Origin of the sequence: Pseudomonas sp. S07E 245 (genome assembly GCF_019599025.1) — a bacterium.
In the GTDB taxonomy this organism is placed as follows: Bacteria; Pseudomonadota; Gammaproteobacteria; order Pseudomonadales; family Pseudomonadaceae; genus Aquipseudomonas; species Aquipseudomonas shirazensis.
Window position 1 is genome coordinate 3725001 of sequence record NZ_CP080625.1, and the last position, 57210, is coordinate 3782210.

Consider the following 57210-nt stretch of genomic DNA (forward strand, 5'->3'; position numbering starts at 1 on the left):
TTTTGGATGCAGTTCCCAGGTTGAGCCCGGGGCTTTCACATCCAACTTAACAAACCACCTACGCGCGCTTTACGCCCAGTAATTCCGATTAACGCTTGCACCCTCTGTATTACCGCGGCTGCTGGCACAGAGTTAGCCGGTGCTTATTCTGTCGGTAACGTCAAAACAGCAAGGTATTCGCTTACTGCCCTTCCTCCCAACTTAAAGTGCTTTACAATCCGAAGACCTTCTTCACACACGCGGCATGGCTGGATCAGGCTTTCGCCCATTGTCCAATATTCCCCACTGCTGCCTCCCGTAGGAGTCTGGACCGTGTCTCAGTTCCAGTGTGACTGATCATCCTCTCAGACCAGTTACGGATCGTCGCCTTGGTGAGCCATTACCTCACCAACTAGCTAATCCGACCTAGGCTCATCTGATAGCGCAAGGCCCGAAGGTCCCCTGCTTTCTCCCGTAGGACGTATGCGGTATTAGCGTTCCTTTCGAAACGTTGTCCCCCACTACCAGGCAGATTCCTAGGCATTACTCACCCGTCCGCCGCTGAATCGAAGAGCAAGCTCTTCTCATCCGCTCGACTTGCATGTGTTAGGCCTGCCGCCAGCGTTCAATCTGAGCCATGATCAAACTCTTCAGTTCAATACTGCTTGGGTTTTTAAGAAACCCTAAACTTGGCTCAGCAATCTCAAATGACCACTATGATTTCTCATGTGGCCACTTGTGATGCTGATAATCTTGGCGACTATCAAACCGTACTCACAAGCACCCACACGAATTGCTTGATTCAATTTGTTAAAGAGCGGTTGGTTGAGCGTTTCGTCTCAACCGAGGCGCGCATTCTACGCTTTCCTCTGTGTCTGTCAAGCGTTTATTTCGAAGTATTTTGCGAGAAACTCGTTCAACTTCAAACACTTGACTCGCTTGCGATCTCTCGTAGCGGGAGGCGAATTCTACAGCGTTACAACCTGCTGTCAACTGCCTTTTTCACCGCTGGCGATCTTTCGATCGAAGCCCTTGCAGCACTTCTGAAACTTCTAACTCTTTGAAACTCAAGGAGTTTTCCGCTCCATCTACGCTGGAAGTGGGGCGCATTATAAGCGCTTACAGAAACCCGTCAACCTTTAAATTCAGCTCTTTGCATTTGGCCCTCACAAACAAAAGCGGGGAGGCCTTTCGGCCTCCCCGCTCTCTCTATACAGCCAAGCACTCTATATAGAAGCAGACATCACTCTGCTTTCAGCGAAACCCGCGCAAAGGCTTTCTTGCCTGCCTGACACACATGGGTCGCACCCAAGGCAAACACAAAGCTGCGATCAACCACTTCGCCATCAACCTTCACGCTACCCGCAGCCAGCAAGTCCCGCGCTGCAGCCGAGTTCTTCACTAGGCCAGCCTTGTTCAGGATTGCAGCAATCGGCATCGACTCGACAGCAGCGACCGTCACCTCAGGGATGTCCTCTGGCAGCTCACCATCCTTCATCCGATTACCAGCAGCGCGGTGCGCATTCGCCGCAGCCTCTTCGCCATGGAAGCGGGCGACGATCTCTTCCGCCAGCTTGATCTTGATGTCGCGCGGGTTGGCGCCCTGCTCGACATCGGCGCGGAACTGCTCGATCTCTTCCATGGAGCGGAAGCTCAGCAGCTCGAAGTAACGCCACATCAGCGAATCCGGGATCGACACCAGCTTGCTGTACATCACCCCCGGCGCTTCCTGGATACCGACATAGTTACCCAGCGACTTGGACATCTTCTTGACGCCGTCCAGGCCCTCGAGCAGCGGCATGGTCACGATGCTCTGTGCTTCCTGGCCGTAGGCACGCTGCAGCTCACGCCCCATCAGCAGGTTGAACTTCTGATCGGTACCGCCCAGCTCGACGTCGGACTTCAGCGCTACCGAGTCGTAGCCCTGCACCAGCGGGTAGAGGAATTCGTGGATCGCGATCGGCTGGTTGCTGGTGTAACGCTTGTCGAAGTCGTCACGCTCGAGCATCCGCGCCACGGTGTACTGCGACGACAGGCGAATGAAATCGGCGGGGCTCAGCTGGTCCATCCAGGTGGAGTTGAACGCGACTTCGGTCTTGGCCGGGTCGAGAATCTTGAACACCTGCTGTTTATAGGTCTCGGCATTGTCGAGGACCTGCTCGCGGGTCAGCGGCGGGCGGGTGGTGCTCTTGCCGCTTGGATCACCGATCATGCCGGTGAAATCGCCGATCAGGAAGATCACCTGATGCCCCAGCTCCTGGAACTGGCGCAGCTTGTTGATCAGGACCGTGTGCCCCAGGTGCAGATCCGGTGCGGTCGGGTCAAAGCCCGCCTTGATACGCAGCGGCTGACCGCGCTTGAGCTTTTCGACCAGCTCCGACTCGACCAATACCTCTTCCGCACCGCGCTTGATAAGCGCCAGCTGCTCTTCAACCGACTTCATAGAAAACCCGCAAGGCTCAGATTCAAAGGCAGCCAACCATACAAGATCGGCCATCAAATACAAGTTTGGCAACGAGATGTGACCCGAACGGGCGCTGTTGACGTCTATGCGCCCTTGCGCGAAACTGCTTTTGGTTATATTTTATACAGTTATTTCATCTTCATCATGTCATTCATCTTTCCTATTTCACTTTTTTCATTCACCTTTTCAAAGTCACCTTCCTATGCCTAAAGAAACGCCTAAAGCGCCGCCGCTTTATCCGAAAAGCCATCTGGTGGCCGCGAGCGGCATTGCCGCCCTCCTCAGCCTGGCCTTGCTGGTATTCCCTTCAAGCGAAGTCGAAGCCAAGAAAACCACCCTCAATCTCGAGCTGGAAACTCCCGCCGAGCAGCTCAAAGACGAAGCCAACGCAGCCCCCATGCTGCAGGCACCTGCCGAGCAAGCCTCGCCATTTGCCCAGATCGACAACGCCGCTACCCCGGCCGAGAACACCGCCAAGACCGAAGCACCGGTTGAAGCACCCAAGGCGCCAGGCCATCGTGAAGTGATCGTCGCCCGCGGCGACACCCTGTCGACCCTGTTCGCCAAGGTCGGCCTGCCGTCCAACGTGGTCCACGACGTGCTCGCCAGCGGCAAGCAAGCCAAGCAGTTCAGCCAGCTCAAGCATGGCCAGGTACTGCAGTTCGAGCTGGACAAAGACGGCCAGTTGACCACCCTGCACAGTAAGGTCAGCAACCTCGAAACCATTCGCCTGAGCAAGACCGACAAGGGTTACAGCTTCGAGCGCGAAGTCAGCAAACCGGTGGTGCGCACTGCCTATGCCCACGGCGTGATCAAGAGCTCGCTGTCGGCCTCGGCCCAGCGTGCCGGGCTGTCGCACAGCATGACCATGGACATGGCCCGTGTACTGGGCTACGACATCGACTTCGCACAGGACATCCGCCCTGGTGACGAATTCGACGTGGTCTACGAGCAGAAGGTCATGGACGGCAAGGTGGTCGGCACCGGCAATATCCTCTCGGCCCGCTTCACCAACCGCGGCAAGACCTACACCGCAGTGCGCTACACCAACAAACAAGGCAACACCAACTACTACACCGCTGACGGCAACAGCCTGCGCAAGGCGTTCATCCGTACTCCGGTGGATTTCGCCCGCATCAGCTCGCGCTTCTCCAATGGCCGCAAGCATCCAATCCTGAACAAGATTCGCGCACACAAGGGTGTCGACTACGCGGCCCCTCGCGGTACGCCGATCAAGGCTGCAGGCGATGGTCGTGTCGAACTGGCAGGCCGTCGTGGTGGTTACGGCAACACTGTGATCATTGCCCACGGCAACCGTTACAAGACCCTCTACGGCCACATGCAAGGCTTCGCCAAAGGCGTCAAGACCGGCAGCACGGTCAAGCAAGGGCAGATCATCGGCTATATCGGTACTACCGGCCTGTCGACCGGCCCACACTTGCACTACGAGTTCCAGGTAGGTGGTGTCCACGTCGATCCGCTGAGCCAGAAGGTGCCGATGGCTGATCCGATCGCCAAGTCCGAGCGCCAGCGCTTCCTCCAGCAAAGTCAGCCATTGGTTGCCCGCATGGACCAGGAAAAGGCCACCCTGCTCGCCGCGAACAAGCGCTGAGTCATGGCGCTCTATCTGGGAGTGATGTCCGGGACCAGCCTCGACGGCCTGGACATCGCCTTGATCGAACAGGGTGAGCAGCTGCGGCTGCTTGCCACCCACTACACCCCGATGCCCACCGATCTGCGCCAGCAGTTGCTGAGCCTGTGCGCCAGCGGCCCTGATGAAATAGCCCGCGCCTGCCTGGCCGAGAACAGCTGGGCCACCCTCGCCGCCGAGGGCATCGCGCAACTGCTGGACACACAAGGCCTGCAAGCTGATGACATTTGCGCTATCGGCAGCCACGGCCAGACCATCCGTCACGAGCCTGCACGCGGCTTCACCGTGCAGATTGGCAACCCGGCGTTACTGGCCGAGCTGACCGAGATTTGCGTAGTAGCAGACTTTCGTCGGCGCGATGTTGCCGCCGGCGGTCAGGGCGCGCCACTGGTGCCGGCCTTCCATGAATCGCTGTTCGGCCACCTTGGTCAGCGCCTGGCAGTACTCAATGTCGGCGGCTTCAGCAACCTCAGCCTGATCGGGCAGAACACGCCAGTGCACGGCTTCGACTGCGGCCCCGGCAACGTGCTGATGGATGCCTGGATCGAGCGCAAGCGCGGCCAGGCATATGACGCTGATGGCAATTGGGCGGCAAGCGGCGTGATCATTGAGCCACTGCTGAAACGCCTGTTGAGTGACCCGTTCTTCGCCGGCAGCGGCCCGAAAAGCACCGGTCGCGAGGTATTCAACCTGCCCTGGCTGCAAGCCCATCTGGCAGCATTGCCCGCCTGCCGCGACGAAGACGTGCAGGCCACGCTGCTCGAGCTGACTGCCCGCAGCATCATCGACTCGCTGAGCAATGCCCAGACCGCCACCGAGGCCCTGCTGGTGTGTGGCGGCGGTGCGCGCAATGGCGCCTTGATGCAGCGCCTGGCGCAGCTGTTGCCAGACGCTGAGGTCGCGAGTACCGCAGCCTATGGCGTCGATCCGGACTGGGTCGAGGCAATGGCCTTCGCCTGGCTGGCGCATTGCTGCCTGCAGGGCATCCCCGCCAATCGCCCCAGCGTTACCGCCGCCAAGGGCTTGCGCGTGCTCGGCGCTGTCTACCCCGCTTAACGCCCCCGCAGAATGCAAAACGCCGCGCAATTGCGCGGCGTTTTGCCAATCAGCCCTGCTTCAGATCGAGAACGAAGAACCGCAGCCACAAGTGGTGGTGGCGTTAGGGTTCTTAATCACGAAACGCGAGCCTTCCAGACCTTCCTGGTAATCGACTTCGGCGCCAGCCAGGTATTGGTAGCTCATTGGATCGACCACCAGCGCAACGCCTTCGCGCTCGACGATGGTGTCGTCGTCAGCCACTTCTTCATCGAAGGTGAAGCCGTACTGGAAGCCCGAACAGCCGCCGCCCGTCACGAACACGCGCAACTTCAGGCGAGCATTGCCCTCTTCGCTGACCAGGTTCTTCACCTTGCTTGCAGCACCTTGGGTGAACTGCAAAGCCGTGGGGGTGAAGGATTCGACGCTCATGTTGACTCTCCCGGCGCAGTGCCGCCATAAAACTCGATGGCGGCTATTATCCGCTTCTCCGAGAAAAATGGTCAACAATACGTAAGCAGCAGGCGACCCGCCTTACGCCGCAGCACAAGGCGGGTCACCGCGATCAAGGTAGCAAGCCGGCGTGGGACAAGCCCATGCGCTCGTCCAGGCCGAACAGGATGTTGAGGTTCTGGACCGCCTGCCCTGATGCGCCCTTGACCAGGTTGTCGATTACCGACAGCACCACCACCAAGTCACCACCCTGCGGCCGGTGTACGGCGATACGGCAGACGTTGGCGCCGCGCACACTGCGAGTTTCCGGGTGGCTGCCAGCCGGCATTACATCGACGAACGGTTCATCGGCGTAGCGTTTTTCGAACAAGGCCTGCAGGTCGACCGACTTGTCGACGACATTTGCGTACAGCGTGGCGTGAATACCGCGGATCATCGGTGTCAGGTGCGGGACGAAGGTCAGGCCGATGTCCTGGCCAGCAGCCAGACGCAGGCCCTGGCTGATTTCCGGCAGGTGACGATGCCCTTTGACCGCATAGGCCTTCATGCTTTCGCCCGATTCGCAGAACAGCGAACCGACCGCAGCGCCACGCCCCGCACCACTGACCCCGGACTTGCAGTCGGCGATCAAGCGCGATGGATCGGCCAGGCCAGCTTCGAGCAACGGCAACAGACCAAGCTGGGTAGCGGTTGGATAGCAGCCCGGCACAGCGATCAGACGTGCCTGACGGATCTTCTCGCGGTTCACCTCAGGCAAACCATAGACCGCATCCTTGAGCAGCTCCGGCGCACCGTGCGGCTGGCCGTACCACTTGCCCCACTCGACCGCGTCCTGCAGGCGGAAGTCAGCCGACAGGTCGATAACTCGGGTACCGGCCGCCAGCAACTCGCCAGCCAGGGCGTGGGCAACGCCGTGCGGGGTGGCAAAGAACACCACGTCACAGGCCGCCAGGGCCTTGCTGTCGGGTACGCTGAAGGCCAGGCCGTCGTAATGACCACGCAGGTTCGGGTACATATCGGCCACTGCCACACCGGCTTCCGAGCGCGAGGTGATGACCGCGACTTCGGCCTGAGGATGCTGCGCCAGCAGACGCAACAGTTCGACCCCGGTGTAACCCGTGCCGCCGACGATACCGACCTTGATCATAACGCTTGCCCCTTATCAACGATGCGACTGGAAAGCGCACGATGATAGGGCTGCCAGCCGTCTGTAACAACTCTTGGGATGCGCCGGCAGGTGCTTCACCACTACTATCCGACCACCGTGAAAACCTGAAGGAACACCCTCCATGCTTTACCTATGGATCAAAGCGCTGCACATCGTCAGCGTGGTCTGCTGGTTCGCCGGCCTGTTTTACCTGCCACGGCTGTTCGTCTATCACGCGCAAAGCGAGGACAGCACCAGCCAGGAGCGCTTCACCGTGATGGAGCGCAAGCTGTATCGCGGCATCATGAACCCGGCGATGATCGCCACCTTCGTGTTCGGCATCTGGATGCTCTACCTGACCCCAGGCTGGCTCAGCCAGGGCTGGATGCATGCCAAGCTGACGCTGGTAATCCTGCTGACCGGCTACCATCACATGTGCGGCGCTCAGCGCAAACGCTTCGCGGCCGGCACCAACAAGCGCAGCCATGTGTTCTACCGCTGGTTCAACGAGGTACCGGTACTGCTGCTGTTGGCGATTGTCATTCTGGTGGTGGTCAAACCGTTCTGACCCGCTGGGGCGCTGTAGCAAAAGGCAACACCTCTGTTGGCCACGCTGTACACTAGCGCCCCTTTCCGTCGCCCCAGGAGCCGCGCATGACCCGTTACGCCATGATCACCGGTGCTTCCAGCGGCCTGGGCCTGGCCCTGGCGGAAGCCCTGGCGCGGCGTGGCCGTAGCCTGATCCTGGTGGCGCGCCATCGCGAAACCCTCGAACCGCTGGCAATCGAGCTGGCTCAGCGCTTTGGCGTCGAGGTGCTGCTGCGTGCCTGCGACCTCAGCCAGCCGCTGCGCCTGTCGGGCTTTGTGCTTGAGCTGGAAGAAGGCGAGCGGCGCATTGACCTGCTGGTCAACTGCGCCGGACAACGCACCTATGGCCCGTTTCTGGCCCACGAGTGGGCTGACGAACAAGACCTGCTCGAGGTCAACATCCTCGCCCTGACCCGCCTGTGCCACGCCATTGGCAACCTGATGGCGATCCAGGGCGGCGGGCAGATTCTCAACGTTGCTTCGCTGGCAGCTGTGGCCCCCGGCCCGTGGATGGCCTGCTATGCCGCGAGCAAGGCGTATGTGCTGAGCTTTTCCGAAGCCCTGCGCGAAGAGCTTGGCCGTACCGGCATCAAGGTCTCGGTGCTGTGTCCAGGCCCAGTACGCTCGGCACTGCGCAAGATCCCCAGGCTGGACAACAGCCAGCGCTGCCTGAGCGCCGAAGAAGTGGCGTTGTATACCGTCCGCGCACTGGACAAGAACCGCCTGCTGATCATGCCCGGTCGGCGCAATCGCTGGCTGGCGAGGCTGCCACGCCTCCTGCCGCGTTGGTTGACGCGCAAGCTGGCCGGCTTGATCAATCGCCGTTACTGCCCGCTCGAAGCGCAATAGCACTGTGCGCGCAGCGCCGTGCTGGGTACACTCAGCTCGGACCCTGACCATGGAGCAAGTGCTGTGGAGACTCTCTTCACCAAGATCATCAACCGGGAAATCCCGGCCAAGATCATCTACGAGGATGACCAGGTTCTGGCCTTCCACGATATCGCCCCGCAGGCGCCGGTACATTTTCTGGTTATCCCGAAAAAGCCGATCCGCACCCTCAACGACCTGACCGAAGAGGACAAGGCCGTCGCCGGCCATATCCTCTTCACCGCGCAGCGTCTGGCCAAGGAGCTGGGTTGCGAGGACGGTTTCCGCGTAGTCATGAACTGCAACGAACTGGGCGGCCAAACGGTCTACCATATTCACATGCACGTGCTCGGCCAGCGCCAGATGCACTGGCCACCGGGCTGATCCAAGGCAAGCCCCGGCCAGGGGTTTGCGGTAAACTGTCGGGCATCACTCTTGCGGAGGTGCCCGATGGCTACCGAACGTCACTATTCGCCGCTCGACCGCTTGTTGCTGCAGGCCGATACCGCCATGCGCACCTTGCTCCCTTTCAGCGGCCAACCTGCCCGCCCTTCTCCTGCAATCATCCAGCCCGACGCTGACCTGGACGACGCGCAAACGCGCCATGTCGCCGGTTTGATGCGCATCAATCACACGGGTGAAGTCTGCGCCCAGGCGTTGTACCAGGGGCAATCGCTGACCGCCCGCCTGCCTCAGGTGCGCAAAGCGATGGAACATGCAGCCGAAGAAGAGATCGACCACCTGGCCTGGTGCGAGCAGCGTATTCGCCAACTCGGCAGCCATCCCAGTGTGCTCAACCCATTGTTCTACGGCATGTCGTTCGGCATCGGCGCAATCGCCGGGCTGGTCAGCGACAAGGTCAGCCTTGGCTTCGTTGCGGCAACCGAGCATCAGGTCTGCAAGCATCTGGATGAACACCTCGAGCAGTTGCCCAGCGAAGATGAAAAATCCCGAGCCATTCTCGAGCAGATGCGGGTCGATGAAGAGCACCATGCCGACGCGGCACTGGAAGCCGGCGGCTATCGCTTCCCGGCGCCCGTGCGCTTTGGCATGAGCCTGATGGCCAAGGTCATGACCAAAAGCACCTACCGTATCTAGGAATACACAGATGACCGAACGTTTCGATGCCAAGGATCTGGCGCGTGCGGTCGACGCCGGTATTCTGCAACCCGGCCAGGATCAGGCGCTGCTGAGTTTTCTGCGGCGCCAGCCAGTTGTCCAGGCAAGCTTCCAACTGGCGCATGTAGCGTTCTACCTCGGCGGCCTGCTGATCATGGCCGCCATGGGCTGGCTGCTGACCGAGGCCTGGATGAGCATCGGTGATTCTGCGCTGCTGGCTATCGCCCTGCTGTATATCGCCGTATTGACCATATCAGCCCTGGCCCTGCAACGGCGCCAGCAGCTTGTGCCTGCCGGCGTGCTCGGCGCAGTGGCGGTGAGCATTGTGCCGCTGAGTGTGTTTGCTCTCCAGCGCTTGCTGGGCTGGTGGCCGCTGGACGACACTCAGGTCGACTTCCATCAGTACTACACCAACGTGCAAGCCGGCTGGCTGCTGATGGAGGCCGCGACGGTGCTCGCCGGCGTGCTGATGCTGCGCCTGATTGCCTTCCCGTTCATCGTCATGCCGATCGCCGTGGCGCTGTGGTTCATGTCGATGGACCTGACCGAGTGGATATACGGCGCGCCGTTCAGCTGGGAGCAGCGGCGCCTGGTCTCGGTCTGGTTCGGCCTGGGCGTGCTGCTGCTGAGCATCGTGGTCGATGGACGCACGCGCAAGGACTACGCCTTCTGGGGTTACCTGGCTGGCCTGGCAGCGTTCTGGGGTGGATTGACCCTGCTCGACAGCGGCAGCGAATGGGGCAAAGCCATGTATGGCTTGATCAACCTGGGCCTGATGGGCCTGGCGGTGCTGCTGCGACGGCCGATCTTCATGGTGTTCGGCGCCATGGGCGTGGCGGCCTACCTGGGCTACCTGTCCTATCAGGTGTTTGCCGACTCGCTGTTGTTCCCGCTGCTGCTGACCTTGATCGGCCTCGGCGTGATCGGTCTGGGCCTTGTCTACCAAAAGCATCGTGAAAAGCTCAGTGCCAGCTTGCGCGGCAACTTGCCCGAACGCCTGCTCACGCTGTTACCCGGGCTGCGCCGATAATGTCGAGAGTTGCCCGGCGCCTGCTGCAAAGTCTGGGCTTGCCGTTGATGGCCTACCTGTTCATATGCCTGATGACCGCGCAAATCCGGCAAGCGAGCTTCAGTCTCACGCTACCCAGCCTGGGCGAACCCGACAGCAACAGTGCACTTGAACTGCTGCTGTTGAGCCTGCCGGGACAGTTACTGTTTGTGCTGGCGGGCTGCTTTACTCACAGACGCCGACTGCTGATTGGCGTCTTCTTGCTGGCGGCCAGCATCACGGCACTGTTGCAGTGCCTGGTGTTTGCCCAATGCTTCGGCACCACGTGGAGCACCGCCGAGACTTTCATCCTGCTGGCCAGCAATGCACCAGCACTGCTGCTGGCGCTGGTGCCCGGGCTGGCCTTGGTCTACAACACGGAACAACTCAGCCGAGTTCGACGATCTCATAGCTGTGGGTGATTTCCACACCTGCGCGGCCGAGCATGATCGACGCCGAGCAGTACTTCTCTGCTGACAGCTCGACAGCGCGCTTGACCTGCGCTTCCTTGAGGCCGCGACCCTTGACCACGAAGTTGAGGTGGATCTTGGTGAACACCTTCGGATCTTCGTCAGCGCGCTCGGCGTCGAGGAATGCTTCGCAGCTCTCCACTGCCTGGCGCGATTTCTTCAGAATGCTGACCACGTCGAAGTTGCTGCAGCCACCGAGGCCGAGCAGGAGCATCTCCATCGGCCGCACGCCAAGGTTGCGCCCACCGGCTTCGGGCGGACCGTCCATGACCACGACATGGCCGCTACCCGATTCACCGAGGAACATGGCTTCACCGGCCCATTGGATGCGTGCCTTCATGCTTGTCGACTCCAGATACGTAGAAAGGGTGCCAGCTTAAGCCTTGTGAGCCCGTCGGAAAAGCTCAACTCAACACGCATCGCTGCCGATACACTGGGCAGCGCCTGATAAGCTGGCGCCAAATGACTGGCGCGGCCTGCCAGCCGATCCGAAAAGCCTCTGTATCGCATCGAACAGGATGTCCTGATGGTTGTGTCCGCCCTCTCCGCCAAGATCAAGAACATCGACAAGTTGCTGGTGCACTGCCAGCGCCGCCGGTTTGCCGCCAAGAGCGATATCCTTTGTGCCGGCGACCGGGCTGAGACCTTGTCGTTCATCATCAAAGGTTCGGTCACCGTGATCATCGAAGATGACGAGGACCGCGAGATGATCATCGCCTACCTCAACGATGGCGACTTCTTTGGTGAGCTGGGCTTGTTCGAGCCAGTCGGCAAGGAGCAGTATCGCAGCGCCTGGGTGCGGGCCAAGACCGAATGCGAAGTGGCCGAGATCAGCTACGAGAAATTCCGCGAGGTCGCCCGCCTCGACCCGGACATTCTCTACGCCTTGGGCAGCCAGATGGCCCAGCGCCTGCGCAACACCACGCGCAAGGTCGGCGACCTGGCGTTCTTCGATGTCACCGGGCGCGTCGCCCGCTGCCTGCTCGACTTGTGCAAGCAGCCCGATGCCATGACTCATCCAGACGGCATGCAGATCAAGATCACCCGCCAGGAGATCGGGCGGATTGTGGGTTGTTCACGGGAGATGGTCGGCCGCGTCCTCAAGGATCTGGAGGAGCGCAGCCTGGTTCAGGTCAAGGGCAAAACCATGGTGGTCTACGGTACCCGTTAATCCTTGGGCAAACCGGCGATCACCTCAGCATAGGCGGCGGACAGGCGCTCGAACCAGGGCACTGCCGGCGCCACTTCATGCAGGGCGATATGACTGTCGGCGCGGCAGTGCTGATCAATGCCGCAGCACTGGTTGAAGCGGTTGACCGCCGCCACCATCGACTCGCGCTGGTCATCCAGCAGCAGGGCGCCATGCACCAGCACTACCGGGCGCTTGCCGCCCAGGCCCTGGCGCCAGCGCTGAGCAGTGCCGACCAGCTTGCGCCCGTTGAGGTTGACGTTGTAACGGCCATCGCAAAACGCGCCATCGATCTCGCCCAGCGAAGCCACCCCGCCCCATTCCCGCAGAACCTCACACAGCGGCCGACACAAGCGCTCGTAGGCGTTCTCGATACGGCCATGGTCGCCTTCGCTACGCGGGGCAACATACACCAGCGCGACGTTGACCGTTGCATGCGATTGCGGCACCGGTTCGCCGCCAGTCTCGCGTAGCAGCACCGGCCACCCGCCGATGGCCAGTTCGGCGCAGGCAACTTCAAAGTTCTCTTGTCGGCTCAGCCGCCGCGGCATCACCAGCGCCTGATCGGTCGGGCGCCAGAACAGCACGCCGGCCTCGGCATCGCCGCGGCACACGGCGGCGAGCAGGTCCTGCTCTGCTTGCAGGCCCTGCGCGACGGTCAGGGCCAGAGGTTGTTCGCTCATCAGGATGCCACCTTTTAGCCACCACGTAGAAACAACGAAGCCGGCAATGGCCGGCTTCAAGGTCAATCAGTCCAGTTCCTGAACCACGTTCTGTACCGGCCGCTGCGGGAAAAACAGCCGCTGCAATTCCTGCCCCGGTTGCTCTGCGCGCATGAACGCTTCGCCAACCAGGAACGAGTACACCCCGTTGATTTCCATCAGCTCGACATCGGCCCGGTTGAAGATTCCGCTCTCGGTGATCGCCAGGCGCTCGCGAGGAATCCGCGGCAGCAGGTCGAGGGTGGTTTCCAGGCTGACGTCAAAGGTGTGCAGGTTACGGTTGTTGACCCCGACCAGTGGTGTGTCGAGGGTGTTCAAGGCCCGCTCCAGCTCGTCGCCGTCATGCACTTCGACTAGCACATCCAGGCCGACCGACTTGGCCACAGCGGCCAGTTCGGCCATGCGCACATCATCCAGCGCTGAGACGATCAGCAGCACGCAATCGGCACCCAACGCACGGGCTTCGACGATCTGGTACGGATCGATCATGAAGTCCTTGCGGATCACCGGCAGCGTGCAGGCCGCGCGGGCCTGCTGCAGGTAGGCATCGGCGCCCTGGAAATAGTCGATATCGGTCAGCACCGACAGGCAGGTCGCGCCGCCCTTCTCGTAACTGACGGCGATGTCGGCCGGGGCGAAGTTTTCGCGGATCACGCCCTTGCTCGGTGAGGCCTTCTTGATTTCGGCAATAACCGCAGGCTGCTTGCGTCTGGCCTGCTCGATCAACGCATTGGCAAAACCACGCGGCGCATCAGCAGCCTTGGCCAGTTGCTCGAGCTCGGCCAGGCTGACCCGGGCACGGCGCTCGGCGACTTCCTCGACCTTGCGGGCGAGGATATTTTCCAGCACGGTCGGCACGCTCATGCTTCGTTCTCCTGCTTGAATACGGCGGTAAAGGCGCCCAGTTCCTGGAGTTTTTCCCAGGCCAGGCCGGTGTGCAATACATCGCTGGCAAGCTCTACGCCCTGCGCCAGGGTCATTGCATGGTCTGCTGCGTACAGTGCGGCGCCCGCATTGAGCACGATCATCTCGGCAGCCTTCTGGCCGTTTTCGGTCTTGCGCCGGCCCAAGGCATCGCGGATCAGTTCATACGAGGCCTGCGGGTTTTCCACCGCCAGGCCATGCAGGCTCTGGCTCTTCATGCCGAGGTCTTCGGGCTCGACCCAATACTCGCTGATCTCACCTTTTTTCAGCTCGGCAACAAAGGTCGGCGCTGCCAGGCTGAACTCATCCAGGCCATCCTTGGAGTGCACCACCAGCACGTGCTTGCTGCCCAGACGCTGCAGCACCTCGGCCAGCGGCCGGCACAACGCCTGAGAAAACACGCCGACCACCTGGTGTTTCACCCCGGCCGGATTCGTAAGCGGGCCGAGCATGTTGAACAGGGTACGCAGGCCCAGCTCGCGACGCGGGCCAGCGGTGTACTTCATGGCTTTGTGATGACTCTGCGCGAACATGAAGCCGATGCCCAGGCTGTCGATGCAGCGGGCAACCTGCACTGGCGTCAGGTTCAGGTAGATCCCGGCTGCCTCGAGCAGGTCGGCACTGCCACTTTTGCCCGAGACTGCGCGGTTGCCATGTTTGGCCACCTTGCAGCCAGCCGCGGCGAGCACAAACGACGCTGCCGTGGACACGTTGAAGATATTCGCACCATCACCGCCAGTACCGACCACGTCGACCACGCCGTCGAGGCTTTCCAGCTCGACCTTGTCTGCCAGCTCACGCATGACCGACACCGCGCCGACGATTTCGTCGATGCTCTCGCTCTTCATGCGCATGCCCATCAGGAATGCACCGATCTGCGCCTCGCTGCACTGACCGGTCATGATCTGGCGCATGACGTCGCTCATTTCTGCAGTCGACAGGTCCAGGTGGCCAACGATACGGCTCAATGCGCTTTTGATATCCATGCTCGAATCCTTAACGGCGGCCGCCGGTCTGCTTGAGGAAGTTGGCGAACAGCTCGTGGCCCTGCTCGGTAAGAATCGACTCGGGGTGGAACTGCACCCCTTCGATGTTCAAGGTCTTGTGACGCAGGCCCATGATTTCATCCACAGAGCCATCGTCGTGGGCAGTCCAGGCGGTCACCTCGAGGCACTCGGGCAGGGTCTCGCGCTTGACCACCAAAGAATGGTAGCGGGTCACCGTGAGTGGATTGTTCAGTTCGGCAAACACGCCCAGGTCGCGATGATGGACCGGGCTGGTCTTGCCGTGCATCACCTGGCGAGCGCGGACTACGTCGCCGCCAAAGGCCTGGCCGATCGACTGGTGGCCAAGGCAAACGCCAAGAATCGGCAGCTTGCCGGCAAAATGCAGAACGGCCTCGATCGACACGCCGGCTTCGCTCGGGGTGCACGGGCCAGGTGAAACCACGATGCGCTCGGGGTTGAGTGCTTCGATCTGGGCGATGGTCATCTCGTCATTGCGGATGACCTTGACCTCAGCCCCCAACTCGCCAAAGTACTGGACGACGTTGTAGGTGAAGGAGTCATAGTTGTCGATCATCAGTAACATGTGCGGCAAACCTCTAGAAGACTGACTTCTGATTCGAACCTTGCGCTTGCGCTTCCAGGCGCGGGTCATCCCGCACGGGGCGCTGGGTCAAGCACAAGGCAGGCAGATGGAGCGAGGCCGCGTGGCGGCCAGCCAACTCAACACATCAACGCGACGGGGTCTGTTCCGCCAGGGCTACGGCGCGGAACATCGCGCGGCGCTTGTTGATGGTTTCTTCCCACTCCAGTGCAGGCACCGAATCAGCAACGATACCGCCACCGGCCTGAACATGCAGTTCGCCATCCTTGATCACCGCTGTACGAATGGCGATCGCGGTGTCCATGTTGCCGTTCCAGGCAAAGTAACCGACTGCGCCGCCATACACGCCACGCTTGACCGGCTCGAGCTCGTCGATGATTTCCATGGCACGGATCTTCGGCGCGCCGGACAAGGTCCCGGCCGGCAGGATCGCCCGCAGTGCATCCATTGCAGTCAAGCCCTCGGCCAATTGGCCGGTGACGTTGGAGACGATGTGCATGACGTTGGAATAGCGCTCGATCACCATCTTCTCGGTCAGGCGCACGCTGCCGGTTGCCGAAACACGGCCGACATCGTTGCGGCCCAGGTCGATCAGCATCAGGTGCTCGGCAATTTCCTTGGCGTCGGACAGCAGGTCGTCTTCCAGCGCGCGGTCGGCTTCTTCGTTGGCACCGCGTGGGCGGGTGCCGGCGATTGGGCGCACGGTGACCAGGTTGTCTTCGACCCGCACCAGCACTTCCGGCGAACTGCCGACGACATGGAAGTCACCGAAGTTGAAGAAGTACATATAAGGCGTCGGGTTGAAGCAGCGCAGCGCGCGATAAAGGTCGATGGGCGCGGCCTTGAAGTCGATCGACATGCGCTGCGACGGCACCACCTGCATGCAGTCGCCGGCGAGGATGTACTCCTTGACCGTATCGACCGCACGCTCGTAATCGTCCTGGGTGAAGCTTGAACGGAATGCCGGTTCGGCAGCCATCGGCCCGCTCAGGTCAAGGCCGCGACGTGGCGTGATCGGCTCGCGCAGCTTGGCCAGCAGCGCCTGCAGGCGCGCCTGGCCCTGTTCGAGGGCGTCTTCGGCAGACGGGTCGACAAGCACGATCGCGTGCATCTTGCCGGCCAGGTTGTCGAACACCACTACTGCGTCCGAGACCATCAGCAGAATGTCCGGCACACCCAGTGGGTCCGGGTTCGGGCAGGCGCCCAGGCGTTTTTCCACATAACGCACGCAGTCGTAACCGAAGTAGCCGACCAGGCCGCCATTGAAGCGCGGCAGGCCGGCGATATCGGCAACCTGGTAACGCTCTTTGAACGCTTCGACGAAAGCCAGCGGGTCTTCCACCTCGTGGCTTTCTACCTCGACACCGTCTTCAAGGATGCTCACCTGATAGCCGTGTACGCGCAGCACCGTGCGCGATGGCAGGCCGATCATCGAGTAACGGCCCCACTTCTCGCCGCCCTGAACGGATTCGAGCAGATACGAGTTGGCCTGATCAGCCAGCTTCAGGTAGATCGACAGCGGCGTGTCGAAGTCGGCCAGGGTTTCGCAGGCCAAAGGAATGCGGTTGTAGCCAGCAGCGGCCAGACGCAGGAATTCTTCGCGGGTCATGAGTAGCCTCGGAGCAAGAGCAATGGGGTCAGGCAAACGGACGGGCCGGCAGCTGCCGGCGAGCAGAAGTCAGGCGCGCCAACGCCAACGGGCCAGGGCCTTGATGACTTTCATCCAGTATTTGCCGATAACCGCCACGATGGACTCTCTGTCTTTGGAGGCTGGAAGGTCGGCCAACGTTATCCCAGTGTCGGTGACTACGCAACCAGGCAACAGGATGCGTAGATCACTGATGACCAGGCTGGGCGATTCTTCCTCGATTGGCCGGCCGTGGTTATAGCCATAGCTGAGGCCTACCGACTGCACCCCGGCGGCTTTGGCAGCGAGCACATCGCTGCGCGAATCGCCGACGAACACCGCCTGCGCCGGGCTGACCCCGGCCATTTTCATCACGAACAGCAGCGCCGCCGGGTCAGGTTTTTTCTGTGGCAGGGTGTCGCCGCCAATGATCCAGCGGAAATAGCGACCGATCTTCATCTGATCCAGCAGCGGCGCGACAAAGCGCTCCGGCTTGTTGGTGATCAGCGCCATCTCCACGCCTTGCTTGTGCAGCCAGCGCAAGGTGTCGCGCACGCCAGGGTAGACCACGGTGAGCTCATGGCTCTCGGCATAGGCCTCCATGAACAGGGACAGGCCCTGCTCGGCCAGCGCGTCGTCGACCATGCCGTGGTCAAGGCCTCCCGCCAGTGCCCGGCGCACCAGTACCGGTGCGCCATTGCCGACCCAGTGGCGAACCGCCTCAAGGCCGGCCGGCGGGCGACCGAGTTCGAGCAGCATGCGGTCTACCGCTGCAGCCAGGTCGGGGACAGAATCGATCAGCGTGCCATCCAGATCGAACATCACCAACTTGGGCAGCGTCCCCGGGAACAGCTGCTCGAAGCCGCTCATGGGCGGGCCAGGGCCATTTCGGCGCGCATCTTGGCGATCACTTCCTGGTAATCCGGCGCATTGAAGATTGCCGAGCCGGCGACAAAGGTGTCGGCGCCAGCAGCGGCGATCTCGCGGATATTGTTGACGTTGACGCCGCCGTCGATCTCCAGGCGAATGTCACGCCCGCTGGCATCGATCAGCGCGCGTGCTTCACGCAGCTTGTCGAGGGTGCCGGGGATGAACTTCTGTCCGCCGAAGCCTGGGTTGACGCTCATCAGCAAGATCATATCGACCTTGTCCATCACGTACTTCAGGGTCTCCAGACCGGCAGCCGGGTTGAACACCAGGCCCGCCTTGCAGCCGCCGTCACGGATCAACTGCAGCGAGCGGTCGACGTGCGTGGTCGCGTCCGGGTGGAAGGTGATGTAGGTAGCGCCGGCTTCGATGAAGTCGCCGATGATGCGGTCGACCGGGCTGACCATCAGGTGCACATCGATCGGCGCGGTGACGCCGTATTTGCGCAGTGCGCTGCACACCATCGGGCCGATGGTCAGGTTGGGGACATAGTGGTTGTCCATGACATCGAAGTGGACGATGTCGGCGCCGGCGGCCAGTACTTTGTCGACGTCTTCACCCAAGCGGGCGAAATCGGCAGAGAGAATGGACGGGGCAATAGCGTAGGGCTGCATGGCGCACCTGTAGGCAGAAATCACGGTGGCGCGCATTGTACCTCAGCCCTGCCGGATGGGGGCTGATTGGTGTCAATCCTGCTGCAGCGCGCCAGCCCGAGGGTGGGGGCTGGCGCCAGCAGGCTACTCTGGCTGTTGCGTACGCAGTTTTTCGCTGCGCCCACGTAGCCATTCCAGGGTCAACAACAGCACCACCGAGAAAGCGATGAGCAAGGTCGCTGCCGCAGCGATGGTCGGGCTCAGGTTCTCGCGAATACCGCTGAACATCTGCCGCGGCAGGGTTGCCTGTTCAGGCCCGGCGAGAAATAGCGTGACTACCACTTCATCGAACGAGGTAGCGAAGGCAAACAATGCCCCCGAGATCACCCCAGGGGCAATCAGCGGCAAGGTCACCAGACGGAACGCGGTCAGCGGCGAGGCACCGAGGCTGGCCGCGGCCCGCACCAGGTTGTAGTTGAAGCCCTGCAGGGTGGCCGACACGGTGATGATCACAAACGGTACGCCCAGCACCGCGTGCACCAGGATCAACGAGATGAAGCTGTTGCCCAAGCCCAGCGGGGCAAAGAACAAATAGCTCGCGACACCGATGATGACCACTGGCACCACCATCGGCGAGATCACCAGGGCCATTACCAACGACTTGCCGGGGAAGTCGCCGCGAGTCAGGCCAATCGCGGCCAGGGTGCCGAACACCATTGCCAGCACAGTCGCCGCAGGGGCGACGATGATGCTGTTGCGCAGGGCGCGCATCCACTCCGCCGAAGCGAAGAAGTCCTGATACCAGTGCAGCGAAAAGCCCTGCAGCGGGTACACCAGAAAGCTGCCGCTGTTGAACGACAGCGGGATGATCACCAGGATCGGCAGCACCAGGAACAACAGGATCAGGCCGCAGAGGATCCGCAGGCCGTAGTACCACACCCGCTCGATGGGTGACATGTAGGGGCTCAGCATGACAAGGCTCCTCAGCTCAGACGCAGGCGGCTGGCGCCGACCAGCCAGCTATAGATCAGGTACAGCAGCACGGTTGCCAGCAGCAACAGCCCGCCCAGTGCGGTGGCCATGCCCCAGTTGATGCTGGTGTTGGTGTAGAAGGCCACGAAGTAGCTGACCATTTGATCGTTCGGGCTGCCGAGCAGCGCCGGGGTGATGTAGTAGCCGATCGCCAGAATGAACACCAGCAGGCAACCTGCGCCAATCCCTGCGTAGGTCTGCGGGAAGTACACCCGCCAGAAACTGGCGAACGGATGGCAGCCCAGCGAAATCGCTGCGCGCATATAGCTCGGCGAGATGCCCTTCATGACGCTGTACAACGGCAGGATCATGAATGGCAGGAGGATATGCACCATCGAGATGTACACCCCGGTGCGGTTGAACACCAATTCCAACGGCTCGTCGATGATACCCATCGCCATCAGCGCACTGTTGATCAACCCGCCCGACTGCAACAGCACGATCCAGGCAGCCACCCGCACCAGAATCGAGGTCCAGAACGGCAACAGCACGAGAATCATCAACAGGTTGCTCTGCCGGGTTGGCAGGTTGGCCAGCAGATAGGCCAACGGGTAAGCCAGCAGCAGGCAGATCACGGTGATGACCACACCCATCCACAGGGTGCGGGTGAAGATATCCAGGTAGATCGCCTGGTCCGGCGTGGCCTTGGCTATCTCACCGAGGTCATCGATGCGGTGATCGACCGAGGCCAGCAGGTAATACGGGGTGACGGTACTGGTATTGCGGCGGATCGCCTGCCAGTAGGCAGGATCGCCCCAACGCTCATCCAGGTTTTGCAGTGCTTCTTTATAGGAAGCCGGTTCGCTCGCGAACGGCAGCGCCCGGGCAGTCTTCGACAACAGGCTGCGGTAACCGGCCAGCTCCATGTTCAAGCGTTTGGACAGGTCACCAAGAGTCTGGTTCTTGCGCGCCTCGGCCAGGTCCTGGCTCAGCGCCTGATATACCGGTTCGCCTGGCAGGCTCTTGCCATCCCACTGCTGTACCGCCTCGACGGTGCGCGGCAGGCCGGCGACCACCTCGGGGTTGGCCACGCTCTTGAACAACAGCGCCGCAATCGGCACCAGGAACACCAGCAGAAGAAACAGCGCCAGCGGCGCGATCAACGCCTGGGCCTTCCAGCGGTTGACCCGCTCGGCATGCTTGAGGCGCTGTTTGAGGCTTTTACCTGCGCCTTCGTTCAGGGGCACTGCAATGGCCATGGCGAACTCCGAAAATCTGGAAAACGGGGAGCGCCGGAGATAACCCGGCGCTCCGAGGGCGCAGTTACTTCTTCGCCGCCCAGGCGTTGAAGCGTTGCTCCAGCTGCTCGCTGTTGTCAGCCCAGAAGGCCACGTCGATCTGTACCTGGTTGGCGATGTTTTCAGGCGTGGTCGGCATGTCTTTCTTAACGTCATCCGCCAGCAGCGCGACCGCCTTGGAATTGGCCGGACCGTAGGCGATGTTTTGCGAGTAGGTCTTCTGCTGCTCGGGCGCAACGCTGAAGGCGATGAAGTCCTTCGCTTCTTTGCTGTTCTTCGCGCCTTTAGGAATGGCCCAAGCGTCAAAGTCGTAGATGCCGCCGTTCCATACCACCTTGAGGTTGCTTTCTTTCTGCACGGCAGCGATGCGACCGTTGTAGGCCGAGCTCATCACTACGTCGCCAGAGGCAAGGTACTGCGGCGGCTGGGCGCCGGCTTCCCACCACTGAATGCTCGGTTTGAGCTGATCGAGCTTTTTGAAGGCGCGATCCTGACCGGCTTTGGTCGCCAGTTCCTTGTAGACGTCCTTGGGCGCAACACCGTCGGCCATCAACGCGAACTCGAGGGTGTACTTGGCACCTTTGCGCAGGCCGCGCTTGCCTGGGAACTGCTTGGTGTCCCAGAAATCAGCCCAGCTGGTTGGTGCGGTCTTGAGCTTGTCGGCGTTGTAGGCCAGCACCGTGGACCAGACGAAGAAGCCGACACCGCACGGCTGAATAGCGCCCTTGACGTAGTCCGCCTCGTCACCGAACTGAGCGGGATCGATTTCCTCGAACAGGCCCTCGTCGCAACCACGGGCTAGCTCCGGCGATTCGACTTCGACCAGGTTCCACGACACGCTCTTGGTGTCGACCATGGCTTTGACCTTGGCCATTTCACCGTTGTACTCACCGGCGACGATCTTGCCCTTGCCGGCCTTTTCCCACGGCTCGTAGAAGGCTTTGACCTGGGCGGCCTTGTTGGCTCCACCGAATGACACCACGGTCAGGTCTGCGGCGGCCATGGCCTGGCTGGCGGCGAACAGGCCGAGGGCCACGGCGGTCAGTTTCAACTGCTTGCGCATTATTATTCTCTCCACAGTACAGGGTTGGTTAAGCGAACCTTCAATGGGCTTCGGCAATCGGATCGAGCGCGCGGGCGTGTTCGACTTCCCAGCCCAGCGGTACCACATCGCCCACGGCCAGGGCCGGGTCGAGTTCGGCAATCGGCTGCTTCACGAAGAAGTCGCCCTTGCCGCAGACTTCCAGACGCACCCGTACGTGGTCGCCCAGATAGATGAACTCGGCCACGCGGCCGGAGAATCGGTTGGCGCAGTGCTCGCTGTGGCCATTGAGGCGGACCCGCTCGGGGCGGATCGACAAGGTCACCGGATCGCCCGCCTGGCCGACATTCACCGCCAATGCCTCGACCTTCTCGCCCCGCGCCAGCTGCACCTGGCAGCGCTCGCCATTGCGCGCCAGCAAGGTGCCGCTGAGGCGGTTGTTTTCACCGATGAAGTTGGCGACGAAGGTATTGCGCGGCTCTTCATAGAGGGTGCGCGGGTCGGCGATCTGCTGAATTTCGCCCTGATGGAACACTGCCACCCGATCAGACATGGTCAGTGCTTCGCTCTGGTCGTGGGTGACGTAGACCACGGTCACGCCCAGGCGCTGGTGAATGTGCTTTATCTCCATCTGCATGTGCTCACGCAGTTGTTTGTCCAGCGCCCCGAGCGGTTCGTCCATCAACACCAGCTGCGGCTCGAAAACCAGAGCACGAGCCAATGCCACCCGCTGCTGCTGGCCGCCGGAGAGCTGACCGGGGTAGCGCTGGGCGAAGGCGTCCAGCTGGACCATGCCGAGCACGCGCTTGACCCGCTCGCTGATGTCGGTCTTGCTCAGGTTGCGCACGCTCAGGGGGAAGGCAAGGTTCTCGGCGACGGTCATGTGCGGGAACAATGCGTAGTTCTGGAACACCATGCCGATATCGCGCTTATGCGGTGGCACGTTGTTGATCGAGCGCCCACCGAGGAGAATTTCGCCGGCGGTGGGGGTTTCAAAACCGGCCAGCATCATCAGGCTGGTGGTCTTGCCCGAGCCGGACGGGCCGAGCAAGGTCAGGAACTCGCCCTTGCGGATGTCCAGATTGAGGTCTTTGACGATCAACGACTCGCCGTCGTAGCTCTTCTGCACACCACGGAAACTGACCAGCGTGTCGCCGCTGGCAGTGTTCGAATTCGCCTCGCTCATGCCTGCACCTTTTTGTTGGATGACTGCGTGAGAGAAGCTTAGACAAGGCGCAAGTGCCGGCAAATCGGGGTCGCTGAGAGAATGCCATCATCCCCTTGGAAGATTGCCTGTAGGGATCGCCCTACACGGATGGCGTTATCAGACAGGCGCTTCACCGACTGAGCTGTGCCCTCGATGGCGTAGGTGGCGGGCAAGCCGCGTGCTTGAGCAGGGTACGTACTGCAATCGCTGCGCACCGCGGCAACTGCGCGGATGACCGCCGACGTCGTCGGCAGAACAGTCACACCAGCTTGTGCTCCATGGCGTACTTGACCAGCTCGGCCAGGGAGTTGACCTTGAGCTTCTGCATCAGCCGCGCTTTATGGGTGCTGATGGTCTTGCTCGACAAGGCCAACTGCAGCGCGATGTCATTGACGTTGGCGCCCTGGGCCAGGCGCTCGAACACCGAAAACTCGCGCTCAGACAGCAGTGTATGCAGCGGCCGGGTGTCGGTCAGGCCGACCTCGAACACCATCCGGTCAGCCAGCGCCGGGTCGATGTAGCGCCCTCCTCCCGCCACTCGGCGGATGGCCGTCAACAATAGCGCCGGGTCGCTGTCCTTGGTCGCGTAGCCGGCGGCGCCGGCCTTCAACGCCCGCGCAGCCATTTGCGCCTCGTCATGCATCGACAGCATGAGAATTGCCGGCGGGTTGTTCAGTGCGCGGATGCGCGGGATCGCCTCTAGGCCACTGACCCCCGGCATGGAGATATCCAGCAAAACCACTTCGCACGGGGTGTGGCGCAACGCATCCAGCAACTGCTCGCCATTGCCCGCCTCGGCCACCACCTGCATGTCCTTGGCCAGGCCGATCAGTTGCTTGATGCCCTCGCGGACAATGGTGTGGTCTTCTGCCACCAGCACTCGAATCATGCTTGTCTCCTAATCCAGAGGGATACTGACGCTCAGGCTGCTGCCCTCGCCGGGTTCACTGTCCAGGGTCATGCTGCCGCCCAGCATCAATACCCGCTCACGCATACCGACCAGGCCAAACGAAGTCGGCCTAGGTTGATCGGGGCAAAAACCGACACCGTCATCGATCACGCTCAGGCGCAGGGTACCGCCGGTGCGCAGCAGCTCGATCTGCACGGTGTGCGCCTGGGCATGGCGCATCACGTTGGTCAGCGCCTCCTGCAGAATCCGAAACAGCCCGGTGGCCTTGGCATCACTCAATGCTGGCAGATTATCCGGCACCTGCACCAGACACGGTATCTGCGTGCGCGCTTCGAAGCGGCGCGCCTGCCATTCAATCGCCGAGGCGATGCCGGCATCAAGGATCGGCGGGCGCAGGGCGGTGGCGACATCACGCACCAACTGGAACAACTGCGCGATCAAGCGCTTCATGCTCGCCAGGCGCTCGTGCAGGCCGGGGTCGAGCTCGGCATAGGCCAGCTCGCACATCGACACTTCGAGCTTGAGCACGGTCAGCATCTGCCCGAGTTCATCATGCACTTCGCGGGCGATGCGGGCCTTTTCTTCTTCGCGCACGCTCTCAAGGTGGGCAGACAACTCGCGCAACTGCCCCTCGGAACGGGCCAGGGCCAGCTCGGCGCGTTTGCTCTGGCTGATGTCCCAGACCACGCCATCCCAGACCACGCGCCCGTCGGCCAGGCGCCGGGTACTGGCCTTGATATCAGCCCAGCGCTGCTCGCCCTGGCGGGTGACGATGCGCCCCTGCCACGACCAGTCCTGATTGTTGGCCAGGGCCAGGTCCTGGACCCGGTGATAATCACTGCGATCATCCGGATGCACCAGGTTGCGCAAGCCCATCTGCGGATGCTGGATGGCTGCCGGAGTGTAGCCAACCAGGGCTTCGCTACCCTCGCTGATATAGGGGAATTCAAGCTCGCCGGCAGCAGGGTTGCGTTCGAGCCGAAACACCAGCCCCGGTACGTTGCCGGCAATACCCTTGAGCTGCGCTTCGCTTTCGCGCAGGGCCGCCACGGTGCGCCGGCGCTCGGTGACATCGGTGAGGAACATCACCAGGTATTCGGCATCGCGAAAGCGCAGAAAACTCAGCGACAGATCGACCGGCAACACGCTGCCATCGGCACACCGGCACTGACTCTCGAATTGCTCGGCGCCACCGTTGCCAGCCCGCACCCGGCGCCACAGCTCCAGCCAACGGTCCATGTCCAGGTTGGGCTCGAAGTCACGCAGCGGCCGGTCCAGCAGTTGCCCTTCGGCGTAGCCAAGCATGCCCTCGGCCGCGTGGTTGGCGTAGCGCACATGGCTGTCCCAGTTGATCCAGAGGATACCGACGGTGCTGTGGTCGATGGAAAACTGGCTCAGGCGCAGTGCCTGTTCGCGGCCGTGGCGCTCGGCCAACGCTTCGCGCGCCTGCAACAAGCTGCGTTCCAGCTGGCGCTGCTCACGGCGCTGCCACAGCAAGGTGGCGATGGCACACAGCAACAGCAGCCCGAACAACAGCGCGAGGTTCTGCCAGAAACCCGCGCTCTCGCTCAGGCGCGGGTACTTGGGCTGCAGCCAGCGCTGGTGCAATTGCTCCAGCTGCTTGGCCGGCATCGCCTGCAGCCCGCGCTCGAGCACATCGGCCAACAGCGGCCAGTCACGCCGCGAACCGATCCGCAGCAGTTGCGGCAAGCCGATGTCACCGACCACGACGAGATCGCTGAACTCGCCTTCGCGCGACAGGCGGCTGAGCTGCGCTTCGTCGACCACCGCAAAGCTCGCCTGCGCACCGAGCAGGGCTTGCAGCGCCTGCCGCTCGTTGGGCACGCCTTGCAGGTTGAGGTGGGTGTAGTTGCTGCGCAGGTAATCGGCCAGCGGGCTGGGCATGCGCACCACTACCCGTTCACTCGACTCAAGCTTCTCCAGTTCGACCGCCACCGCGCCGCTGCGCGGCCCGACCACCAACTGCGGCACGCGCATGTACGGGTCGCTGAACAGCCACAGGCGCAGGCTGGCCGGGGTCTGGGTCAGGCCTGGGGCGAAGTCGATCTCACCAGCCTTGAGGGCGTGCTCAAGCGCTGCCTGGTCAGCGAAATTGCGCCAGGTCAGGTCCAGTCCGAGCACCTGCGCCAGCCAGCTGACCAGTTCGACGTTGGCCCCATACAGCTGCTGCAGGCGCCGGTCGAACTGCGCATAAGGCGCCTGCAGCACCAGGCCCACGCGCAGGCTGCGGTGCTCCTCCAGCCATTGCTGCTGAACCGGCTCCAGCGCCACCGACGGCACCGCAGCGGGCCGTGCCACGGCGATCAAGGGCAGGCACAGGCAGCCGATAACCAACAGGCGACGCATTCGCTTCATCTATACGCTCGACTTGGCAAGCGCGACCACCAGCCGTGGCCGTCGCGGACAAATACTATTAGGCTGCCGGTATCATTCTGGCTTTGGGTTGATTCATGTTGACACTTTATCGCACGCAGCTGGCAATGATCTGCCTCAGCTCACTCCTGCCGCTGGCAGCCCAGGCGGCCGCTGCCGAACCTGCCGCTCCGGCCGATACAGCCGCCGCCGCGCCGATTGTGCGCCCGGGGTTGCTCGAACGCAGCCAGGAAGACGCGCAAGCACTCGAACGGCGCGTGCCCAAGGCCGAGCAGCAGATGCTGCAGGCCGGCAGCGACAGCTTTCTGGCCCTGTGGAAGCCGGCCAACGACAGTAACCCGCAAGGCGCGCTGATCATCCTCCCCGGCGCCGGCGAGAATGCCGACTGGCCCAATACGGTCGGCCCGCTACGCAGCAAATTCCCCGATGCCGGCTGGCACAGCCTTAGCATCAGCCTGCCTGACCTGCTTGCCGACAGCCCGCAGGCGCGGGTCGAGGCAACACCAGCGGCGCCCGCCGAGAAAAGCAGCGGCGAGGTTGCCGCCGTGCAGGACACCCCGGTCGATGCCAACGCCAATGTCGCCCAGGCCACCGCAGCCGACCCCGATACCGCGCAGAGTACCGATGCGGTCGACGCCAGCGAACAGAACGATCAGGCCGACGCCGAGCGTATCTTCGCCCGCCTGGACGCTGCCGTGGCCTACGCCCAAAGCCAGAAAGCGCGCAGCATCGTCCTGCTCGGCAACGGCAGTGGCGCCTACTGGGCAGCGCGTTACCTCAGCGAAAAGCAGCCGCCGCAGGTGCAGAAACTGGTGATGGTGGCGGCGCAGACGCCGGCGCGGGTCGAGCATGATCTGCTCAGCCTGACGCCCACGCTGAAGGTGCCGGTTGCCGACCTGTATTTCGCCACCCGCAGCGCAGACCAGCGCGCCGCGCAGTTGCGCCTGCAGGCCAGCAAGCGTCAGCCAGGCAGCCAGTATCGGCAGCTATCGCTGATCGCCATGCCCGGCAACAAGGCAGCAGAGCAGGAGCAACTGTTCCGCCGCGTGCGCGGCTGGCTCAGCCCGCAGGAATAAACCCTGGCCGTGGCTACAAACCGCGGCGCTTGCGGACCAGTGCGTAGGCCTGGTGCAGCTCGCGGGTGGTCTCGGTTGCCTGGCGCACCTGCGCCTCGCTGGCGCCGTTGCCAACCAGTTTGTCCGGGTGATGGCGGCTGAGCAGGCGCCGGTAGGCCTGCTTGACCTGATCGGCCTCGGTATCGGCGGCTACGCCGAGCAAACGCAGCGCGCCTGCGTAGGTCAGGGTGCTGCCCTCGACCCCGGTTTTACGCGGCTCGTACTCAAGCGAAAGCGCCTGCGCCTCGCGCCGGCTCAGGCCCAGCTGTTGCCCCCAGGCCAGCACCAGATCACGCTCATTGGCGCCGGCCCGGCCATCGGCCCAGACCATCCGCCAACACGCGCGCAAGGTGCCTTCGGCAGCGTGCGGCTGTTGCTTGATGCGTTGCAGGTGATGGCTGAAGCGGTCCTTGCCAGCCTTGCCGCGATTGAACGCGGCAATCGCCCGCAACCGCGCCGGCTCAGCCAGCGCCAAGCGGGCCATCTCCTGACGCGCCTGCTGAATATGCCCAGGCGCCACCCGCCCGTCGCTTTTGGCCAAACGCCCAAGCAACACAAACAACAGCTCATCATCACGCAACGGCGGGCGCCCGCTCAGGCGCTCGCGACAGTCCGCCCAACCCTGCAGACGCAAACGCCGGTCCATGGCCTGACCCAGCAAGGCTCCCAGCAGTGCACCAGGAATACTGGCCACTGCAAAGCCTGCCCCGGCACCAATCACTGTGCTCGGCCACCACATGTCAGGCGCGCTCGCCGATCAGGCGCTCGACTTCGGCGAGCCGCTCGAGCGTACCGACATCGACCCAATGGCCCTGATGGTGCTCGCCGCTGACCTGGCCCTGCGCCATCGCCGCACGCAGCAGCGGCGCAAGCTTGAACGCGCCCGCCTGGCAACCGGTGAACAACGCTGGGTCCAGTACCGACACCCCACTGAAAGTCAGCGTGCCTGGAGTGTCGTCGCCATCGATCACCCGCTCACCTCGCAGGCGGAAATCGCCACGGCCGTGGTGCCCGGGGTTATCCACCAGTACCAGGTGCGCCAACGCCTTGCTCGGCGCGCGCAAACGGCTGAAGTCGAAATCGGTCCAGACATCGCCGTTGACCAGAATGAACGGCGCATCACCGAGCAGCGGCAGCGCCTTGAAGATACCGCCGCCGGTTTCCAATGGCTCGCCCTCGGCCGAGTAGCGAATGCTCAGGCCGAACTGGCTGCCATCGCCGAGGTGGTCTTCGATCTGCTGGCCGAGCCAGGCATGATTGATCACCACCTCGGTCACACCGGCAGCCGCCAGCGCGCGCAGGTGATACTCGATCAACGGCTGGCCGGCGACCGGCACTAGCGGTTTCGGGGTGTGCAGGGTCAGGGGGCGCATGCGCTCGCCCTTGCCTGCGGCCAGAATCATCGCCTTCATCGGCCCGCCTGCAGTTGTGCGATCAAGCTGCCCAGTTCTGCCAGCTCCGGTCGGCGCACGATCACTTCGTCTATATAAGCAAAGAAGCGTGGTACGTCGCTGAGGTAGCGCGGCTTGCCGTCGCGGTGGCAGATGCGCGCGAAAATACCGATGACCTTGAGGTGGCGCTGCACGCCCATCAGGTCACTGGCGCGGTGGAACGCCTCGAACTCAGCCTGCACCGGGATGCCGGCAACCCGCGCCTTCTCCCAGTAATCACCCAACCAGCCTTCAACCCGCGCTTGCGGCCAACTGAGGAAGGCGTCCTTGAACAGGCAGGTGATGTCATAGGTAACCGGGCCATAGACCGCATCCTGAAAATCCAGCACGCCAGGGTTGGGCGCACTGTGCATCAGGTTGCGCGGCATGTAGTCGCGGTGCACCAGCACTTTTGGCTGGGCCAGCGCGCTGTCGATCAACAGCTGGCTGACACGCTGCCAGCTGGCCTGCTGCTCGGCACTCAGGCTGACGCCCAGCTCGCGGCCCACATACCACTCAGGGAACAGCTCAAGCTCGCGGCGCAGCAAGGCGTCGTCGTAGCTCGGCAGCGCTGCGTCCAACGGCAGCCGCTGCAAGGCCAGCAGGGCGTCGATGGCGTCGGCGAACAGGCCGTCGGCGTTTTCCGGGTTAATGATGTCGAGGTATGTCTGGTGGCCCAGATCGCCCAGCAGCAGGAAGCCCCGCGCCAGGTCTTGCGCATGAATGGTCGGCACGTGCACGCCGGCACTGGCCAACAAATGATCGATGGCAACGAACGGCGCGCAATTTTCCTGCGGCGGCGGCGCATCCATGACCACGAAACTGCGCTCGCCGGCCTGCCAGCGGAAGTAGCGGCGGAAGCTCGCGTCACTGCTGGCGGCGGTCAGCGTGCCTGCTGGCAGGTCGCCCCAGGCGTTGCGTTGAAACAGGTTGAGCAGTTGTTCCTGGAGCCAGGCCTGGAGCAGTTCTAGACGAAGATCGTGTTCGGGCATTACAAGGGTCTCCGACGGCCCTAGCCGTCAAGCGGGTCATGCTTTATTATCCAGCATCTTTTTCAGACCATCGAGAGGCGTGCGGCCCCACACGCGGGCAGATGGCACGCAGGAAGCCCGGACTAATAAGATGGCATTGAAATCCCCCACGTTTCGTAGAAAGTTTCCGTTGCTGGTAACAGGCAGTTTGCTGGTACTGCAACCACTGGCCACCTCGTACGTGGTGGCAGCCGAGCAGTTTGACTGCCAAGTGTCCGCCTCCGGTGGTTGGGACTGCAAGCCCAAGACGCCAGCCAACAGCCTGCCACCACGCCCTGTGCATGATGGCGCGGCGCTCAGTTCGACCGCCGAAGGTAAGGCTGAACAAGCCACCGTCGACGGCGAACCCGCGCCAATGCTGGTTACCGAGAGCAAGGGCCGCGGCCTGAAAACGCGCAGCGAAGACTACAGTCACCTCGACTGGGTCCCGCGCGACAAGCTCACGGCTGCCCAACTGGCCGAGACCGGTCCGTACTGCGCCGGTGCCTACATCGAGCCGACCCGCCCTGGCATGGATGACACCACGCCCAAGGACGAGTCGCCGACCTACATCAACGCCAAGGTCTCCAAGTACCAGCAGGAGCAGCAGATCGCTACCCTCGCCGGTGACGTGGTCATGCGCCAGGGCAGCATGCAGGTCGAGGCTGATGAAGCCAACCTTTACCAGGCCGAAAACCGTGGCGAGCTCAAGGGCAACGTCAAGATCCGTGACAACGGGGCGCTGGTAGTCGGTGATGCCGGGCAGATCCAGCTCGACACCGGTGAAGCCCAGGTCGACAACGCCGAATACGTGATGCACAAATCGCGCATTCGCGGTAACGCCCTGTACGCCAAACGCGCCGAAAACGCCATCATTCGCCTCAAGGACGGTACCTATACCACCTGTGAGCCGAACAGCAACGCCTGGCAGCTGAAGGGCAACAACATTACCTTGAACCCGGCCACGGGCTTCGGTACTGCGACCAACGTCACCCTGCGGGTCAAGGATTTCCCGGTGTTCTACACACCGTACATCTATTTCCCGATCGATGACCGTCGCCAGTCCGGCTTCCTGCCGCCGTCGTTCAGCTCCAGCAGCGACACCGGCTTCATGCTGGTCACGCCGTACTACTTCAACCTGGCGCCGAACTACGACGCCACGTTGTACCCGCGCTACATGGCAAAACGCGGCATGATGGTCGAAGGCGAATTCCGCTACCTGACCAAGTCCAGCGAAGGTCAGTTCGGCGGCGCCTACCTGAACGACGAAAGCAACGATCGCGAGAAGCAGACCGACTACCAGAAAGATCGCTACATGATCAACTGGCAGCACCGCGGTGGCCTCGATGATCGCCTGATGGCGGAAGTCGACTACACCAAGATCAGCGATCCGTTCTACTACCAAGACTTGGAGTCGGAGCAGATCGGCGTCGAGACCTCGGAAGTGGTCAACCAGCAAGGCGCACTGACCTACCGTGGAGACAGCTACGTTGCGCGCCTGAACGCGCAGGCGTATGAGATGGCGACAATTTCGCGCATCACTCCGTACGACAAGCTGCCGCAGCTGACCCTTAACGGCATGCTGCCTTACCACCCGGGCGGTCTCGACTTCACCTATCAGAGCGAAGCTGTACGCTTCGATCGTGATTTGAAGAACGACACTGTGCGCGACAAGGACGGTAATCTTGACACTTCAGCCGGTGGCACCCCGGGTCGACGCCTTGATGAAAACGTCTTCGGTCTGGCCCGCGCCAACGGTACCCGCCTCAACTTCGCGCCGGCGATCAGCCTGCCGTTGGAGGCCAGCTATGGCTACGTGAAGCCGAAGCTCAAATACGTCTACACCCGTTATGACCTGGACTTGGATGGCAAGGGCAAGACTGACCTGGCTAACGCCTCTGATGCAACGCGCAACCTGCGTGGCGAGTTCTCCAGCAGCCAGGACCGCAACGTGCCGGTCTTCAGTGTCGACAGCGGCCTGTACTTCGACCGCAACACCCAGTGGTTCGGCAAAGACTATCGCCAGACCCTCGAGCCGCGTCTGTTCTATCTCTACGTTCCGTATGAAGATCAGAAAGACATCCCGATCTTCGACACCGGTGAGAGCTACTTCAACTATTCCTCGCTGTTCCGCGACAACCGCTTCGGCGGCTCGGATCGGATTGGCGACGAGAACAAGCTGTCGCTCGGTTTGACCAACCGCTGGATCGAAGAAAACGGCTTCGAGCGTCAACGCGTCAGCGTTGGCCAGGCCCTGTACTTCGCCGATCGCAAGGTGCAGATGCCAGGCATCGACTGGCGCACCCGTCAGGACTCGCAGTCGAACGTCTCGCCGTACGCATTCGAATACATGTTCGCCTTCAACCGCGACTGGCGCCTGAATGCCGACTACAACTGGGATCCGGACACCCGCAGCCCACGTTCGGGTAGCGCGATGTTCCACTACCAGCCGGAAGATAATCCGAACAAGATCATCAACGCTGGCTACCGCTACCGCAACGACCTGGTCCGCTACGACTCGCTGACCGGCTTGTGGCAAGTGGGCGGCGGCGACTACGGCACCCCAGGCCAGCCGAACTACGTCAAGGACTACTACAAGATCAAGCAGCACGACTTCTCGGTGATCTGGCCGATCGTGCCGCAATGGAACGCCATTGCGCGCTGGCAGCATGACTACAACCAGAACCGCACCCTGGAAGCCATGGGCGGGTTCGAGTACGACAACTGCTGCTGGAAGCTGCGTCTGATCAACCGTTACTGGATCGACTACGACGACTTCAGCCAGGCAATTCCGCAGAACGAAAAAGGCGACCACGGCATCTTCCTGCAAATCGTCCTGAAAGGGCTCGGTGGCGTCGTGGGCAACAAGGTCGAATCTTTCCTCGACCAAGGCATTCAAGGTTATCGTACTCGTGAAGACCAAGCTTATTGATCGTCTGCGCCCGCTGATGCTGGGCGCCGCACTGCTGACCGGCGTGGCGCATGCTGCGCCACAACCGCTGGACAGCGTGGTGGCCATCGTCGACAACGACGTGGTCATGAAGAGCCAACTGGACCAACGTGTACGCGAGGTCGAGCAGACCATCGCCAAGCGTGGCGGCGGCATGCCGCCAAAAGGCGCGCTGGACCAGCAGGTACTGGAGCGCCTGATCGTCGAAAACCTGCAATTGCAGATTGGCGAACGCTCTGGCATTCGCATCACCGACGAAGAGCTGAACCAGGCCATCGGCACCATTGCCCAGCGCAATGGCATGTCGCTGGAGCAGTTCCAGGCAGCGCTGCGTCGTGACGGCCTGTCGTTCGACGATGCTCGCGAGCAGGTCAAGCGCGAGATGATCATCAGCCGCGTGCGCCAGCGCCGGGTTGCCGAGCGGATTCAGGTGTCCGAGCAGGAAGTGAAAAACTTCCTCGCCTCCGATCAGGGCAAGATGCAGCTGTCGGAAGAGTTCCACCTCTCCAACATCCTCATCCCGACCCCGGAAGGCGCCAACTCGGCAGCGATCCAGGCGGCCGCTCAGCAAGCCGGCCAGGTCTACCAGCAGCTCAAGCAAGGCGCAGATTTCGCGCAGATGGCCATCGCCCGTTCGGCCAGCGAAAACGCCCTCGAAGGCGGCGACATGGGCTGGCGTAAAGCCGGTCAACTGCCACCTGAGTTCGCCAAGATGCTCAGCGGCCTCAGCAACGGCGAGATCGCTCAGCCGATTCGCATCCCCAACGGCTTCCTCATCCTGAAAATGGAAGAGAAGCGCGGTGGCAGCGAAAACGTCCTGCGCGATGAAGTGCACGTGCGCCATATCCTGATCAAGCCAAGCGAGATCCGCAGCGACGCGGCCACCGAGCAACTGGCCGAGAAGCTCTACGAGCGGATCAAGAACGGTGAAGACTTCGCCACCCTGGCCAAGAGCTTCTCGGAAGACCCGGGCTCGGCGCTCAACGGCGGCGACCTCAATTGGGTCGACCCGAACAGCCTGGTGCCTGAGTTCCGCGAAGAAATGGCCCGCGCCCAACAGGGTGAAGTGACCCGTCCGTTCCGTACCCAGTACGGCTGGCATGTGCTTGAAGTCATGGGCCGCCGCGCCACTGACAGCACCGACCAGGCCCGTGAACAGCAAGCCCTGAGCGTGCTGCGCAACCGTAAATACGACGAAGAGCTGCAAACCTGGCTGCGCCAGATCCGCGACGAAGCCTACGTTGAGATCAAGCTGCCTGGCGCCGACCAGGCCGCCCAGTGAAGCCCCTGCGCTTCGCCGTTACTCCCGGCGAGCCGGCCGGCATAGGTCCCGACCTGTGCCTGCTGCTCGCCAGCGAAGCCCAGCCCCACCCCCTGATTGCCATCACCAGCCGTGACCTGCTCGCCGAGCGGGCCACCCAGCTGGGGTTGGCTGTCGACCTGCTGGCAGTCGCGCCGGGCAACTGGCCCGAGCAACCAGCACCGGCCGGCAGCCTGTATGTCTGGGATACACCGCTGGCGACAGCGGCTGTGGCCGGCCAGCTCGATCAGGCCAACGCCGCATTCGTTCTGCAGACCCTGACCCGCGCGGGCAACGGCTGCCTCGATGGCAGCTTCGCCGGGATGATCACCGCGCCGGTGCACAAGGGCGTGATCAACGAGAGCGGTATCCCATTTTCCGGACATACCGAGTTTCTCGCCGAACTGACTCACACCGCACAAGTGGTGATGATGCTCGCCACCGGCGACCTGCGCGTTGCCCTGGTAACCACCCATCTGCCGCTGCGCGAGATTGCCGACGCAATCACCGCTGAACGCCTCGAGCGGGTCACGCGCATCCTGCATGCCGACCTGCGCGACAAGTTTGGCATCGCCAACCCGCGCATCCTGGTCTGCGGGCTCAACCCGCATGCCGGCGAAGGCGGCCACCTGGGCCGCGAAGAAATCGACATCATCGAGCCTGCACTGCAGCGCCTGCGCAACGAAGGCATGGACCTGCGCGGCCCGCTGCCGGCCGATACCCTGTTTACCCCAAAATATCTGCAGCACTGCGACGCGGTGCTGGCGATGTACCACGACCAAGGCCTGCCTGTACTCAAGTACAAGGGCTTTGGCGCAGCGGTCAACGTCACCCTGGGCTTGCCGATCATCCGCACCTCGGTCGATCACGGCACCGCCCTGGACCTCGCCGGCAGTGGCCAGGTCGACACCGGCAGCCTGCGCGTCGCGCTACACACCGCCTATCAGATGGCCGAGAACCGCACATGAACGAGCAATACCAACACCGCGCGCGCAAGCGCTTCGGCCAGAACTTCCTGCATGACGCCGGTGTTATCCACCGCATCCTGCGTGCCATCCATGCCAAGCCCGGCGAGCACCTACTGGAAATCGGCCCAGGCCAGGGCGCCCTCACCGAAGGCCTGCTGAGCAGCGGCGCGCAACTGGACGTTGTCGAGCTGGACAAGGACCTGGTGCCGATCCTGCAACACAAGTTCGCCGGCAACGACAATTTCCGCCTGCATCAAGGCGATGCGCTGAAGTTCGACTTCAACCAGCTAGGTGTTCCTGCCGGCAGCCTGAAAGTAGTCGGCAACCTGCCGTACAACATCTCTACGCCGCTGATCTTCCACCTGCTCAGCCACGCCGGGCTGATCCGCGACATGCACTTCATGCTGCAAAAGGAAGTGGTCGAGCGCATGGCCGCAGGGCCTGGCGGCGGCGATTGGGGCCGGCTGTCGATCATGGTGCAGTACCACTGCCGGGTCGAACACCTGTTCAACGTCGGCCCTGGCGCGTTCAACCCGCCGCCGAAGGTCGACTCGGCGATCGTGCGCCTGGTCCCGCATGAAGTCCTGCCGCACCCGGCCAAGGATCACCTGCTGCTCGAGCGCGTCGTGCGCGAAGCCTTCAACCAGCGCCGCAAGACCCTGCGCAACACGCTCAAGGCCTTGCTCAGCAATGAACAGATCGAAGCCGCCGGCGTCGATGGCAGCCTGCGCCCCGAGCAGCTCGACCTGGCTGCGTTCGTGCGTCTGGCTGACAAGCTGGCCGAACAGAGCGCCGCGTAACAACGATACCGGCCTGGGTGCAGCCATTTGCGCCCAGGCCGCTACCCCCCCATAAAGCACCTCCGCTGCGACACGACTGGCCTCCCGCCCCGCCGATAGCCTAGACTGCATGCACTGCCGTAATCGCGTGTTTGCTCAAGGCCATTGCATGTCCGACCCTCGATACCTGATCGACGTTAGCGTCGTCACCCGCTACCTCAAAGAACAGTCCGACCCCGACAACGAGCGCTTTGCGTTCGCCTACACCATTACCGTGCAGAACAGTGGCACGGTCGCAGCCAAGCTGATGTCACGCCACTGGCTGATCACCAATGGCAATGGCGAAGTCGAAGAAGTGCGTGGGGCCGGTGTGGTGGGCCAGCAACCGCTGATCGCGCCTGGGCAGAGCCACACCTACAGCAGCGGCGCGGTGATCAGCACCCACGTCGGTGCCATGCAGGGCAGCTATCAGATGTTCGCCGAAGACGGTAAGCGCTTCGATGCCACCATTGCCCCCTTCCGCCTGGCTGTACCTGGGTCGCTGCACTGATGGCTGTGTACGCCGTCGGTGATCTGCAAGGCTGCCTGCAGCCGCTCAAGTGCCTGCTCGAGCGCGTGCGCTTCAATCCAGCTGTCGACCGCTTGTGGCTGGTCGGTGACCTGGTCAACCGCGGCCCCGAATCGCTGGAAACACTGCGTTACCTGTACGCCATGCGCGATTCGCTGGTGTGCGTGCTGGGCAACCACGACCTGCACCTGCTGGCGGCCTGGCACAATGTCGAGCGCCTGAAAAAAAGCGACACCCTGCGCGAGATTCTCGAGGCGCCAGATGCCGATCAATTGCTCGACTGGCTACGCCGGCAAAAACTGCTGCATTACGACGAGCAGCGCGGCGTTGCCCTGGTGCATGCCGGTATCCCACCTCAATGGACCCTAGGCAAAGCCCTTGAACTGGCTGCCGAGGTAGAGCAGGTACTGCGCGACGACACCCGACTCAAACTCTATCTGGACGGCATGTACGGCAACGAGCCGAACAAGTGGAGCAAGGACCTCAGCGGGGTCGATCGCCTGCGTGTGATCACCAACTACTTCACCCGCATGCGCTTCTGCACCGCCGCAGGCAAACTAGACCTGAAAAGCAAAGAAGGCCTGGACACTGCACCCAAGGGCTACAAGCCCTGGTTCGCGCACAAAGACCGCCGCTCCCGGCATGTGCAGATCATCTTCGGCCACTGGGCCGCCCTCGAAGGGCAGGCCGACGCCCCTGGCGTAGTGGCGCTGGACACTGGCTGCGTGTGGGGCGGCGCGATGACCCTGTACAACGTCGACAGTGGCGAAATGCACCGCTGCGACTGCGCCGACGACGGGACCCCGCGCCCGGTCAGTCAGCTAAACTCAACGATCAGCCCAGAAGGAACCTCGCCATGAGCGAATTCAAGCGCATCCCTCCCGAGCAGGCCCAGGCCCTGCGCGAGCAAGGTGCAGTCGTGGTCGACATCCGTGATCCGCATGCCTACGCCGCTGGCCACATCGATGGCGCTCAGCACCTGGATAACCACTCGATCAGCGACTTCATCCGCGCCGCCGATCTGGACAAACCCACCGTCGTTGTCTGCTACCACGGCAACTCCAGCCAGAGCGCTGCCGCGTACCTGATTGGCCAGGGTTTCTCCGACGTCTACAGCCTCGATGGCGGCTTTGAACTGTGGCGCAATACCTACCCCGCCGAGACCGCTACCAGCTCCGCCGAATAAATTTTCACTTAGCCTGCAGCCCGCGCCCCGTGCGGGCTGCGCCAGACCTGACGAACGGTCGCGGCAAACTTCTCGGCCTAGCGCCCTTGCCCTTGCGCAGAACCAACTACTCTTAAGCTCAGGCCATCCAAAAAGGGGAGAGCCGGTACACCGGCGTGCGGGTCATCGGTAGCGCTTCAAGGGTGTTCTGGGGGGTACACAGCGGCCGGCGAAATCCGGCAGCTGCCAGCATCAACTGATTGATCCGGCGTCGGCTCCACGTATCGAGCGAGGTGACGTCATGAGTATTTTTAGCCACTTCCAACAACGTTTCGAGTCAACCCGTCAGGAAGAATTGACGCTGCAGGAATACCTGGAGCTGTGCAAGCAGGACCGCAGCGCGTACGCCTCGGCGGCCGAACGGCTGTTGCTGGCCATCGGTGAACCGGAGGTGATTGATACCTCCACCAACTCACGGCTGTCGCGCATCTTCTCCAACAAGGTGATCCGGCGCTATCCGGCCTTTGCCGACTTCCATGGCATGGAAGAGTGCATCGATCAGATAGTCTCCTACTTCCGCCATGCTGCGCAGGGTCTGGAAGAGAAGAAACAGATCCTTTATTTGCTCGGTCCGGTAGGTGGCGGTAAGTCGTCGCTGGCCGAGAAGCTCAAGCAACTGATCGAAAAAGTACCGTTCTATGCGATCAAGGGCTCGCCGGTCTTCGAGTCGCCGCTGGGTCTGTTCAATGCGACAGAAGACGGCGCCATTCTCGAAGAAGACTTCGGCATCCCACGGCGTTATCTGAACACCATCATGTCGCCCTGGGCGACCAAGCGGCTGGCTGAGTTCGGGGGCGACATCAGCCAGTTCAAGGTGGTCAAGCTGTACCCGTCGATCCTCAATCAGATCGCCGTGGCCAAGACCGAACCCGGTGACGAAAACAACCAGGACATCTCGGCACTGGTCGGCAAGGTGGATATCCGCAAGCTCGAAGAATTCCCGCAGAACGACGCCGACGCCTACAGCTACTCGGGCGCATTGTGCCGGGCCAACCAGGGCCTGATGGAATTCGTCGAGATGTTCAAGGCGCCGATCAAGGTCCTGCACCCACTGCTGACAGCTACTCAGGAAGGTAACTACAACAGTACCGAAGGCCTGGGGGCGATCCCCTACTCCGGGATTCTGCTGGCTCACTCCAACGAATCGGAGTGGCACACCTTCCGTAACAACAAGAACAACGAAGCGTTCATCGACCGGATCTACATCGTCAAGGTGCCGTACTGCCTGCGCGTCAGTGACGAGATCAAAATTTACGACAAGCTGCTGTTCAACAGCTCGCTGGCCAAGGCGCATTGCGCGCCCGATACCTTGAAGATGCTGGCCCAGTTCACTGTGCTGTCGCGCCTCAAGGAGCCGGAAAACTCCAACATCTACTCGAAGATGCGCGTCTACGACGGCGAGAACCTAAAGGACACCGATCCAAAAGCCAAGTCGATCCAGGAGTACCGCGATTCGGCCGGTGTCGACGAGGGCATGAACGGTCTGTCGACCCGCTTCGCGTTCAAGATCCTGTCCAAGGTGTTCAACTTCGACGCCCACGAGGTAGCGGCCAACCCGGTGCACCTGCTGTATGTACTGGAGCAGCAGATCGAGCAGGAGCAATTCCCGGCCGAGGTGCGTGAACGCTATCTGCGCTTCCTCAAAGAGTACCTGGCACCGCGCTACATCGAGTTCATCGGCAAGGAAATCCAGACCGCCTACCTCGAGTCCTACAGCGAGTACGGCCAGAACATCTTCGACCGTTATGTGCTGTACGCAGACTTCTGGATTCAGGACCAGGAGTACCGCGACCCGGAAACCGGCGAAATCCTCAACCGGATTGCCCTCAACGAGGAGCTGGAGAAGATCGAGAAACCGGCCGGCATCAGCAATCCGAAGGACTTCCGCAACGAGATCGTCAACTTCGTGTTGCGTGCCCGCGCCAACAACAACGGCAAAAACCCGACCTGGCTCAGCTACGAAAAACTGCGGGTGGTGATCGAGAAGAAAATGTTCTCCAACACCGAAGACCTGCTGCCGGTCATCAGCTTCAACGCCAAGGCCAGCAAAGAGGACCAGCAGAAGCACAACGACTTCGTCACCCGGATGGTGGAGCGTGGCTACACCGACAAGCAGGTGCGCCTGCTTTCGGAATGGTACCTGCGGGTCAGGAAATCGCAGTAAGCGGCTAGCTAGACGGCCCAGATCGCACGCTGTGCAGCGCACCGTTTCGACGTTGCGCCACAGCCTGCGGTACTGGTGGTGGCTGTTTCGTGCAGCGTCAAGCCTGCAGCTGTTGTCAGCGGAGAGACCATGAGCTACGTAATCGACCGACGCCTGAACGGCAAGAACAAGAGCACGGTCAACCGCCAGCGTTTTCTGCGCCGGTACCGTGACCACATCAAGAAGGCCGTCGAAGAGGCGGTGAGTCGTCGTTCCATCATGGACATGGAGCACGGCGAGCAGATCAGCATCCCCGGGCGTGATATCGACGAACCGGTGCTTCATCATGGCCGCGGCGGCAAGCAGACCGTGGTCCATCCAGGCAACAAGGAATTCACCGCCGGTGAACACATCGCGCGGCCGCAAGGCGGCGCCGGAGGTGGCGGCGGACGTGGCAAAGCGGGTAATTCCGGCGACGGCATGGACGACTTCGTATTCCAGATCACTCAGGAAGAGTTTCTCGAGTTCATGTTCGAGGACCTCGAGCTACCCAACCTGGTCAAACGCCAGCTGACCGGCACCGAGACTTACAAGACCGTCCGCGCCGGGATCAGCAACGAAGGCAACCCGGCACGCATCAACATCATCCGCACCCTGCGCTCGGCCCATGCCCGGCGCATCGCCCTGACCGGCAGCAGCCGCGCTCTGTTGCGTGAGGCCAAGGCGGAGCTGGCACGACTGAAAGTCGAAGAACCAGACAATTTCACCGATATCCAGGCAGTCGAAGCCGAAATCCAGCGGTTGAGCGCCCGGATCAACCGCCTGCCCTTCCTCGACACCTTCGACCTCAAGTACAACCTGCTGGTGAAGCAACCCAGTCCCAGCTCCAAGGCGGTGATGTTCTGCTTGATGGACGTGTCCGGCTCGATGACCCAGGCCACCAAGGACATCGCTAAGCGCTTCTTCATCCTGTTGTATCTGTTTCTCAAGCGTAACTACGACCGCATCGACGTAGTGTTCATACGTCACCACACCAGTGCCCGCGAAGTCGACGAAGAAGAGTTCTTCTATTCGCGCGAAACCGGCGGCACCATCGTCTCCAGTGCGCTCAAACTGATGCAGGAGATCATGGCCGAACGTTATCCGACCAACGACTGGAACATCTACGCCGCGCAAGCTTCGGACGGGGACAACTGGAACGACGATTCGCCGATCTGCCGCGAGATCCTCTCCAAGCAGATCATGCCGCATGTGCAGTACTACACTTACGTTGAAATTACCCCACGTGAGCACCAGGCGCTGTGGTACGAGTACGAGCGCATCGGCGATTCGTTCCCGGATACCTTTGCCCAGCAGCAGTTGGTCTCGGCCGGTGATATCTATCCGGTCTTCCGTGAACTCTTCCAGCGCAGGTTAGCCACATGACCGCCAGAGCACAGAGACGCCAACCGATTTCCACCGGGTCCGAGTGGACGTTCGACCTGATCCAGACTTACGACCGCGAAATCGGTCGGCTGGCCGAGCGTTACGCGCTGGACACTTACCCCAACCAGATCGAGGTCATCACTGCCGAGCAGATGATGGATGCCTATGCCTCGATCGGCATGCCGCTCGGTTACCACCACTGGTCCTACGGCAAGCAGTTCCTCAGCACCGAGAAGTCCTACAGCCGGGGGCAGATGGGCCTCGCTTACGAGATCGTGATCAACTCCGACCCGTGCATCGCCTACCTGATGGAAGAAAACACCATGTGCATGCAGGCACTGGTGATTGCTCACGCCTGCTACGGCCACAACAGCTTCTTCAAGGGTAACTACCTGTTCCGCACCTGGACCGATGCCAGCTCGATCATCGATTACCTGGTGTTCGCCAAGCAGTACATCGCCCAGTGTGAAGAGCGCCATGGCATCGACGCAGTGGAGGACCTGATCGACTCCTGCCACGCCTTGATGAATTACGGCGTGGACCGCTACAAACGCCCCTACCCGATTTCCGCCGAGGAAGAGCGCCGCCGGCAAAAGGACCGTGAAGAACACCTGCAACGCCAGATCAACGACTTGTGGCGGACCATCCCCAAAGGCGCCGACAAGGGCAACGACCGCGACGACGCGCGCTTCCCGGCCGAACCGCAGGAGAACATCCTCTATTTCATCGAGAAGCACGCCCCATTGCTTGAGCCTTGGCAGCGTGAAGTGGTGCGCATCGTGCGCAAGATTGCCCAGTACTTCTATCCACAGCGCCAGACCCAGGTGATGAACGAAGGCTGGGCAACCTTCTGGCATTACACCTTGATGAATGACCTCTACGACGAAGGCCTGGTTACTGAAGGCTTCATGATGGAGTTTTTGCAGTCGCACACCAGCGTGGTATTCCAGCCCGGCTTCGACAGCCCTTACTACAGTGGCATCAACCCCTACGCCCTGGGCTTTGCCATGTACGTCGATATTCGGCGTATGTGTGAACACCCAACTGATGAAGATCGCCGCTGGTTCCCTGAAATTGCCGGCAGCGATTGGTTGTCTACCATCAAGTTCGCCATGAGCAGTTTCAAGGATGAGAGCTTCATTCTGCAGTACCTGTCACCCAAGGTAATCCGCGACCTGAAGCTGTTCAGCATCCTTGACGACGACCAGCGTGATGACCTGCTGGTGCCTGCAATCCACGACGAAGACGGCTACCGCACCATCCGCGAACAACTGGCATCGCAGTACAACCTTGGCAACCGCGAACCGAACGTGCAGATCTGGAGCATCGACCGCCGCGGCGACCGCTCGCTGACCCTGCGCCACCAGCAGCACAACCGCAAACCACTGGGCGACTCCACCGAAGAAGTCCTCAAGCACCTGCACCGTTTGTGGGGCTTCGATATCCATCTGGAAACCGTGCAAGGTGACCAAATCATGAAGACCCATCACATGCCGCCACGGGGCGAACACGGCGACCCCGGGGACTACGGCCGGATGGACCTGGCGGTGATCCACCACCTCTAGCCCAGCCACCTCCATTGCTGTCGACAGGGTATCCTGTCGCCAGCAATGGAGGTTCTACATGCAGATTTACAAAGTCGGCGGCGCCGTGCGCGACCGCCTGCTCGGCTTGCCGGTAAGCGATGTCGACTGGCTGGTGGTGGGTGCAACGGTCGAGCAGATGCAAGCGCTGGGATATCGCCCGGTCGGTGCTGATTTCCCGGTCTTTATCCACCCGAAAACCGGCGAGGAGTACGCACTTGCGCGCACCGAACGCAAGAGCGGACGCGGCTATGGCGGCTTTACCTTTCACGCCAGCCCCGAAGTTACGCTCGAAGAAGACCTGATCCGCCGCGATCTGACCATCAATGCCATGGCCGAAGACCTGCAGGGCAACCTATACGATCCCTACAACGGCCAGAGTGACCTCGAACAGCGCATCCTGCGCCATGTATCTCCGGCGTTCGCCGAAGATCCCCTGCGCGTGCTGCGGGTTGCGCGGTTCGCTGCGCGCTATGCCGCTTTGGGCTTCACGGTGGCCGCCCAGACGCTTGAGCTGATGCGCCAGATCACCGAGTCCGGTGAACTGCAGGCGCTGACTGCCGAACGCAGCTGGAAGGAGATCGAACGGGCCCTGATGGAAGATCAGCCACAGGTATTCATTGAAGTGCTGCGGGCCTGCGGCGCGCTCAAAGAGCTGCTACCCGAGCTGGATTCGCTGTTTGCCACGCCAGGTGAACGCGGCCAGGCCACCTTGGCCGTGTTGGCCCACGCCGCAGCCCATGAACAGCCACTGCACGTACGCTGGGCCTGCCTGACCCATGATCTGGGTGCAGCCATCAAAGCCGTCGGCCAGCGTTTCAAGGCACCTCGTGAATGCCAGGAACTCGCCTGCCTGGTAGGCGAATGGCAGCATCACTACCAGCAGGCAGCAGCGCTGGATGCCAGCACGTTGCTGAATATTTTGCAGAAGTTCGACGTCTATCGCCGTCCGCAGCGCCTGGAAGACTTCATCGCAGTCTGCGAGATGATTGCCCATGGACACTCGCTGCATGACTGCTCGCAGAGTGCCTACCTGCGCGGAGCAGCTGCAGCCGCGAAAGCCGTAGAAGTGAAAGATCTGGTCCAGCAAGGCCTGACCGGGCAAGCGCTGGGCGAGGCGGTCAAAGCCCAGCGATTGTCGGCACTGGAAGCCTATACCCAGCGCTGAATGCCGCTGTGACTGCGGCTTAGGTCCGGGTCAACTGCAAGCCGCGCCATTCAAACGGCACGGGTGCCAATATCTGATCGATGTTGGCATCCTGCCACAGCTGGGCCATGCGCTTGCCCTCACCGGGATGGACCAGCTGCGGCGCGATCTGCGACAACGGCAGCAGCACAAAGGCGTTCTTCAGAATCTCCGCCCGCGGCAATTCCAGGCCATCGAAGCTACCGTGCAGATCGTCATACATCAGCACATCGATATCCAGCGGCAAGCCCTTGCGCTCAGGCGCGTAGCGGCCGTTCTCCGCCTCGATCAACTTCAGCCGACGGTCCAGCTCGAGCAGCGGCAGGTCGGTTTGCCCGGTCACCACCAGGTTGTAGAACGGACCACTCTTGATCCCCACCGCCTGGCTTTCGAATACTGCCGAGCAACGCATGTCGCCGAGAAAGCTGGCCAGCGCGTCGAGCCCCGCACACAAGTGCCGCTCGCGCTCAACATTGCTGCCCAGCCCCAGATATACCGTGCTCAGAGACATCCGCGCTCGATCTCCACGCCAACACCACCACGGGCCGCCGGCACCGCGCCCGGCTTGGTCAGTTTCAGGCGTATCCAAGGGATATTGAATTCGGCCATCAACAGCGCGACCAGGCGCTCGGCGAAGGTTTCTACCAGTTCGAACCGCGCCTGTTCGGCAAAGGCCTGAATGCGCGCCGTGATGGTGGCGTAGCACAGGGCCAGGTTGAGGTCGTCAGTGGCGGCCGCAGGGCGGTTGTCCCACGCCAGACTCAGGTCCAGGCGCAGGCACTGGCGAATCTCCCGCTCCCAGTCGTAGGCGCCGATTACCGTATCGACTTCCAGGCCTTCGATGAACACTCTGTCCAAGCACTTCTCTCCACAGCACGACAAGGGCGACTGGCGCCGTTAGAATCAAGGCGTCCTCGCCCGGAATAGTTAGCATGTTTTGGTTATTGGCGATGCTCGCCTACCTGCTTGGCTCGCTGTCCTTTGCCATTGTTCTGAGCCGCCTCAGCGGTAACCCCGACCCTCGCTCAAGCGGTTCGGGCAATGCCGGGGCGACCAACATGCTGCGCCTGGCTGGGCGCAAGATGGCGATCCTGACCCTGCTGGGCGACCTGTGCAAGGGCATCGTGCCCGTGCTGCTGGCCGAGCAAGCCGGGCTGGGCCTGCAACAGCAAGCCTGGATCGGCCTGTGCGCGGTCATCGGCCACCTGTTCCCGGTGTACTTTCGCTTCCGTGGCGGCAAGGGCGTAGCCACTGCCGCCGGCGTGCTCCTGGCCCTGTACATTCCAGCTGCCTTGCTGGCTATCACGGCCTGGCTGATGACCTTCTACCTGACCCGCACCAGCTCGCTCGCCGCATTGATCGCCACTCCGCTGACCCTGCCATTGCTGGCCTGGCGCGAGCCGGCGGCGCTGCTGCCGATGAGTGTGCTGACGCTACTCATCGTCTGGCGCCATCGGCGCAACCTGCGCGACCTGTTCGCTGGCCGCGAACGGCATTTCTGACGCCGCCCCAACCCTTAAAAAAACCGATCAGATCGGCGGCAACTGCTCCATCGGCCAGCGCGCCTGCACGCTGATCGCCAGATCCTGCTGCTGCCCGGCCAGCAAACGCTGACAACCGGCATAGGCGATCATCGCGCCGTTGTCAGTGCAAAAGCGCGGACGCGCGTAGTAAACATTGCCCTTGATCGTTGCCAGCATGCCTTCCAGCGATGCGCGCAACGCGGTATTGGCACTGACCCCGCCGGCAATCACCAGGCGCTTGAGGCCGGTCTGCTGCAGGGCGCGCTTGCACTTGATGGTCAGAGTGTCGACTACCGCCTGCTGGAACGCCAGCGACACGTCGCAACGGGTTTGCTCGGTGTCGTCACCGGCATCACGGCACTTGTTCCAGGTGTTCAGCGCTGAGGTCTTGAGGCCACTGAAGCTGAATTCCAGCCCAGGGCGGTCGGTCATCGGCCGCGGGAACGTGAAGCGCCCCGGCACACCCTGCTCGGCCAGGCGGGCAATTTCCGGGCCGCCGGGGTAATTCAGGCCGATCAGCTTGGCAGTCTTGTCGAAGGCCTCGCCGGCGGCATCGTCCAGGCTCTCGCCGAGCAACTGGTACTGGCCGATGCCATCGACCCGAACCAGCTGCGTATGGCCGCCGGACACCAACAAAGCGACGAACGGGAATTGCGGCGGCTGCTCTTCGAGCATCGGCGCGAGCAGGTGACCCTCCATGTGATGCACGCCGATTGCCGGGATATCCCAGGCAAATGCCATCGACTGCGCGCAGGAGGCGCCCACCAGCAGCGCGCCGACCAGGCCCGGGCCTGCGGTGTAGGCGATTGCGTCGATATCGCTGGCCACTGCGCCGGCATCCGCCAGCACTTCGCGGATCAACGGCAGCATGCGCTTGACGTGATCGCGCGAGGCGAGCTCGGGCACAACGCCGCCGTAGGCGCGGTGCAGGTCGATTTGACTGAACAGTGCATCAGCGAGCAAACCGCGTTCACTGTCGTATAATGCGACGCCGGTCTCATCGCAGGATGTTTCCAATCCCAGTACTAGCATGGGTCTGTGCCTTGTTTAGGCTGAATTCGAAGGCGCGCATGATAGTCCCCGTGCCCAGTGCCGACCAGCGGTTTTCGATCAGAGGCTTTGCATTCCGGTCAGCTTAGCGTTAACATCCGCAACCCTTGAAAACCGACGTTCTCCAGCGCATCTTTATTTTTGTCAGGAGCACGTCTACCCCGGTAACGAACGAAGGTAGCCCTGGATGCCAGCCGTCAAAGTAAAAGAGAACGAACCCTTCGACGTAGCTCTGCGTCGTTTTAAGCGCTCCTGCGAAAAAGCCGGTGTACTGGCTGAAGTGCGTAGCCGCGAGTTTTACGAAAAGCCAACTTCCGAGCGTAAGCGCAAGGCTGCTGCTGCAGTCAAGCGTCACGCGAAGAAAGTGCAGCGCGAACAGCGCCGCGCCGTTCGCCTGTACTAATACAGACGTTCGTCGCAAAGCTTCTGCCCTGCCCGGCTAACCCCGGGCAGTTGGCAGCAGCAGCTTCAAACCTCAGGCGCGAGCCCGAGGCGCCAGCTACCTAGAGCAGCCGGCAACCGTAACACACGTCAGAACTGGTCCTCGCGACCAGGCGTGCCGTCCCTGTCTGACGAGCCCTTGTGGCTGGCGACGCGCACACTCCCCTCGCTTGACCCTCACTGCATCGCACCGCACCCATCATTCCCGCACCCTTGCGTTAGCGATTAGACTTGCCGACTGCACGATGACGAGACTGCCATGGCCGGGCTGATTCCCCAGAGCTTCATTGACGACCTGCTTAACCGCACCGACATAGTCGACGTGGTGAGTTCGCGCGTCCAGCTGAAAAAAACCGGCAAGAACTACTCCGCCTGCTGCCCGTTCCACAAAGAAAAATCGCCGTCGTTCACGGTCAGCCCCGACAAGCAGTTCTATTACTGCTTCGGTTGCGGCGCCGGCGGTAACGCGCTCGGCTTCGTCATGGACCACGACAACCTGGACTTCCCCCAGGCCGTCGAAGACCTCGCCCGCAGTGCCGGCATGGAAGTCCCGCGCGAAGAAGGCCGGCGTGGCAACAAGCCACGTCAACCGACCGACTCGCCGCTGTACCCTTTGCTGGAAGCTGCCGCCGAATACTACCGCCAGGCGCTGCGCAGCCATCAGACGCGCAAGGCGGCCGTTGATTACCTAAAGGGTCGTGGCCTGTCCGGCGAAATCGCCCGTGATTTCAGCTTGGGCTTCGCCCCGCCCGGCTGGGACAACCTGATGAAGCACCTGGGTGCCGACAGCCTGCAGCAAAAGGTCATGATCGATGCCGGCCTGCTGATCGAGAATGCCGAGAGTGGCAAGCGCTACGACCGCTTCCGCGACCGGGTGATGTTCCCGATCCGCGACAGCCGTGGCCGGATCATCGCCTTTGGCGGCCGCGTGCTGGGTGACGACAAGCCCAAGTACCTGAACTCGCCGGAGACCCCGGTATTTCACAAAGGCCAGGAGCTGTACGGCCTGTATGAAGCGCGCAAGCACAACCGCAGCCTCGACGAAATCATCGTCGTCGAAGGCTACATGGATGTCATCGCCTTGGCTCAGCAAGGCCTGCGCAATGCCGTAGCGACCCTCGGCACTGCCACCAGCGAAGAGCACCTCAAGCGCCTGTTCCGGGTAGTGCCCAGCGTGCTGTTCTGCTTTGACGGCGATCAGGCCGGTCGCAAGGCAGCCTGGCGTGCACTGGAGTCGACGCTGTCGAGCCTGCAGGACGGTCGCCGCGCACGCTTTCTGTTCCTGCCCGAAGGCGAAGACCCGGACAGCCTGGTCCGTGCCGAGGGCACCGACGCGTTCCGCGCGCGCATCATTCAGCACGCACAACCGCTGGCGGATTACTTTTTCGAGCAATTGAGCAACGAAGCCGATCCTCGCTCACTGGAAGGCAAGGCGCACATGGCGACCCTGGCTGCACCGCTGATCGAAAAAGTCCCCGGCGCCAACCTGCGCCAATTGATGCGCAACCGCCTCAAGGAAATCACCGGGCTGGATACTCAGCAGGTCGAGCAACTGACGCAGAACGCGCCAGCGGCCAGCGTGCCCGATTACGACCCAGGCTTCGACTACGACGCCATGGCCAGCTACACCCCCGACTATGCCGACGCGCACCAGCCCGACTACGGCGCGCAGCAAGAGCAGCGGCCATGGACGCCGAACAAAGGTGCCGGCAAAAAGCAGTGGGAGAAAAAACCCTGGGACAAGAAAGGCGGCAAACCCTGGCAACGGGATGGCCAGCGCGAGGCGCCGCCACGGGTGCCGGCGCCGGTCGAACCGCCAACGCTGTCGGCCTTGCGCACCCTGCTGCATTACCCGCTGCTGGCTGGCAAGGTCGAAGACGCCAGCCATTTCGCCGATGAAGAGCATGTGTACAACCAGCTGCTGATTTCGCTGATCGAAGCTGCACAGAAGAATCCTAAGCTAAGCTCAATGCAACTGATTGCACGCTGGCACGGCACTGACCAGGGGCGCTTATTGCGCGCCTTGGCAGAAAAGGAATGGCTGATCGATGCCGATAACCTTGAACAACAGTTTTTCGACACCATTACTAGCTTATCCGCCCGCCAACGCGAGCGCAGCCTGGAACATCTGATGCGCAAAGCGCGTCAAAGTGACTTGAGTCCAGAGGAAAAATCTCAGCTTTTGGCCCTGCTGAGCCGCAAAGTTCCTGCACAAAACCCGACCTCATCTGGCGCGTGAGGCCCTTATTCGGGTATAATCCTCGGCTTGTTTTTTTGCCCGCCAAGACCTTCAGTGGATAGGGTGTTATGTCCGGAAAAGCGCAACAGCAATCTCGTATCAAAGAGTTGATCACCCGCGGTCGTGAGCAGGGCTACCTGACTTACGCGGAGGTCAACGACCATCTGCCTGAGGATATTTCAGATCCAGAGCAGGTGGAAGACATCATCCGCATGATCAACGACATGGGGATCAACGTATTCGAGACTGCTCCGGATGCGGATGCCCTGTTGTTGGCGGAAGCCGACACTGATGAGGCCGCAGCCGAAGAAGCCGCCGCAGCACTGGCTGCTGTCGAGACCGATATCGGCCGCACGACCGACCCGGTGCGCATGTACATGCGCGAAATGGGTACTGTCGAGCTGCTGACCCGCGAAGGCGAGATCGAAATCGCCAAGCGGATCGAGGAAGGCATTCGTGAGGTCATGGGGGCTATCTCCCATTTCCCGGGTACTGTCGACTACATCCTCGGCGAATACACCCGCGTCACCACCGAAGGTGGTCGCCTGTCCGACGTATTCAGCGGTTACATCGACCCTGATGACAATATCGCCACGCCGTCCGAAGAAGCCCCGCAGCTAGGCGCCAAAAACGCCGCTGCAGCCAAGGACGACGAGGAAGAGGACGAAGAGAAAGACGACAGCGAGGAAGAGGAAGAGACCGAAAGCGGTCCCGACCCAGTCCTCGCCCAGCAGCGCTTCGGCGCCGTGTCCGATCAGCTCGCGATTACCCTCAAAGTGCTCAAGAAGCACGGTCGCAGCCATGCCGAAAGCATTGGCGCGATGCAGGTTCTGGCCGAGCTGTTCATGCCGATCAAGCTGGTGCCCAAGCAGTTCGAGGTGCTCGTCGAGCGCGTTCGTGGTGCCTTGGACCGTCTGCGTCAGCAAGAACGCGCAATCATGCAGCTGTGCGTACGTGATGCGCGCATGCCGCGTGCCGACTTCCTGCGCCTGTTCCCGGGCAACGAAGTCGACCAGACCTGGAGCGGTGACCTCTCCAAGCGCAGCACCAAGTGGGCTGCAGCGCTGGGCGAAAAGAACGATGCCATCGTCGCCTGCCAGCAGAAGCTGGTAGACCTTGAAAACGAAACCGGTCTGACCGTTGCCGAAATCAAGGACATCAACCGTCGCATGTCGATCGGCGAGGCCAAGGCCCGTCGCGCCAAGAAAGAGATGGTCGAGGCCAACCTGCGTCTGGTGATTTCGATCGCCAAGAAGTACACCAACCGTGGCCTGCAATTCCTCGATCTGATCCAGGAAGGCAACATCGGCTTGATGAAGGCGGTCGACAAGTTCGAATACCGTCGTGGTTACAAGTTCTCGACGTACGCCACCTGGTGGATTCGTCAGGCCATTACCCGCTCGATCGCCGACCAGGCACGCACCATCCGTATTCCGGTGCATATGATCGAGACGATCAACAAGCTCAACCGTATTTCCCGGCAGATGCTGCAGGAAATGGGTCGCGAACCGACCCCGGAAGAGCTTGGCGAGCGTATGGAGATGCCTGAGGACAAGATCCGCAAGGTGCTGAAAATCGCCAAAGAGCCAATCTCCATGGAGACGCCGATTGGTGATGACGAAGATTCGCACCTGGGTGACTTCATCGAAGACTCGACCATGCAGTCGCCAATCGATGTAGCTACCGTCGAGAGCCTCAAGGAAGCGACTCGTGATGTTCTGGGCGGCCTGACCGCACGCGAAGCCAAAGTGCTGCGCATGCGTTTCGGTATCGACATGAACACCGACCACACCCTTGAAGAGGTCGGCAAACAATTCGACGTAACCCGTGAGCGGATTCGTCAGATTGAAGCCAAGGCGCTGCGCAAGTTGCGCCACCCGACCAGAAGCGAGCATCTACGCTCCTTCCTCGACGAGTGATGACAAACCCCGGCCCAGGCCGGGGTTTTTCTTGGCCATCGAAAAAGTGCCAGCACTGACCGCGCAGTTGTCGGGGCAATCCCGCCAGCTGTTGAATTCCTGCCGAAGTTAATCGTCTTACCCTCACACCCCGCAGCAATGCACGGCTACACTCGAATTCAGACTATCTGCCTAGAGGCTGCTATGCCGAAAATGCCGGCCCTACTGTTGCTGATCCTGTTTTACTGGAGCGCAACGGCCGGCGCCCTGACCCTGACCGAAGACGAGCAAGCCTGGCTCAGCGCCCATCCACAGCTGCGCCTGGGCGTGGACGCATCCTGGCCCCCGTTCGAGTTTCGCGATCAGGAGGGCCTCTACCAGGGACTGGCCGCCGATTACATCAATGTGATCCAGGAACGTCTTGGCGTCACCCTCAAGCCGACCGAGCCAAAAACCTGGAGCGAGGTGCTTGAGCTTGCCCGCAACAATCAACTCGATCTGCTGCCGGGCGTGATGTCGACCCCGGAACGGCAGAACTACCTGTCCTTCACCCGCCCATACCTGGACTTCCCGATCGTTATTCTGGCCCATGAGGGCGGTCGCCAACCGCGCACCCTCAAGGATCTGTACGGGCTGAAGATCGCGGTGGTGGAAAACTACGCGCCCCATGAACTGCTGCGCACCCACCACCCCGACCTCAATCTGGTTGCCCTGCCCAATGTCAGCTCGGCCCTGCAAGCCTTGGCGACCGACGAAGTGGACGCCGTGGTCGGTGACCTTGCTTCAAGCATCTGGAGCCTGCGCGAGCTCAAGCTCGATGGCCTCTACGTCAGCGGCGAAACACCCTACCGCTACCAGTTGGCAATGGGCGTACCCCGGGACAACAAGCAACTGGTGGCCATCCTCGACAAAGTCATCGCCGATATGAGCAGCGATGAAGTCAATGACATCCAGCAGCGCTGGGTCGGCAACGTCGTCGATCAGCGCAGCTTCTGGCACGACATGCTGCTCTATGGCCTGCCGACAGTTGTGCTGCTGATGCTGGTTCTCGCTGCCGTCATCCGCATCAATCGCCGGCTCAGCTCGGAAATATCCCGGCGCATAGCGCTTGAACAGGAACTGCGCAGCAGCGAATACCATTACCGCAGCCTGGTCGAAAGCCTGTCGGCGGTCGCATGGGAAGCCGACGCCAACGATTTCACCTACAGCTACGTCTCGCCCCACGCCGAAGACCTGCTCGGTTACAGCCTGGGAGACTGGCTCAGACCCGGTTTCTGGAGCAGCATCGTGCATCCCGAGGACGCGCTCTGGGCCAAGGCTTACTGCGACAGCGAAACTGCCGCCGGCCGCGATCACAGCCTCGACTACCGCGTGATCCGCGCCGATGGCCATACGCTGTGGGTGCGCGATATCGTCAGCATGATCGAGCAGGGCCAGCGCTCGGTGATGCGCGGCCTGATGATCGATATCAGCGAGACCAAGCGTACCGAGCATGCCTTGCGTCTGTCCGAGCAGAAGTTTGCTTCGGTGTTCCAGCAATGCCCGGATATCCTCCTGATTGCTCGGCACAGCGATGGCTGCCTGCTTGAGGTCAACGAAGCATTCGAGGAGCAGATCGGCCTCGGCCCCAATCAGGTAATCGGCCGCACCGCTACCGAGCTTGGCCTGTGGGGCGTCAGCGGCAGCGGCCCGAGCGTACTGGAACGCTTGCACCTGGGCGGTATTCGCAACCTCGAGATGAGCTTCCGGCGCAGCAACGGCGAGTTGTTCACCGGCCTCACCTCGGCGGAGACCTTCGACCTCGACGGCACCCCGGCGCTGGTCGTGGCCGTACGCGACATCAGCCAGCTGAAGGAAACCCAGCAGCGCCTGCAGATCTCCGAAGAGAAATTCGCCAAGGCCTTCCACGCCTCGCCCGACGGCTTGCTGCTGTCCAGGCAGAGCGACGGCCTCTTGCTCGAGGTCAACGAAGGCTTCTGCCGCCTGACCGGCTACAACCTTGACCCGCGCCTTGACCAAACCTCGCTGGACCTGGGCATCTGGGTCGACCTCAACGAACGCAAGCTGCTGCTGAGCAAACTCAAGAAAGACGGCTTCGTGCGTGATTTCAGCTGCCACATTCGCCGCAGCGATGGTCAGATTCGCCTCTGTGAGCTGTCCGCCAGACCGCTGCCGATTGCCGGCGCCGACTGCATGCTGACTATCGCCCGCGACATCACCGAACGCCATCTCATGCAGGAAAAACTGCAACTGGCCGCCACTGTGTTTGAAAACACTGCCGAAGGTGTGTTGATCACCGACACCGATCAGCGCATCACTGCGGTCAACCGGGCATTCAGCGAGATCACCGGTTACAGCGAGATCGAAGCCCTCGGTCAGACCCCGCGCCTGCTCGCCTCTGGCCAGCATGACAGCGCCTTCTACGTTGCCATGTGGCACCAGCTGACTGCCGAAGGCCACTGGCAAGGCGAGATCTTCAACAAGCGCAAGAACAGCGACCTGTACCCGAGTTGGCTGACCATCAGCGCGGTGCGTAACAGCGAGCGCGAGATCACTCACTTCGTGGCGGTGTTTGCCGACATCTCCAGCCTCAAGCACGCCCAGGCCAAACTGGATTACCAGGCGCATCACGACCCACTGACCGGCCTGCCCAACCGCGCCCTGTTCGAAAACCGCCTGCATGCCGCGCTGCAGTGCTCGCAGGTGTCCAACCGCCAGGGCGCGGTGCTGTTCCTCGACCTCGATCGCTTCAAGCACATCAACGACAGCCTCGGCCACCCGGTTGGTGACCTGCTGCTCAAGGGCATTGCCCAGCGCCTCAAGGAACAGGTGCGCGACGTCGACACCGTGGCCCGCCTGGGCGGTGACGAATTCATCATTCTGCTGCCTGGTCTGCACAAGCCAAGTGACGCAAGTGCCATCGCCAACAAACTGCTGGCCTGCTTCAGCGCGCCGTTCCAGGCCGGCGAACACGAGTTCTTCACCAGCGCCAGTATCGGCATCAGCCTCTACCCACAAGACGGCAGCGACGTCGCCAGCCTGATCCGCAACGCCGACGCTGCGATGTACCGCTCCAAGGCCAAAGGCCGCAACCGGGTCGAAGCCTACACCCGTGACCTCACGGCCCAGGCCAGCGTGCGCGTGGCCCTGGAAAACGAACTGCGCCGCGCCATCGATCGCAACGAGCTGAGCCTGTGCTACCAGCCCAAGCTCAGCCTCAAGACACAAAACCTGGTCGGTGCTGAAGCCCTGATCCGCTGGAACCACCCAACCTTCGGCGATGTTTCCCCAGAGCATTTCATCCACCTCGCTGAAGAGAACGGCACCATCCTCCAGCTTGGCGACTGGGTACTGGAACAAGCCTGCCGGCAGATGCACCAGTGGCAAAAGCGCTATCAGCCGTTCGGCCCGCTGTCGATCAACCTCGCCGGCGCGCAGATGCGCCAGCCCCACCTGGCCAAGCGCATCGAGCAACTGCTCAAGACCTACCAGCTCAAGGCCGGCGACCTGCAGCTGGAGATCACCGAAAACTTCATCATGAGCCAGGCCGAAGAAGCCCTCAGCGTGCTCCATCAGCTCAAGCAGCTCGGCGTGCAACTGGCGATCGACGACTTCGGCACCGGCTATTCATCCCTGAGCTACCTCAAGCGCCTGCCGCTGGACATCCTCAAGATCGACCAATCGTTCATCCGCGGCCTGCCCGACGACCCGCACGACGCTGCGATCACTCGCGCGATCATCGCCCTCGGCCGGAGCATGCAGCTGACCATCATTGCCGAAGGGGTAGAGAACCAGGCGCAGCAGCATTTCCTCACCGCTGAAGGCTGTGAGCAGATCCAGGGCTACATCGTCAGCTTGCCGCTGCCGCCGGAAGAATTCGCTGCAGGCTTCCTGCGTTTAGCACTATCGGATCTTTCGGATGGCACCCATTCAAAACCCTAGCTATAATCCCCGCCACCTCTGGGGCCTATAGCTCAGTTGGTTAGAGCAGAGGACTCATAATCCTTTGGTCCACGGTTCAAGTCCGTGTGGGCCCACCAAATTGAAAGCCGCGCATTGCGCGGCTTTTTTCGTTTCTGAAATATCACTTACGGCCACGCAGCCGCTTCAGCCAGCACCAGGAAAGGGCAGTCCTCATTGCTAACCGTCGGACCAGCCCGCGCCAATGGCTACTTTGAGCCGAATAGCGTTTTTAATCGGCTCATTCTTGAAAACAGCACGCGTCAGGTGAAATCTACAAATCCCGCAACAACAGCGTCTTGCCCACATTACGCAGCACCTGGCTGTATTGCCGGCGCCAGTTATCGCGCCAGAACGCCGCATCGGCGGCGGTGCCGTCGGTGGAGCGGGCGCGGACGATATCGCTGGCGGCGACTTCTTCGGGTTGTTGCTGGCTCAACATGGGGAAGGCCATGTAACCGCGATAGTGCTGCGCCAAGACCTTGTCCAGAGCAGTGCCCGCGTAACCGCCTTGCTCCAGCAGGCGCTGACAGCCGCGGTTCGACAGCAGATAAGCATGGCTGCCGCGGGCACGCACCCGGGCGATGCCACGGCGCCAAGTCAACCAGACCTTGCCCAGGTTTGCGCCCAGGTAGAACAGCTCTGGATCGGCGCTCTGCAGAAAGCGGTTGACCTGTTCGACCTGAAACGGCTCGAACGCTACCAGAGTGGCGTCGTCCTCGAGAATCAACACGCGCCGACAGCCGCGCTCCAAGGCAATGCGCGCGCAGTGAACATGGGAATCGAAACAGCCCCGTTCAGGGCTGTGCTGATCGCGCTCGACCAGCACATATTCGATCTTCAGCCCGCTGTCTGCGAACTCGTGTTGCAGCAGCAGGCGGCGATCGGCGCGTTCGCGCAAGCTGATGCAAAAAACGCTATCGACCTGCAGCTGTGTAAGGTCCTTGGATCTGGTCATCCTTCCCATCTCTGGAACTGCGTAAAGACTTCAAGGGTTATTGCCAGGCATAACGTCCCGGTTGGCCTGACACCCACTGGCGTGTGAACTGCGATTGATTTCAAAAGTATAGATCAACTGCGCCAGTCTGCCCGCGACTGTGCCGCAGTGGGTTTATCTGCGTTATAAGTGTCGTCACTCAAGTTCCAGCTGCAGAGAGCCGACATGTCGCAACCGCGTCAAATCATCCTCGACGAAATAGATCGCCAGCTGATCGCCCTGCTTCAGATCAACGCCCGCGAAAGCGTCGCCAACCTCGCCCGGCAGCTGGGCATTGCCCGCACCACGGTCAATTCACGCCTGGAGCGCCTGGAAAACAGCAAAGTCATCGCCGGCTACGGCGTACGCCTGGGCCAGCGCCTGATCGGCGGTGGGCTGCAAGCTTATGTCGGGATCAAGGTCCAACCACGCGCGGGCAAGGAGGTGGTGCGGCGGATGACGGCCATGGGCCAGGTGCAACAGCTGTGTGCCGTGAGTGGCGAGTTCGACTACGTGGCGTGGCTGCACAGCGAATCGCCGGAACAGCTGGACCAGTTGCTCGACCAGATCGGCAGCCTGGACGGTGTGGAAAAAACCACCACGTCGATCATCCTCAGCAGCAAGATAGACCGCGGCCAGCCGATCTGAAAGCCACTTAATGCCTTCGTCATAACGACGTCATTAGCCTCAAAGTGACGAAAAAAAGATTAAAACGACGCCAGCATGAGTCTTAATAACGAACTGCGCACACCCTAGAATGATCCCAGGCATTTTCTATACTCACGCTTCGCCCTCCGCGCAGCTCCTGGCAAGGTCATAACATGAACAACAATCGCCACCCCGCCGACGGCAAGAAACCAATCACGATTTTTGGCCCGGACTTCCCCTTCGCTTTCGACGACTGGCTGGAGCATCCGGCCGGTCTGGGCAGTATCCCGCTCGACCGCCAGGGCGAAGAGGTGGCGATTATCGGCGCCGGCATTGCGGGGTTGGTAGCGGCCTACGAGCTGATGAAGCTTGGCCTTAAACCAGTGGTGTATGAAGCGTCGAAAATGGGCGGCCGTCTGCGCTCGCAAGCCTTCAACGGCACCGACGGGATCATCGCCGAGCTGGGCGGCATGCGCTTTCCGGTGTCGTCGACGGCGTTCTACCATTACGTCGACAAGCTGGGCCTGGAAACCAAACCGTTTCCAAACCCGTTGACGCC

Annotated in this window: 53 protein-coding genes, 1 tRNA gene and 1 rRNA gene (2 of these 55 running past the window's edge); 30 read left to right on the forward strand and 25 right to left on the reverse strand. The window is 61.7% G+C overall.

Features of this window, described 5'->3' with window-relative positions; genetic code table 11:
• Nucleotides 1–636: ribosomal RNA gene (locus tag K3F44_RS17195) — 16S ribosomal RNA — on the reverse strand; it reaches 901 nt to the left of the window's first position.
• A 50-nt stretch (nt 637–686) separates the two neighbouring features.
• On the opposite strand from K3F44_RS17195, the gene K3F44_RS17200 reads away from it, so the two are divergent.
• On the forward strand, nt 687–1043 hold the full coding sequence (locus K3F44_RS17200) for a hypothetical protein (protein WP_220632643.1): 357 nt from the start codon (nt 687–689) through the stop codon (nt 1041–1043).
• Nucleotides 1044–1222: 179 nt separating this feature from the next.
• On the opposite strand, the gene tyrS is transcribed toward K3F44_RS17200, so the two are convergent.
• A complete protein-coding gene (tyrS, locus tag K3F44_RS17205) occupies nt 1223–2422 on the reverse strand; it encodes a tyrosine--tRNA ligase (protein ID WP_101322357.1) in 1200 nt (399 codons plus the stop codon).
• Nucleotides 2423–2645: 223 nt separating this feature from the next.
• Between tyrS and K3F44_RS17210 the strand changes: the two genes are divergently transcribed.
• Together K3F44_RS17210 and K3F44_RS17215 are read left to right on the forward strand one after the other, a co-directional pair.
• On the forward strand, nt 2646–4055 hold the full coding sequence (locus K3F44_RS17210; RefSeq protein WP_181107977.1) for a peptidoglycan DD-metalloendopeptidase family protein: 1410 nt from the start codon (nt 2646–2648) through the stop codon (nt 4053–4055).
• A gap of 3 nt (nt 4056–4058) precedes the next feature.
• Nucleotides 4059–5150, forward strand: a complete 1092-nt coding sequence (locus K3F44_RS17215; protein ID WP_220632644.1) for an anhydro-N-acetylmuramic acid kinase — start codon at nt 4059–4061, stop codon at nt 5148–5150.
• A 60-nt stretch (nt 5151–5210) separates the two neighbouring features.
• Here K3F44_RS17215 and erpA read toward each other — a convergent pair whose 3' ends face one another.
• Together erpA and argC are read right to left on the reverse strand one after the other, a co-directional pair.
• Complete coding sequence (erpA, locus tag K3F44_RS17220; RefSeq protein WP_101322360.1) at nt 5211–5561, reverse strand: iron-sulfur cluster insertion protein ErpA; 351 nt, start codon at nt 5559–5561, stop codon at nt 5211–5213.
• Between the two features lie 133 nt (nt 5562–5694).
• Entirely contained in the window at nt 5695–6729 is a 1035-nt protein-coding gene (gene argC, locus K3F44_RS17225; RefSeq protein ID WP_101322361.1) for an N-acetyl-gamma-glutamyl-phosphate reductase, read from the reverse strand.
• Between the two features lie 142 nt (nt 6730–6871).
• Here argC and hemJ point away from each other — a divergent pair, with 142 nt between their 5' ends.
• The 6 genes from hemJ to K3F44_RS17255 all read left to right on the forward strand — a co-directional run bounded on the left by hemJ (nt 6872) and on the right by K3F44_RS17255 (nt 10773).
• Entirely contained in the window at nt 6872–7297 is a 426-nt protein-coding gene (gene hemJ, locus K3F44_RS17230; protein WP_101322362.1) for a protoporphyrinogen oxidase HemJ, read from the forward strand.
• Between the two features lie 86 nt (nt 7298–7383).
• Entirely contained in the window at nt 7384–8166 is a 783-nt protein-coding gene (locus K3F44_RS17235) for an SDR family oxidoreductase (protein WP_220632645.1), read from the forward strand.
• Between the two features lie 63 nt (nt 8167–8229).
• Nucleotides 8230–8568 (forward strand): histidine triad nucleotide-binding protein, encoded by a 339-nt coding sequence (locus tag K3F44_RS17240; RefSeq protein WP_220632646.1) that lies wholly within the window; start codon nt 8230–8232, stop codon nt 8566–8568.
• Nucleotides 8569–8634: 66 nt separating this feature from the next.
• Nucleotides 8635–9282: a 2-polyprenyl-3-methyl-6-methoxy-1,4-benzoquinone monooxygenase gene (coq7, locus tag K3F44_RS17245; protein WP_101322365.1), complete on the forward strand. Its 648-nt coding sequence runs from the start codon at nt 8635–8637 to the stop codon at nt 9280–9282.
• 10 nt (nt 9283–9292) lie between these two features.
• On the forward strand, nt 9293–10333 hold the full coding sequence (locus K3F44_RS17250) for a DUF2157 domain-containing protein (RefSeq protein ID WP_220632647.1): 1041 nt from the start codon (nt 9293–9295) through the stop codon (nt 10331–10333).
• Nucleotides 10334–10380: 47 nt separating this feature from the next.
• Nucleotides 10381–10773, forward strand: a complete 393-nt coding sequence (locus tag K3F44_RS17255; RefSeq protein WP_224785546.1) for a hypothetical protein — start codon at nt 10381–10383, stop codon at nt 10771–10773.
• Here K3F44_RS17255 and K3F44_RS17260 read toward each other — a convergent pair.
• Entirely contained in the window at nt 10739–11161 is a 423-nt protein-coding gene (locus K3F44_RS17260; protein WP_150572886.1) for an OsmC family protein, read from the reverse strand. The two genes, K3F44_RS17255 and K3F44_RS17260, sit on opposite strands and share 35 nt — an antisense overlap.
• Nucleotides 11162–11347: 186 nt before the next feature.
• Here K3F44_RS17260 and crp point away from each other — a divergent pair, with 186 nt between their 5' ends.
• Nucleotides 11348–11992, forward strand: a complete 645-nt coding sequence (gene crp, locus K3F44_RS17265; protein ID WP_188036771.1) for a cAMP-activated global transcriptional regulator CRP — start codon at nt 11348–11350, stop codon at nt 11990–11992.
• Here crp and K3F44_RS17270 read toward each other — a convergent pair.
• The 13 genes from K3F44_RS17270 to K3F44_RS17330 all read right to left on the reverse strand — a co-directional run bounded on the left by K3F44_RS17270 (nt 11989) and on the right by K3F44_RS17330 (nt 26216).
• Nucleotides 11989–12693 (reverse strand): lipoyl protein ligase domain-containing protein, encoded by a 705-nt coding sequence (locus K3F44_RS17270; protein WP_220632648.1) that lies wholly within the window; start codon nt 12691–12693, stop codon nt 11989–11991. The genes crp and K3F44_RS17270 overlap by 4 nt on opposite strands.
• Before the next feature lie 66 nt (nt 12694–12759).
• Complete coding sequence (gene trpC, locus K3F44_RS17275) at nt 12760–13596, reverse strand: indole-3-glycerol phosphate synthase TrpC (protein WP_101322370.1); 837 nt, start codon at nt 13594–13596, stop codon at nt 12760–12762.
• Nucleotides 13593–14642 (reverse strand): anthranilate phosphoribosyltransferase, encoded by a 1050-nt coding sequence (gene trpD, locus K3F44_RS17280; protein WP_101322371.1) that lies wholly within the window; start codon nt 14640–14642, stop codon nt 13593–13595. Before trpD ends, trpC begins: the two co-directional genes overlap by 4 nt.
• Nucleotides 14643–14652: 10 nt before the next feature.
• Entirely contained in the window at nt 14653–15246 is a 594-nt protein-coding gene (locus tag K3F44_RS17285) for an aminodeoxychorismate/anthranilate synthase component II (RefSeq protein WP_220632649.1), read from the reverse strand.
• A 145-nt stretch (nt 15247–15391) separates the two neighbouring features.
• Complete coding sequence (trpE, locus tag K3F44_RS17290) at nt 15392–16873, reverse strand: anthranilate synthase component I (RefSeq protein WP_220632650.1); 1482 nt, start codon at nt 16871–16873, stop codon at nt 15392–15394.
• A gap of 69 nt (nt 16874–16942) precedes the next feature.
• Nucleotides 16943–17761 carry a phosphoglycolate phosphatase gene (locus tag K3F44_RS17295; RefSeq protein ID WP_101322374.1) on the reverse strand — a complete coding sequence of 273 codons (819 nt, stop codon included), beginning with the start codon at nt 17759–17761 and terminating at the stop codon, nt 16943–16945.
• A complete protein-coding gene (gene rpe / locus K3F44_RS17300; RefSeq protein ID WP_101322375.1) occupies nt 17758–18432 on the reverse strand; it encodes a ribulose-phosphate 3-epimerase in 675 nt (224 codons plus the stop codon). Before rpe ends, K3F44_RS17295 begins: the two co-directional genes overlap by 4 nt.
• A gap of 123 nt (nt 18433–18555) precedes the next feature.
• The gene (locus K3F44_RS17305; protein ID WP_220632651.1) at nt 18556–19383 is read right to left on the reverse strand and encodes an ABC transporter permease; all 828 of its coding nucleotides are present in this window, start codon (nt 19381–19383) and stop codon (nt 18556–18558) included.
• Between the two features lie 11 nt (nt 19384–19394).
• Entirely contained in the window at nt 19395–20642 is a 1248-nt protein-coding gene (locus K3F44_RS17310; protein ID WP_101322377.1) for an ABC transporter permease, read from the reverse strand.
• A 64-nt stretch (nt 20643–20706) separates the two neighbouring features.
• On the reverse strand, nt 20707–21744 hold the full coding sequence (locus K3F44_RS17315; protein WP_220632652.1) for an ABC transporter substrate-binding protein: 1038 nt from the start codon (nt 21742–21744) through the stop codon (nt 20707–20709).
• Between the two features lie 40 nt (nt 21745–21784).
• Nucleotides 21785–22909, reverse strand: coding sequence for an ABC transporter ATP-binding protein (locus tag K3F44_RS17320; protein WP_101322379.1), 1125 nt, complete (start codon nt 22907–22909; stop codon nt 21785–21787).
• A 280-nt stretch (nt 22910–23189) separates the two neighbouring features.
• Nucleotides 23190–23819 carry a response regulator transcription factor gene (locus tag K3F44_RS17325; RefSeq protein WP_101322380.1) on the reverse strand — a complete coding sequence of 210 codons (630 nt, stop codon included), beginning with the start codon at nt 23817–23819 and terminating at the stop codon, nt 23190–23192.
• Nucleotides 23820–23828: 9 nt separating this feature from the next.
• Nucleotides 23829–26216, reverse strand: a complete 2388-nt coding sequence (locus tag K3F44_RS17330; protein WP_220632653.1) for a PAS domain S-box protein — start codon at nt 26214–26216, stop codon at nt 23829–23831.
• A 95-nt stretch (nt 26217–26311) separates the two neighbouring features.
• Between K3F44_RS17330 and K3F44_RS17335 the strand changes: the two genes are divergently transcribed.
• Nucleotides 26312–27310, forward strand: a complete 999-nt coding sequence (locus K3F44_RS17335; protein WP_220632654.1) for an alpha/beta hydrolase family protein — start codon at nt 26312–26314, stop codon at nt 27308–27310.
• 13 nt (nt 27311–27323) lie between these two features.
• Here K3F44_RS17335 and K3F44_RS17340 read toward each other — a convergent pair whose 3' ends face one another.
• The 3 genes from K3F44_RS17340 to K3F44_RS17350 are packed head-to-tail and all read right to left on the reverse strand — an operon-like array spanning nt 27324 to nt 29771.
• Complete coding sequence (locus K3F44_RS17340; RefSeq protein ID WP_101322383.1) at nt 27324–28088, reverse strand: TerB family tellurite resistance protein; 765 nt, start codon at nt 28086–28088, stop codon at nt 27324–27326.
• Nucleotide 28089: 1 nt separating this feature from the next.
• Complete coding sequence (gene murU / locus K3F44_RS17345) at nt 28090–28761, reverse strand: N-acetylmuramate alpha-1-phosphate uridylyltransferase MurU (RefSeq protein ID WP_220632655.1); 672 nt, start codon at nt 28759–28761, stop codon at nt 28090–28092.
• Nucleotides 28758–29771: an aminoglycoside phosphotransferase family protein gene (locus K3F44_RS17350; protein WP_220632656.1), complete on the reverse strand. Its 1014-nt coding sequence runs from the start codon at nt 29769–29771 to the stop codon at nt 28758–28760. Before K3F44_RS17350 ends, murU begins: the two co-directional genes overlap by 4 nt.
• Before the next feature lie 130 nt (nt 29772–29901).
• On the opposite strand from K3F44_RS17350, the gene K3F44_RS17355 reads away from it, so the two are divergent.
• From K3F44_RS17355 to K3F44_RS17405, 11 genes are all read left to right on the forward strand, one after another.
• Nucleotides 29902–32721 (forward strand): LPS-assembly protein LptD, encoded by a 2820-nt coding sequence (locus K3F44_RS17355; RefSeq protein WP_220632657.1) that lies wholly within the window; start codon nt 29902–29904, stop codon nt 32719–32721.
• A complete protein-coding gene (surA, locus tag K3F44_RS17360; RefSeq protein ID WP_101322387.1) occupies nt 32702–34021 on the forward strand; it encodes a peptidylprolyl isomerase SurA in 1320 nt (439 codons plus the stop codon). The genes K3F44_RS17355 and surA overlap by 20 nt, the downstream gene beginning before the upstream one ends.
• A complete protein-coding gene (gene pdxA / locus K3F44_RS17365) occupies nt 34018–35007 on the forward strand; it encodes a 4-hydroxythreonine-4-phosphate dehydrogenase PdxA (RefSeq protein WP_101322388.1) in 990 nt (329 codons plus the stop codon). The genes surA and pdxA overlap by 4 nt, the downstream gene beginning before the upstream one ends.
• Entirely contained in the window at nt 35004–35807 is an 804-nt protein-coding gene (gene rsmA / locus K3F44_RS17370) for a 16S rRNA (adenine(1518)-N(6)/adenine(1519)-N(6))-dimethyltransferase RsmA (RefSeq protein WP_101322389.1), read from the forward strand. The genes pdxA and rsmA overlap by 4 nt, the downstream gene beginning before the upstream one ends.
• 148 nt (nt 35808–35955) lie before the next feature.
• On the forward strand, nt 35956–36336 hold the full coding sequence (gene apaG / locus K3F44_RS17375; protein ID WP_101322390.1) for a Co2+/Mg2+ efflux protein ApaG: 381 nt from the start codon (nt 35956–35958) through the stop codon (nt 36334–36336).
• A complete protein-coding gene (locus K3F44_RS17380; RefSeq protein WP_220632658.1) occupies nt 36336–37214 on the forward strand; it encodes a symmetrical bis(5'-nucleosyl)-tetraphosphatase in 879 nt (292 codons plus the stop codon). The genes apaG and K3F44_RS17380 overlap by 1 nt, the downstream gene beginning before the upstream one ends.
• Nucleotides 37211–37540: a thiosulfate sulfurtransferase GlpE gene (glpE, locus tag K3F44_RS17385; protein ID WP_220632659.1), complete on the forward strand. Its 330-nt coding sequence runs from the start codon at nt 37211–37213 to the stop codon at nt 37538–37540. Before K3F44_RS17380 ends, glpE begins: the two co-directional genes overlap by 4 nt.
• Before the next feature lie 280 nt (nt 37541–37820).
• Complete coding sequence (locus K3F44_RS17390; protein ID WP_101322393.1) at nt 37821–39743, forward strand: PrkA family serine protein kinase; 1923 nt, start codon at nt 37821–37823, stop codon at nt 39741–39743.
• Nucleotides 39744–39872: 129 nt separating this feature from the next.
• On the forward strand, nt 39873–41147 hold the full coding sequence (locus K3F44_RS17395; RefSeq protein WP_101322394.1) for a YeaH/YhbH family protein: 1275 nt from the start codon (nt 39873–39875) through the stop codon (nt 41145–41147).
• Nucleotides 41144–42712, forward strand: a complete 1569-nt coding sequence (locus K3F44_RS17400; protein ID WP_101322395.1) for a SpoVR family protein — start codon at nt 41144–41146, stop codon at nt 42710–42712. The genes K3F44_RS17395 and K3F44_RS17400 overlap by 4 nt, the downstream gene beginning before the upstream one ends.
• A gap of 58 nt (nt 42713–42770) precedes the next feature.
• On the forward strand, nt 42771–43898 hold the full coding sequence (locus K3F44_RS17405; protein ID WP_220632660.1) for a multifunctional CCA addition/repair protein: 1128 nt from the start codon (nt 42771–42773) through the stop codon (nt 43896–43898).
• 19 nt (nt 43899–43917) lie between these two features.
• On the opposite strand, the gene folK is transcribed toward K3F44_RS17405, so the two are convergent.
• Together folK and folB are read right to left on the reverse strand one after the other, a co-directional pair.
• A complete protein-coding gene (gene folK, locus K3F44_RS17410) occupies nt 43918–44427 on the reverse strand; it encodes a 2-amino-4-hydroxy-6-hydroxymethyldihydropteridine diphosphokinase (RefSeq protein WP_150571167.1) in 510 nt (169 codons plus the stop codon).
• The gene (gene folB, locus K3F44_RS17415) at nt 44418–44774 is read right to left on the reverse strand and encodes a dihydroneopterin aldolase (RefSeq protein WP_101322398.1); all 357 of its coding nucleotides are present in this window, start codon (nt 44772–44774) and stop codon (nt 44418–44420) included. The genes folK and folB overlap by 10 nt, the downstream gene beginning before the upstream one ends.
• 74 nt (nt 44775–44848) lie before the next feature.
• On the opposite strand from folB, the gene plsY reads away from it, so the two are divergent.
• The gene (gene plsY, locus K3F44_RS17420) at nt 44849–45418 is read left to right on the forward strand and encodes a glycerol-3-phosphate 1-O-acyltransferase PlsY (protein ID WP_101322399.1); all 570 of its coding nucleotides are present in this window, start codon (nt 44849–44851) and stop codon (nt 45416–45418) included.
• Between the two features lie 27 nt (nt 45419–45445).
• Here plsY and tsaD read toward each other — a convergent pair whose 3' ends face one another.
• Entirely contained in the window at nt 45446–46471 is a 1026-nt protein-coding gene (tsaD, locus tag K3F44_RS17425; RefSeq protein ID WP_101322400.1) for a tRNA (adenosine(37)-N6)-threonylcarbamoyltransferase complex transferase subunit TsaD, read from the reverse strand.
• Between the two features lie 205 nt (nt 46472–46676).
• On the opposite strand from tsaD, the gene rpsU reads away from it, so the two are divergent.
• From rpsU to K3F44_RS17450, 5 genes are all read left to right on the forward strand, one after another.
• Nucleotides 46677–46892 carry a 30S ribosomal protein S21 gene (gene rpsU / locus K3F44_RS17430; RefSeq protein ID WP_002551877.1) on the forward strand — a complete coding sequence of 72 codons (216 nt, stop codon included), beginning with the start codon at nt 46677–46679 and terminating at the stop codon, nt 46890–46892.
• A gap of 297 nt (nt 46893–47189) precedes the next feature.
• On the forward strand, nt 47190–49169 hold the full coding sequence (gene dnaG, locus K3F44_RS17435; protein WP_150571166.1) for a DNA primase: 1980 nt from the start codon (nt 47190–47192) through the stop codon (nt 49167–49169).
• 68 nt (nt 49170–49237) lie between these two features.
• Complete coding sequence (gene rpoD / locus K3F44_RS17440) at nt 49238–51088, forward strand: RNA polymerase sigma factor RpoD (RefSeq protein WP_101322402.1); 1851 nt, start codon at nt 49238–49240, stop codon at nt 51086–51088.
• A 183-nt stretch (nt 51089–51271) separates the two neighbouring features.
• Nucleotides 51272–55009 carry a bifunctional diguanylate cyclase/phosphodiesterase gene (locus K3F44_RS17445; protein WP_150572895.1) on the forward strand — a complete coding sequence of 1246 codons (3738 nt, stop codon included), beginning with the start codon at nt 51272–51274 and terminating at the stop codon, nt 55007–55009.
• A gap of 21 nt (nt 55010–55030) precedes the next feature.
• A tRNA-Ile gene (locus K3F44_RS17450) sits at nt 55031–55107 on the forward strand.
• Nucleotides 55108–55301: 194 nt separating this feature from the next.
• Here K3F44_RS17450 and K3F44_RS17455 read toward each other — a convergent pair.
• The gene (locus K3F44_RS17455; protein WP_181108010.1) at nt 55302–55985 is read right to left on the reverse strand and encodes a hypothetical protein; all 684 of its coding nucleotides are present in this window, start codon (nt 55983–55985) and stop codon (nt 55302–55304) included.
• 204 nt (nt 55986–56189) lie between these two features.
• On the opposite strand from K3F44_RS17455, the gene K3F44_RS17460 reads away from it, so the two are divergent.
• Entirely contained in the window at nt 56190–56651 is a 462-nt protein-coding gene (locus K3F44_RS17460) for an Lrp/AsnC family transcriptional regulator (RefSeq protein WP_101322405.1), read from the forward strand.
• Between the two features lie 173 nt (nt 56652–56824).
• Nucleotides 56825–57210, forward strand: the beginning of a protein-coding gene (locus K3F44_RS17465) for an NAD(P)/FAD-dependent oxidoreductase (protein WP_220632661.1). Its footprint extends 1294 nt past the window's final position; 386 of the gene's 1680 nt are visible here — the first part of the coding sequence; the start codon lies at nt 56825–56827; its stop codon lies beyond the right edge, outside the window.

Coding starts and splice junctions, on each gene's coding strand:
- K3F44_RS17200 (WP_220632643.1), top strand. CDS start 687: ATGACCACTATGATTTCTCATGTGGCCACTTGTGATGCTGATAATCTT.
- tyrS (WP_101322357.1), bottom strand. CDS start 2,422: ATGAAGTCGGTTGAAGAGCAGCTGGCGCTTATCAAGCGCGGTGCGGAA.
- K3F44_RS17210 (WP_181107977.1), top strand. CDS start 2,646: ATGCCTAAAGAAACGCCTAAAGCGCCGCCGCTTTATCCGAAAAGCCAT.
- K3F44_RS17215 (WP_220632644.1), top strand. CDS start 4,059: ATGGCGCTCTATCTGGGAGTGATGTCCGGGACCAGCCTCGACGGCCTG.
- erpA (WP_101322360.1), bottom strand. CDS start 5,561: ATGAGCGTCGAATCCTTCACCCCCACGGCTTTGCAGTTCACCCAAGGT.
- argC (WP_101322361.1), bottom strand. CDS start 6,729: ATGATCAAGGTCGGTATCGTCGGCGGCACGGGTTACACCGGGGTCGAA.
- hemJ (WP_101322362.1), top strand. CDS start 6,872: ATGCTTTACCTATGGATCAAAGCGCTGCACATCGTCAGCGTGGTCTGC.
- K3F44_RS17235 (WP_220632645.1), top strand. CDS start 7,384: ATGACCCGTTACGCCATGATCACCGGTGCTTCCAGCGGCCTGGGCCTG.
- coq7 (WP_101322365.1), top strand. CDS start 8,635: ATGGCTACCGAACGTCACTATTCGCCGCTCGACCGCTTGTTGCTGCAG.
- K3F44_RS17250 (WP_220632647.1), top strand. CDS start 9,293: ATGACCGAACGTTTCGATGCCAAGGATCTGGCGCGTGCGGTCGACGCC.
- K3F44_RS17255 (WP_224785546.1), top strand. CDS start 10,381: ATGGCCTACCTGTTCATATGCCTGATGACCGCGCAAATCCGGCAAGCG.
- K3F44_RS17260 (WP_150572886.1), bottom strand. CDS start 11,161: ATGAAGGCACGCATCCAATGGGCCGGTGAAGCCATGTTCCTCGGTGAA.
- crp (WP_188036771.1), top strand. CDS start 11,348: ATGGTTGTGTCCGCCCTCTCCGCCAAGATCAAGAACATCGACAAGTTG.
- K3F44_RS17270 (WP_220632648.1), bottom strand. CDS start 12,693: ATGAGCGAACAACCTCTGGCCCTGACCGTCGCGCAGGGCCTGCAAGCA.
- trpC (WP_101322370.1), bottom strand. CDS start 13,596: ATGAGCGTGCCGACCGTGCTGGAAAATATCCTCGCCCGCAAGGTCGAG.
- trpD (WP_101322371.1), bottom strand. CDS start 14,642: ATGGATATCAAAAGCGCATTGAGCCGTATCGTTGGCCACCTGGACCTG.
- K3F44_RS17285 (WP_220632649.1), bottom strand. CDS start 15,246: ATGTTACTGATGATCGACAACTATGACTCCTTCACCTACAACGTCGTC.
- trpE (WP_220632650.1), bottom strand. CDS start 16,873: ATGACCCGCGAAGAATTCCTGCGTCTGGCCGCTGCTGGCTACAACCGC.
- K3F44_RS17295 (WP_101322374.1), bottom strand. CDS start 17,761: ATGAGCGGCTTCGAGCAGCTGTTCCCGGGGACGCTGCCCAAGTTGGTG.
- rpe (WP_101322375.1), bottom strand. CDS start 18,432: ATGCAGCCCTACGCTATTGCCCCGTCCATTCTCTCTGCCGATTTCGCC.
- K3F44_RS17305 (WP_220632651.1), bottom strand. CDS start 19,383: ATGCTGAGCCCCTACATGTCACCCATCGAGCGGGTGTGGTACTACGGC.
- K3F44_RS17310 (WP_101322377.1), bottom strand. CDS start 20,642: ATGGCCATTGCAGTGCCCCTGAACGAAGGCGCAGGTAAAAGCCTCAAA.
- K3F44_RS17315 (WP_220632652.1), bottom strand. CDS start 21,744: ATGCGCAAGCAGTTGAAACTGACCGCCGTGGCCCTCGGCCTGTTCGCC.
- K3F44_RS17320 (WP_101322379.1), bottom strand. CDS start 22,909: ATGAGCGAGGCGAATTCGAACACTGCCAGCGGCGACACGCTGGTCAGT.
- K3F44_RS17325 (WP_101322380.1), bottom strand. CDS start 23,819: ATGATTCGAGTGCTGGTGGCAGAAGACCACACCATTGTCCGCGAGGGC.
- K3F44_RS17330 (WP_220632653.1), bottom strand. CDS start 26,216: ATGAAGCGAATGCGTCGCCTGTTGGTTATCGGCTGCCTGTGCCTGCCC.
- K3F44_RS17335 (WP_220632654.1), top strand. CDS start 26,312: ATGTTGACACTTTATCGCACGCAGCTGGCAATGATCTGCCTCAGCTCA.
- K3F44_RS17340 (WP_101322383.1), bottom strand. CDS start 28,088: ATGTGGTGGCCGAGCACAGTGATTGGTGCCGGGGCAGGCTTTGCAGTG.
- murU (WP_220632655.1), bottom strand. CDS start 28,761: ATGAAGGCGATGATTCTGGCCGCAGGCAAGGGCGAGCGCATGCGCCCC.
- K3F44_RS17350 (WP_220632656.1), bottom strand. CDS start 29,771: ATGCCCGAACACGATCTTCGTCTAGAACTGCTCCAGGCCTGGCTCCAG.
- K3F44_RS17355 (WP_220632657.1), top strand. CDS start 29,902: ATGGCATTGAAATCCCCCACGTTTCGTAGAAAGTTTCCGTTGCTGGTA.
- rsmA (WP_101322389.1), top strand. CDS start 35,004: ATGAACGAGCAATACCAACACCGCGCGCGCAAGCGCTTCGGCCAGAAC.
- apaG (WP_101322390.1), top strand. CDS start 35,956: ATGTCCGACCCTCGATACCTGATCGACGTTAGCGTCGTCACCCGCTAC.
- K3F44_RS17380 (WP_220632658.1), top strand. CDS start 36,336: ATGGCTGTGTACGCCGTCGGTGATCTGCAAGGCTGCCTGCAGCCGCTC.
- glpE (WP_220632659.1), top strand. CDS start 37,211: ATGAGCGAATTCAAGCGCATCCCTCCCGAGCAGGCCCAGGCCCTGCGC.
- K3F44_RS17390 (WP_101322393.1), top strand. CDS start 37,821: ATGAGTATTTTTAGCCACTTCCAACAACGTTTCGAGTCAACCCGTCAG.
- K3F44_RS17395 (WP_101322394.1), top strand. CDS start 39,873: ATGAGCTACGTAATCGACCGACGCCTGAACGGCAAGAACAAGAGCACG.
- K3F44_RS17400 (WP_101322395.1), top strand. CDS start 41,144: ATGACCGCCAGAGCACAGAGACGCCAACCGATTTCCACCGGGTCCGAG.
- K3F44_RS17405 (WP_220632660.1), top strand. CDS start 42,771: ATGCAGATTTACAAAGTCGGCGGCGCCGTGCGCGACCGCCTGCTCGGC.
- folK (WP_150571167.1), bottom strand. CDS start 44,427: ATGTCTCTGAGCACGGTATATCTGGGGCTGGGCAGCAATGTTGAGCGC.
- plsY (WP_101322399.1), top strand. CDS start 44,849: ATGTTTTGGTTATTGGCGATGCTCGCCTACCTGCTTGGCTCGCTGTCC.
- tsaD (WP_101322400.1), bottom strand. CDS start 46,471: ATGCTAGTACTGGGATTGGAAACATCCTGCGATGAGACCGGCGTCGCA.
- rpsU (WP_002551877.1), top strand. CDS start 46,677: ATGCCAGCCGTCAAAGTAAAAGAGAACGAACCCTTCGACGTAGCTCTG.
- dnaG (WP_150571166.1), top strand. CDS start 47,190: ATGGCCGGGCTGATTCCCCAGAGCTTCATTGACGACCTGCTTAACCGC.
- rpoD (WP_101322402.1), top strand. CDS start 49,238: ATGTCCGGAAAAGCGCAACAGCAATCTCGTATCAAAGAGTTGATCACC.
- K3F44_RS17445 (WP_150572895.1), top strand. CDS start 51,272: ATGCCGAAAATGCCGGCCCTACTGTTGCTGATCCTGTTTTACTGGAGC.
- K3F44_RS17455 (WP_181108010.1), bottom strand. CDS start 55,985: ATGACCAGATCCAAGGACCTTACACAGCTGCAGGTCGATAGCGTTTTT.
- K3F44_RS17460 (WP_101322405.1), top strand. CDS start 56,190: ATGTCGCAACCGCGTCAAATCATCCTCGACGAAATAGATCGCCAGCTG.